Here is a 57,160-nt window from a genome sequence, read left to right as displayed (position 1 = left end):
GCGGCCCGCCGAACGGATCTCGCCCGCGAGCCCCGCACCGTGGCGGTGGCCGGTGGGCGAGGGCTCGACCCAGTGCACGTCCGACACGCTCGAGGCGATGCCCACGCCGTCGACGACGCGCACGCCGAGGGGTTCGAGCGCGGTGCGGTGCGTGGCCCGCCCCGCGGCGTCGACCAGCGCCGCGGACTGCTCGAGCGGCTCGGTCCACGCGAGGTCGTCGAGCAGGGGCGAGGTGGCGGTCGAGTAGCCGATGCGGGCGTACAGGGGCGAGTCCGCGGTGCGCGCGCCGGGGAGCGATTTGTCGGTGCCGTGGTTGAACACGCGCACGATGCCGTCGGAACGCGTGCCCGAGACGATCCACCCGGCCGCGTCGATCGCGCGCAGGTCGTCGCCCTCTTCGACGGGCAGCGGCTCGTCGGCTGCGGCCCAGACGGGGTGGTCGGCGGGCAGGCAGATGCCGAGCAGGCCCTTGACCGCCCAGTACGGCGAACCGGGGCCGGAGTACGACTGCGCCAGCGCGCGCCACGGACCGTGCCACCCGAGGGTGAGGACGCCCTCGGCATCCGGAGCCCCGTTCCCGGTGAAGTGGTCGATGATGCGTGCGGCGGCTCCGCGCAGGCGCCCCGGGCTGGTCGAGGGAACCTCGGCCATCACGCCGGCCCAGAACGGCGCCGCGGCGGCGAACCGGTAGATGAGGCTGCGGCCCTGCAGCAGGGGCGAGCCGTCGGCGCCGACGAGGTGCAGGGCGTCGAGGAGGAAGCGATCGAGACGCGCGACGTCTGCCGTGGTGCGGCCGCCCGCGAGCTCGGCGGCGCCGGTCATGCGCGGCCACAGCACCGGGTAGACGTGCAGCGCCCAGCCGACGTAGTGGTCGAACGCGCGCTCTTCGCCGTCGGCGAGCCAGCCGTCGGTGCGCACGAACGAGTCGTGCCGGTCGAGGTCGGCGGCGATGTCGTCGGCCGACCAGGGGCCTCCGACCGAGCGAAGGAAGGTCTCGACCACGATGCGGAACCAGACCCAGTTGGTCTGCGGGTAGGTGTCGTCGCCCACGACGGGCGCGAGATAGGCGATGACCCGAGTGCGGGTGGTTTCGTCGAACCGGTCCCAGATCCAGGGGCGGGTGAGATCGAGCGCCAGGGCGAGGGAGGCCGCCTCGACCTTGGCCTGCGCGTGTTCGTCGATGCGCACCCAGCGGTCGGGGGCCGAGGGGTCGACGCCGGAGCGCACGCCGCGCGTGAAGAAGGCGATGAGGTCGTCGACGCCCTGGCCCTCGGCACCGGCGATGCGCAGGCCCGCGAGGAGGAAGACGCGGGAGAAGCCTTCGAGGCCGTCGACGTCGCGACCGTAGCCGCCCTCGTCTCCGGGAAACTGGATGCGTCCGTGGCCGGGCGTCGCGTGCTCCTGCGCGGCGCCGAGCAGCGCGTCGGCGACGGCGAGCCAGTCGTCGCGCTGGCCGCCGGCGAGGCGGGGCAGGGCGTTCATCGCCACGGGTTCTCCTTTGAAGACCGTCGTCCACCCGCGGGTGTGAGTGAACGATGGCGAGCGTATCAACCAAAAAAGAACACCACAACATGTTTCTTGAATGATCCTGATCGTTTATGATCGATTTAGCGGCCCACCCCGCTGAAGGAGACCGATGTCGTTCCCGTCCCCCGTGTTCCGCGGGCCCCTCGCCGAGGCGTTCACGGCGCCCGCAGCGACCGTGCTGCGCGACCCCGATGAGGCGCTCCCCCTCCGCCCGGCGACCGACCGCGACACCTGGGCTCGCGGGGGCATCATCGACGCCCCCGGCATCGAGGCCGTTCGCGCGATCGCGGAGGCCGAGCGGACGACCGTCTGGCCCCACCCCCGCGCGAGCGACGCCGCCCGCGTGCACCGCGACGGCGACCGGACCGCGTGGGAAGACGCCGCCTTCGCCCGTCAGCGCCGGCTGAGCCGCGTCACGGCTCTGGCCGCCGTGACCCTCGACGAGACCTGGATCGACGAGGTCGTCGACGGGGTCGTGATGCTGTGCGAGCAGAGCTCGTGGTGCTGGCCCGCGCACGACGACAGCTTCCGCGTGCACGGGTCCGTGCTCGCCACGGTCACCGACCCGTTCGTCGACCTCGGTGCCGGAGAAGCGGTGGCGCAGCTCGCCTGGATCGATCACCTGCTCGCCTCCGCCCTCGACGAGCGTGCCCCGGGCCTGCGCGCCCGCGTGCGGCACGAGGCGCGCACGCGCATCTTCGAGCCGTTCCTGCGACGGCGCGACTGGCACTGGATCGGGCTCGACGGCGACGTGCACAACTGGAATCCGTGGATCCACGGCAACATCGTCGTCGCAGCACTCCGCCTGCTCGACCAGCCCGACGAAGGGGAGGAACGGGCGGCGATCATCGCCCTCGCCGTCGAGGGACTCGACCGCTACGTCGCCTCCCTCCCCGCCGACGGCGCGATCGACGAGGGCTACGCCTACTGGTGGAACGGCGCTTGCCGTGCCCTCGAGGTGCTCGACGTGCTCGCCCACGCGACCGACGGGGCCTGGGACGCCACCGGCATCGGAGCCCTGCGCGAGACCGTGGCCTTTCCGCACCGCAGCCATCTCGGCGGCGACTGGTACGTCAACCACGCCGACGGGCAGGCCCGTCCGCCGGCTGACCAGCCCTGGCACGCCCTGCACCGCGCGGCACGCCGGTTCGGCGACGCGGATGCCGCCGCCCTGGCCGCCTCGCATCGCCTCCCCGCTGCACCGGCGGCGACCGAGCGGGAGGGCCTCGGACGGCTGCTGCGCGGGCTCACCGACCCGGACTGGCTCGCGGCGGCTCCGACCGAGGCGCCCCTCCCCCGCGACGTATGGCTTCCCTCGACCCAGGTCTTCCTCGCCCGCGAGAGCGCGGGAACCCCGCGCGGACTCACGCTCGTCGCCAAGGGCGCCCACAACGGCGAGCACCACAACCACAACGACGTCGGCTCGTTCGTCGTCGCGGTCGACGGCGTGCCGGTGATCGTCGATGCCGGGCGCCCCACCTACACCGCGGCCACCTTCGGCCCCGACCGCTACGACATCTGGACGATGCAGAGCGCGTGGCACAACGTGCCCGTCGTGCGCGGAACGGACCAGCCTCCGGGGGCGGATGCCGCGGCCCGCGACGCCGCAGCCGTGATCGGCGACGACCGCTCGGTCTTCTCCGTCGACCTGGCCGGGGCGTATCCCGAAGCCGGGCTCGCCGAGTGGCGACGACGCGCCGAGCTCGACCGCGATGCCGCACGCGTCGAGATCGCCGACGACTGGCGGTTCGACGACGGCGCCTCGACCAGCGATGACACGGTGCTGCACCTCGTCGTCGCCGGCGACGTCGACCTCGATACCGGCGCGGCGCTCGTCCGCCCGATCGCCGACGGCCGCGCCGTCCGCGTGCGGTGGCCCGACGACATCGACGCGCGCGCCGAGGTGCGCGATCTCGACGACCCCCTGCTCACCGAGGTGTGGGGACCGCGACTCACGCGGCTCGCCCTGCCCCTGGCATCCCGCACCACGTTCCGGCTCACGGTAGAACTGGACACACCGACCGAGGACACCCCATGACCGACACCACCCCGCACGCGCCCCTGGCCGCAGAGCGTCGCGCCCACATCGTGAGCGCCCTGCGCACCGAGGGAGCCGTGCGCATCTCGCAGCTGACCGAAGACCTCGGTGTGGCCACCGTGACGCTGCGGCGCGACCTCGCCCAGCTCGAGAAGGAGGGGGTGCTGCGCCGCGTGCACGGCGGCGCCGTGCCCGGCGAGACCGCGCCCGCGCGGTCCGCGCACGACGCCGACGGCGCCGACACCGCTGTCGGCTCGATCGCCGTGCTGGTGCCCTCACTGGCCTACTACTGGCCCGGGGTGGTGCGGGGGATGGAAGACGCGGCCGGCCGGCTCGGGTACAAGATGCTGCTGCGCGGCGCCTCGTACGAGCTGCAGGACGAACGCCCCGTGCTCGAGCGCCTCGTGACCGGCGGCGACGTGCGCGGGTTGATCGTCGCGCCCAACACCGACACCGCCCACGCCCGCGACGTCATGGCCTGGCTCGCCGACTGCCCGGTGCCCAGCGTGCTCGTCGAACGCGACGCCGTGCTCGAGCCCGGCGGGACGCCGATGGAGTCGGTCACCACCGATCACGCCCTCGGCGCGCTGTTGGCCGCACGCCACCTCGCCACCCTCGGCCACCGCAAGGTGGGGCTCATCCTGTCGCGCCACTCCCCCACCTCGCGCAAGATCGCGCGCGGCTGGCAGACGGCGTGCGAGGAGCTCGAGCTCACGCCGGCCGATCACTTCGAGCAGACCCTGCCCGACCGCACGAGCCCCGACTTCTCCGCCGTCGTCAACGCCACGCTCGACTCGGCGCTCGCGACCGGGGTGACGGCTCTGCTCGTGCACTCCGACCCCGAGGCGATGGCCTTCGTCGACCTGGCCCTGACCCGCGGCATCTCGGTGCCCGACGACCTGTCGATCATCGCGTACGACGACGAGGTGGCGCAGTTGTTCACCCCCGCTCTCACCGCCGTCAGCCCGCCGCGCGCGAGCGTCGGCGAGGCGGCCGTCGAGCTGCTGGCCCGGCGCATCGCCGAGCCCGACCGTCCCGTGCACCGCGTGCAGCTCAGCCCGCGCCTGAACATCCGCGCCTCGACGGCGGCCCCGCGGTCATGACAGGCCCTGCGGCCCACGACTTCTCGCCGTGGACGTTCCCCGGCGCGGCGTCACCCGCCGAACGGCGGCGCCAGGGCGCGCACCTCGACGAGCTGCGCACCGCGCACCCGGGGTGGTCGCTCGGCGACGGGGTGTTCGTGTCGGAGCACGCGGGAGTGGATGCCGACGACCTCACCCTCGGCGACCGCTCGTACATCGCGACGGGGGCGTACCTCACCGGGTCGCTGCGGATCGGTGCCGATTGCTCGATCAACCCGTACACGGTCGTGCGCGGCGACGTGCACCTCGGCGATGCGGTGCGCGTGGGGGCGCACACCTCGATCATCGGGTTCAACCACTCGTTCGAGCCGGGGGTGGAGGTCTTCCGCCAACCGTTGACCTCGCGCGGCGTGCGCATCGGCTCCGACGTCTGGATCGGCTCGCACGTCGTGGTGCTCGACGGCGTCTCGGTCGGCGACCACGCGGTGCTCGCGGCGGGGGCGGTCGTGACGAAGGACGTGCCGGCGGGCGCGATCGTGGGCGGCAATCCGGCCCGGCTGCTGCGGTGGCGCGTGCAGCCGGCATCCGCTGCGCCCTCCCTGCACGACGACCTGCGCCGGTTCGCCGACACCGCGCGCGCCGACCTTCCCGCGATCCTCGCGGCGAGCGCGACCGACGACGGTTTCCGCGATCGCGCGGGCGCCGCCTCGTCACTGCGGGCGCTGTGCGACGCGGTCGAACTGAGCGACCTGCTGACGGCTGAGCCTCCGCCGGGCGGCTCGCGCGACGAATGGGTCGAACGCATCGCGGGGCAGCAGCGACCGCACACGGGATTGATGACGGATGCCGCCTCGCTCTGGGACGACCCCGAGGCGGCCTACGGCGTACTCAGCGCGGGGTACGCCCTCGATCTGCTGGGCGCCGGGTTCCGGCATCCGTTCGTCGACGTCGCCGACGACGCCGCTGCCGTCGTCGCGCGACTCGACGACCTGCCGTGGACCGACGATCCCTGGCGGGCCGGCCATCACGTCGATGCGTTCGGCACCGCCCTGCGGTGGAGCCGCCGGCGCGGCGACCGTGTCGCCCCCGGGACGGCGGAGGCCCTCTTCGGGTGGCTCGCGCTGCGCGCGGATCCCGGCACCGGCATGTGGGGCTCCGCCCGGCCCGACGAGGGACTGCGGCTGGTGGTCAACGGCTTCTACCGCGCCTCGCGCGGGACCCTCGCCCAATTCGGCGTCGCGCCCGCCCACCCCGAAGCCGTCATCGACACCGTGCTGCGCCACGCGCGCGATGACCGGTGGATGCGCCCCGACCGCCGCGACGCGTGCACGGTGCTCGACATCGCCCACCCCCTCTGGCTCACCCGGCAGACGGGGTACCGCCGCGCGGAGGTGCGCGAACTGGCGGGCGAGCTGCTGCGTCACGCGCTCACCGGCTGGCGCGAGGGCGCCGGCGCGGCGTTCCGCCTCGACGCCGACGATCCGGGGCTGCAGGGCACCGAGATGTGGCTCACCATCGTCTGGCACCTCGCCGACCTGCTCGAGGCCTCCGACGCCCTGGGCTTTCGCCCGCGCGGGGTGCACCGGCCCGAGCCGGCACCGCTCTGAGGCCCGCGGGAGGTCCCACGGAACCCGCGTCGCCCGGGGCGTCAGCGCGGGCCGGAGCTCGCGCGCACGACCAGCGAGGTGGGGACGAGGGTGCGGGCGTGCTCGCCGCCGGATCCCTCGATGTCGGCGATCAAGGCGCTCATGGCCTCTTCGCCCACCCGCTCGAAACGCTGACGCACGGTGGTCAGCGGGGGCCAGAAGTTCGCGGCCTCGGGCATGTCGTCGAAACCGACCACGCTGACCTCGCCCGGCACGGCTCGACCCGCCTCGTGCAGGGCGCGGATCACCCCGAGCGCCATCTGGTCGTTCGCGGCGAACACCGCCGTCACCTCGGGTCGCTGCGCGAGATCAGCGCCGATGCGATGGCCCGACTCCGCGGTCCAGTCGCCGATGAGCACGTCGGGCACGCGGCATCCGCGTGACTCGAGGGCCGCTCGCCAGGCGACGCGACGACGCTCGGCGGCGAACGATTCGAGCGGGCCCGACACGTGCCAGACGCTCTCGTGGCCCAAGTCGAGCAGGTGCTCGGTGGCCAGCCGGGCGCCTTGCGCCTGGTCGTTGTCGACGACCGCGTAGGGATAGTCGGCGCTGGAGTCGACGACCACGACCGGCAACCCCGAGGGGATCGACAGCTCGTTCTCGCCGAGGCGGTGCGTCTCGATGAGGATCACGATGCCGTCGACGGCGTGTTCGCGCAGGCGCAGGAAGGCCCCCGACACATCGGACTGCGACGCGGAGTGCAGCGTGATGAGCGTGATGGAGTATCCGGATGCCGCGGCCACCGACGCGAGGGCGTCGAGGGTGCGCGTGTTGCCGTAGGAGCTGAGCGAGAACATGATCACGCCGATGCTGCGGAACCGCCCGGAGCGCAGCGCCCGCGCCGCGCTGTTGGGGCGGTAGCCGAGGGTCGCCATCGCATCGAGCACGCGCTGCCGGGTGTCGGGGTCGACATTGGTGCGACCGTTCGCCACGCGCGAGACCGTCTGGCCCGACACGCCCGCGGCCGCAGCCACATCGGCCATCGACACTTCGCGGCGGCGCCCTCGCGCCGGGATCGCGGGCGACGTCGTCGTCGTCTCGCTCATGCGGGCCCCCTCTGGGATGTTGACGTTGACACCCTAGCGCGAACCTGGTTATGTTTACGTCAACATCCGAGCCACCCCGACTCGGATGCGCATAAACGAAGAGGCACCGGACGATGACGACCACCGCGGCACCCCCGCCCGCCCTGCGCACCCCGAAACGCAAGCGGCGCTCCCGTATCGACGACCGCGGCTGGCTGTTCGTGGCACCGTTCGCGCTCGTGTTCGCGCTGGTGTTCCTCGCCCCGCTCGCGTTCTCGATCTACCTCAGCCTGTTCCGCGACCAGCTGATCGGCGGCAACGCCTTCGTCGGCCTCGACAACTACGTCACCGCCCTCGGCGACGAGAAGTTCTGGGACGGCCTGGGGCGCGTGGCGATCTTCCTCGTCGTGCAGGTGCCGGTCATGCTGCTGCTCGCGTTGGCCGCGGCGCTCGCCATCGACAGCGCGCGCCTGCACGCCGCCGGCTTCTACCGCATCGTGATCTTCCTGCCCTACGCCGTGCCCGCCGTCGTGGCGGTGCTGATGTGGGGGTACATCTACGGCGACCAGTTCGGTCTCACCCGCAACCTCAACGACCTGCTCGGCGGCAACGTCGTGCAGCCGTTCGTGCCCGAGTGGATGCTGGTGTCGATCGGCAACATCGTCACCTGGCAGTTCGTCGGCTACAACATGCTGATCTTCTACTCGTCGCTCAAGACGATTCCGAACGAGCTGTACGAAGCGGCATCCATCGACGGTGCCGGAGCGTGGCGCACCATCTTCTCGATCAAGATCCCCGCGGTCCGCGGCGCGATCGTGATCGCGACGATCTTCTCGATCATCGGCAGCTTCCAGCTCTTCAACGAGCCGAACATCCTCAAGCCCCTGGCCCCGAACACGATCTCGACGTTCTTCACGCCGAACATGTACGCGTACAACCTCTCGTTCGCCGGTCAGCAGTACAACTACGCGGCCACGATCGCCATCATCATGGGCATCGTCACGGCCGTCATCGCCTACGTCGTGCAGCTGCGCGGCTCACGTCAGGAGGCGCGATGACCACCGCGACCGCACCCCGCACCGATACCGTCAGCGCGACCGCCCCCGCGGCCCGCCGTCCCCGTGGCTTCGCCCGCAGCTCCACGCCGCGCAGCAAGAAGTCGGTCGTGCTGAGCATCGTGATGGGCCTGTACCTGCTGTACACGCTCGTGCCGCTGGCCTGGCTGCTCATCAACGCCACCAAGACCCAGCCCGACCTGTTCACCACGTTCGGCCTGGGCCCGGGCAACAGCTTCGCCCTGTTCGACAACATCGCCGCGACCCTCACCTACCGCGACGGCATCTTCGTGCGCTGGCTCGTCAACACGCTGCTGTACGTCGTCGTCGGCGCGGGCGGGGCGACCCTGCTGGCCACCCTCGCCGGCTACGGCCTGGCCAAGTACAACTTCCGCGGTCGCAAGGCGGTCTTCGCGGTCGTGCTGGGCGCGATCGCCGTGCCCGGAACCGCGCTGGCGGTGCCGACCTTCCTGCTGTTCAGCCAGCTGGGACTCACCAACACCCCGTGGGCGATCATCATCCCCTCGCTCATCAGCCCGTTCGGGCTCTACCTCATCTGGGTCTACGCCTCGGATGCCATCCCCACCGAGCTGCTCGAGGCGGCGCGCATGGACGGCGCGGGTGAGTTCCGCACCTTCTTCACCATCTCGATCCGGCTGCTGACCCCCGGCATCGTCACCGTGCTGCTGTTCGCCGTCGTCGCGACGTGGAACAACTACTTCCTCCCGCTGATCATGCTGAGCGACCCGGCCTGGTACCCGCTGACCGTCGGACTCAACCAGTGGAACGCCCAGGCGACCGGCGTCGGCGCCCAGCCGATCTACAACCTCGTCATCACCGGCGCCCTGCTGTCGATCATCCCGATCGTCGCCGCGTTCCTGGTGCTGCAGCGCTTCTGGCAGTCGGGCCTGAGCGCCGGCAGCGTCAAGCAGTGACCCCCTGACTCCCCTCCCCGCGGCATCCGTTCCGGGTCGCCGCACCTGCACCCGCACCACATCCACAACAACGAAGTAGAGGAATCCGATGACATTCATGCGCAAGGGATCCGCCGCGCGGCGGGCCGTCTTCGCCGTCGCCGCCACCGCTCTGTCGGTGGGCGCGCTCACCGCGTGCTCGGGAGGTGGCGCCGGGGGTGGTGCCGCCGGCTCGGCCGACGACATCGAGAAGGCCCTCGAGGCCGGTGGCGAGATCACGTACTGGTCGTGGACCCCCTCGGCCGAGGCGCAGGTCAAGGCCTTCCAGGAGAAGTACCCCAAGGTCAAGGTCAACCTCGTCAACGCGGGCACCAACACCGACGAGTACACCAAGCTGCAGAACGCCATCAAGGCCGGCTCGGGCGCCCCCGACGTCGTGCAGATCGAGTACTACGCCTTCCCGCAGTTCGCCCTCTCCGACTCGCTGCTCGACCTGTCGTCGTACGGCTTCGGCGACCTCTCGGGCGACTACAGCTCGGGGCCGTGGAACTCGGTGCAGTTCGACGGCAAGATCTACGGCCTCCCGCAGGACTCGGGCCCCATGGCCCTGTTCTACAACAAGGAGGTCTTCGACCAGTTCGGCATCTCCGTGCCCACCACGTGGGACGAGTACTACGCCGCAGCGCAGAAGCTGCACGCCGCCGACCCGTCGAAGTACATCACCTCCGACACCGGCGACTCCGGCTTCGCCACGAGCATGATCTGGCAGGCCGGCGGCACCCCCTTCAAGACCTCCGGCACCGACGTGACCGTCGACCTGCAGGACGAGGGTTCGAAGACCTTCGCCGACAACTGGAACCGTTTCATCGAGGGCGGCCTGCTCGCCGACACCCCCGCGTGGAGCGACGAGTGGTTCAAGGGCCTCGGTGACGGTTCGATCGCGACGCTCATCACGGGCGCGTGGATGCCCGGCTCGCTCGAGGCCTCGGTTCCCGAGGGCTCCGGCAAGTGGGCCGTCGCGCCCATCCCGACCTACGACGGCACGCCCGTCACGGCCGAGAACGGTGGCGGCGGTCAGGCCGTGGTCAAGCAAAGCAAGAACCCCGCTCTCGCGGCCGGCTTCCTGAAGTGGCTGAACAACGACGAAGACAGCATCAAGATCTTCGCGGAGTCGGGCGGCTTCCCCTCCACCACTGCTCAGCTGAGCGACCCGGAGTTCGTCGACCAGGCCTCGGACTACTTCGGCGGACAGAAGATCAACGAGGTGCTCACCCAGGCCTCGAGCGAGGTCCGCGAGGGCTGGAGCTACCTGCCCTTCCAGGTCTACGCGAACAGCATCTTCAGCGACACCGTCGGCCAGGCCTACGCCAACAAGAGCGACTTGAACGCGGGGCTTTCGACCTGGCAGGACCAGCTCGTGCAGTACGGCAACGACCAGGGCTTCTCGGTCAACAAGTAAGTCAGCAGAACACCGGGGCGGGTCGCGTGCACGCATGCGACCCGCCCTTCCCTTCCCCGCAGGAGAGACCCGAATGACCTCCCCCACCCGCATCTCGGTCGACCGCACGGCGCTCGGAGCCGAGGTCCCCCGCCGCCTGTTCGGCTCGTTCGTCGAGCACATGGGTCGCTGCGTCTACGACGGCATCCACTCCCCCGAGCACGCCGCCGCCGACGCGAACGGCTTCCGCGCCGACGTGCTCGAGCTCGTGCGCGAGCTCGGCGCGACCGTCGTGCGTTACCCCGGCGGCAACTTCGTCTCGGGCTACCGGTGGGAAGACGGCGTCGGCCCCCGCGACCAGCGCCCCGTGCGCCTCGAGGCGGCGTGGCACAGCACCGAGACGAACCAGGTCGGCCTGCACGAGTTCGCCGGTTGGGCGGATGCCGCGGGGCTCGAGGTCATGGAGGCCGTCAACCTCGGCACCCGCGGTGTGGCCGAGGCCGCCGACCTGCTCGAGTACGCCAACCACCCCTCCGGCACCGCGCTCAGCGACCGTCGCCGTGAGAACGGCCGCGGAGAGCCCTTCGGCATCCGCCTGTGGTGCCTCGGCAACGAGATGGACGGCCCGTGGCAGATCGGCCACAAGACCGCCGACGAGTACGGCCGCCTCGCCGCCGAGACCGCGCGCATGATGCGCTTCCTCGACCCCTCGATCGAGCTGGTCGCCGCGGGCAGCTCGAACCACGAGATGCCGACGTTCGGCGCGTGGGAGCGCAGCGTGCTGCGCCACACGGCGGGTCTCGTCGACCACATCTCGGTGCACGCGTACTACGAGGAAGACCCCTCCGACCCGGCGAGCTTCCTCGCCAGCGGCGCAGCCCTCGACCGCTACATCGGCGAGGTCGCCGACATCATCGACGAGGTCGGCGCGACCACCCCCGATGGCGGCACGATCGGCATCAGCGTCGACGAGTGGAACGTCTGGAACCAGACCCGCTGGAACGAGGTCGACAAGCCGCGCGTGTTCACCGGCGACTGGCCGATCGCCCCGCGCCTCATCGAAGACGACTACACCGTCACCGACGCGGTCGTCGTCGGCTCCCTGCTCATCACGCTCATCCGCCGCTCCGACCGCGTCTCGATGGCGAACCTCGCGCAGCTGGTCAACGTCATCGCGCCGATCCGCACCGAGCCCGGTGGCGGCGCCGCCTGGCGGCAGAGCACGTTCCACCCCTTCGCCCTGACGGCCCCGGCCGCCACCGGTCGGGTCGTGCACCCCCGCGTCGAGGGAGACACGATCGACACCGCCCGCCACGGCACCGTCGACGCGGTCGACGCCGTGGCGACCGTCGACGGCGATGCCGTGTCGGTGTTCCTCGCGCACCGCGCCCTCGACGCGGCGACCCCCGTCGAGCTCGACCTCGGCCGTGTCGCCGACGTCGAGGCGGTCGTGGTCACGATCCCCGAAGGCGGCGACCGCCACACCACCAACTCCGCCGACGGCGAGCCCGTCGCGCCGGCGACCCTCGCGGTCGAGGCCGGCTCCGACGGCATCCTGCGCTTCACCCTCCCCGCCCTCGCCTGGGTGCGCCTGACCGCGCGCCTCATCGACTGACCCGAAAGACACCGTGACGACTTTCTCCATCGGCGAGACCGACTTCCTGCTCGACGGGAAGCCCCACCAGGTCATCTCCGGAACCCTGCACTATTTCCGCATCCACCCCGAGCACTGGGCCGACCGCATCCGCACGGCCAAGGCGATGGGGCTGAACACCATCGAGACCTACGTCGCGTGGAACGCGCATGAGCCGGTCCGCGGCGAGTGGGATGCCACCGGGTGGAACGACCTGGGCCGCTTCCTCGACCTCATCGCCGAAGAGGGCCTGCACGCGATCGTGCGACCCGGCCCCTACATCTGCGCGGAGTGGCACAACGGCGGGCTGCCCGTGTGGCTGACGTCGACGCCGGGCATCGGCATCCGTCGCTCCGAACCGCAGTTCATAAAGGCGGTGTCGGAGTACCTCCGTCGCGTGTACGAGATCGTCGCCCCGCGCCAGATCGACCGCGGCGGCAACGTCGTGCTCGTGCAGATCGAGAACGAATACGGCGCCTACGGCTCCGACAAGGACTACCTGCGCGAGCTCGTGCGGGTGACGAAGGACGCCGGCATCACGGTGCCGCTGACCACCGTCGACCAGCCGATGCCGTGGATGCTCGAGGCCGGGAGCCTGCCCGAACTGCACCTCACCGGCTCGTTCGGCTCACGCAGCGAGGACCGCCTCGCGACCCTCCGAGAGCACCAGAGCACCGGCCCGCTGATGTGCAGCGAGTTCTGGGACGGGTGGTTCGACTGGTGGGGCAGCATCCACCACACGACCGACCCCGCGGCATCCGCCCACGACCTCGACGTGCTGCTCGCCGCGGGCGCCTCGGTGAACATCTACATGGTGCACGGCGGAACGAACTTCGGCACCACGAACGGTGCGAACGACAAGGGCCGCTACGACCCCATCGTCACGTCCTACGACTACGACGCCCCGATCGACGAGTCGGGCCACCCGACGGCGAAGTTCCACGCGTTCCGCGAGGTCATCGCCAAGTACGCGCCCGTGCCCGACCTCGTCCCCGAGCCCCGGCCCGATGCGCCCGTCTTCGAGGTCGCCCTGTCGGGCGAGGGCGAGTGGATGCCGGCAGCCACCGGTCCCGTCTCGCCCGCTCCCGCGACCTTCGAGCAGCTCGCGCACCTCGGGCCCCTCGTGCGCTACGACGTCGACCTGCCCGCGTTCTCGGGCCCCGCGGCGGTGGTGTTCGACGAGGTGCGCGACCTCGCGTGGGTGCACGTCGACGGCACTCCCGTCGGTCGCCTGTCGCGCGCGCTGCACGAGCGTGCGCTGACGATCCCCGCCGGCTCGCGGTTGACGGTGCTCGTGGAGGACCAAGGCCGGGTGAACTACGCCGACCGCCTCGGCGAGGCGAAGGGACTGATCGGCGCAGTCACCCTGAACGGCGAACCGCTCACGGGCTGGACCGCGTCGCCCATCGACCTCGACACCGTCGAAGGCGCCGGCACCGGCTCGATCGGCCGGGCGTTCCTGCGCGGATCGTTCGACCTCGATGCCCCCGCCGACCTGTTCCTCGACACCACGGGGTGGGGCAAGGGCTTCGCCTTCGTCAACGGCTTCTTCCTCGGCCGCTACTGGAACACCGTGCCGCAGAACACGCTCTACGTGCCCGGCCCCGCGACCCGCGCCGGGGCGAACGAGATCGTCGTGCTCGAGCTCGAGCACGCGGTCGAGCCCGTCGCGCGCTTCGTCGCCGCCCCGTCACTCGGGCAGCTCGAGGAGTAACACGTCACGAGAACAGGCGCGTGCGTCGAGAACAGGCCGGTCCCCCGCGGATCGGCCTGTTCTCGTTGCGGCGTCCTGTCCTCGTGACACGGCCCACGCGGAGCACGCCCGAGGAGGAGCAGGATGGAGGCATGACGATGGCCCCCTGGCTCCGCTCGCTCCCCTCCCTCACCGGCACCGCTCCGACTCCGGATGCCGAGCCCCTCCCCGACCAGCCGGAGGAGCTGTTCGAGCGGTGGATCCGGCAGGCCGTCGACGCCGGCGTGGCCGAGGCGCACGGTGCCACTCTCGCGACGGTCGATGCCGACGACATCCCGGACGCCCGCACGCTGATCCTCAAAGACCTCGGACCCGGCGGATGGGCCTTCGCCGGGCCGCGCGCCTCGGCGAAGGCGGCGCAGCTCGCCGCTCATCCCGCGGCGGCGCTGACCTTCTGGTGGCCGGCGGTGCTGCGCTCCGTGCGCGTGCGCGGGCGCGTGGTGGAGGCCTCGGCCGAGGAGTCGGCGGCGGATCTCGCCGCGCGCTCGGCCGCCGCGCGCGACGGCATCGGCCCGGGCGAGTGGGTGCTGTGGCGCCTGGTCGCCGACCGCGTGGAGTTCTGGCAGGGCTCCTCCGACCGCAAGCACCTCCGCACGATCTACCGTCGCACCGACGACGGCTGGCAGCTGACCTCCCCCGAGAGCGAGAACCGATGAGCGACTACGAGATCACCGAGATCGGCGGGCTCGACGCCTGGCGCGACCACTTCGGCGGGTTCGTCCCCGCCCGCTCGCGCGACGGGCGCCGCGTGGTCGACCACGAGTTGACGATGCAGTTCATCGGCATGACGGCGAACGCCCTCGCCCCCGGCGAGGAGGCCGGGTACTGGCACACGCACTCCCGCGTCGAGGAGCTGTACGTGTTCCTCGAGGGGCGCGGCCAGATGGGCCTCGACGATGACGTGGTCGACGTCGGCCCGGGCAGCGTCGTGCGGGTCGGGCAGGACGTGTGGCGCACATGGCGCGCGCTGCCCGAGAGCGACGGCGAGCTGCGCTGGCTCTGCATCCGTGCGGGCGGCGAGGCCCTCCCCCACATCCCCGACGACAGCACGCGCGACCCCGAGCGGCCGATGCCCTGGGGCCCTTCGGCGTAGAAGATTCCGGATGCCGCGGCGCGCGGCATCCGGAATCACCCTTCGATCGGGAGCGTCACTCCGTCACGGGCACGGGCTCCGCGGCATCCGGAACCTTCGCCGTGAGCGAGGGGCTCGTGAAGCGCGCCCGCCCGATGACCACGGCGGCGGCGACCATGAGCGCAGCGCCCAGCACGTAGGGCGCGGCGTGGGCCACGTGGGCGTAGAGCAGGCCCGCGACGAGTGGGGCGACGGTTCCGACCGCGGCGTTGAGCGACTGCGCGGCTCCGGCGATCCAGCCCTGCTCGTCGTCGCCGACGGCGTTGGAGAGCAGGCCGTCCATCGTGGCCTGGGCTGCACCCTGGCCCGCCGCGAGCGTCAGGGCACCGACGACGAACAGCCACGGCTGGGCGAGCAGCGACGCGACCCCGGCGAGGGCGACGAGTCCGACCGCCTGGGTGACGATGCCGCTGACCACGACGCCCCGCTCGCCGATGCGCGGCAGCAGGAATCCGAGCAGCACGCCCTGGATCGCGATGTCGATGATGCCGACGCACGCGGTGAGCAGGCCGATCGCGGTGGGGTTCCACGAGATGGCGTCGAGGGCGAGCACGCTGAAGTTGTTGACGAAGAACCCGAACGGCAGCCCCACGAGGATCAGGCCGATCATGATCCCGCGCAGCTCGGGCCGGCGGAACACCCCACGGAACACCGCGAACGGGTGCACCGCCCGCAGGTCGAGCGAGGTGATGCGCTTGGCCGGCGCGAGGCTCTCGGGCAGCAGGAGGATGCTGAGGATCGCGACCGTCAGCGCGAGTCCCGCGGTGACGAAGACGGGCAGGTCGACGTCGATCGCGGCGAGGGTGCCGCCGAGGGCGGGGCCGACCATCGTGCCGATGCCGGCCGTGGCGCCGAGCACGCCGAAGCGGCGGGCGCGCTTGTCGGGCGGGGTGATGTCGGCGAGGTAGGCGAAGAGGGCGGGAAGGTCGCCGGCGGTGACGCCCTGCACGATGCGGCCGAGCAGCAGCACCCAGAGCGCCCCGCCGATGCCGAAGAGCAGGAAGCCGAGGGCGGCGCCGAATCCGGCGACGATGATCACCGGTCGGCGACCGAAGCGGTCGGAGATGCGCCCGAGGAAGGGGGCGACGAGGAAGGCGCAGAGCGCGTTGACGGTCTCGAGGATGCCGACCCAGACGGCGAGGTCGGCGGGGTTCGACACGTAGCGGAGCACGACGAAGGGCAGCACGGGCAACACGACGGTCATCCCGGCGGTGGTCAGCGTCGTGATGACGACGAGCATGATCCAGGAACGGCGACCCTGCTGAGGGGAAGGAGAAAGTGAAGTCACGCCGTAACTGTACTCGTACCAGTTTCGTTGTCAATACAGTTTCCGATCGGTACCGGTAGACTGCCCCACATGAGCACAGACGTGGGTCGCCGAGAGCGCAAGAAGGCCGCCACCCGCAAGGCCATCTCCGACGCCGCGACGATGCTCTTCGTCGAGCGGGGCTTCGACGAGGTCAGCATCCGCGAGGTCGCCGACGCCGCCGACGTGTCGCCGACCACCGTGTTCGCGCACTTCCCGCAGAAGGAGGCGCTCGTCTTCGACGAAGACGATGCCCAGCGCGACCTGCTCGTGGGCGCCGTGCGCGACCGCGCCCCGGGCACCTCGGTGTCGGACGCCCTGCGCGAGCTCTACCGGCGCGAGCTCATCGGCTTGGCCTTCGACCCCACGGGCGATCACCGCCGGCAGTTCATGAAGCTGATCACCGAGACCCCCGCCCTGCACGAGTACGCCTCGCGCATGTGGCTCCGCCACGAAGACGCCCTCGCCCTGGCGATCGCCGAGACGACGGGGCAGAGCGCACCGGATGCCGAGACCCGGGTCTACGCGCGCATGGTGCTGCAGCTGCAGATCCTCGCGTTCGAGCACGACGACGCCGCGGAGACGATCGAGGCGGGCTTCCGCATCCTCGAGCGGGGATGGCGCGAGCCGCGCTGACGCTGGGGCCGGGCGGCGGTTTGGGGCGGATTCCGTCACTCGGGGCGGACCATTCACGCCCCAACCTGCAGATCTCGCCCCAAACCCATCACATCGACCGACGCGCGACAGTACGGCGGTTTGGGGCGGATTCCGTCGCTTGGGGCGGAGAATTCACGCCCCAACCTGCAGATCTCGCCCCAAACCCACCACATCGACCGACGCGCGAGAGCACGGTGGTTTGGGGCGGATTCCGTCGCTCGGGGCGGAGAATTCACGCCCCAAGCTGCAATCCTCGCCCCGAACCGGGCCATCGCGACCGACGGCGAGAGCGCGCCGGCGCCGCTAGACCGAGGCCCGCCAGACGATCGGGGCGTCGAGCAGAATGCCGCCGGCATCGGCCACACCGCCCGACAGCTGCAGCAGCACGGTCTCGGCGGCCGCGGCGCCCAGTCCCTCGGCGGGCTGGTCGACCGTGGTGAGCGGCGGGTCGGTGCGCACCGCCCACGCGCTGTCGTCGAAGCCGACCACGCCGACGTCGTCGGGCACGCGTCGCCCGGCCGCGCGAAGGGCCTGCACGGCGCCGGCGGCCACGGCATCCGAGGCGCCGAACACCGCGTCGATGTCGGGCGCGCGCTCGAGCAGGCGCCGCATGCCGACCTCGCCGTCGGTGAAGGCATAGAGCGGCACGGGCTCGACCAGTGACTCGTCGAAGTCTTCGCCGAGTGCGTCGCGGAAGCCCGCCAGTCGGTCGCTGCCGGAGTCGCGGTCGAGGGCGGCGGCGATCATGCCGATGCGGCGACGCCCCGACGCACGCACGCGTGCGGTGATCGCGCGCGCGGCGCCGAGGTTGTCGATGCCGACCCAGGGGCGACGGATGCCGGGAGGGTGGCCCACGTAGGCGACGGGGAGTCCGAGGCGCTCGACCACGTCGGTGATGGGGTCGTGGTGACGCGCGGACACGATGACCGCGCCGTCGACGAAGCCGCCGCTGAGGTAGCGCGCGACCCGCTCGGTGTCGCGATCGGTGTCGATCACGAGGCACACCATCTGGTAATCGGCCTTCGACAGCGCGGTGTTGGCACCGAGAAGGATGCCGCCGATGTTGGGGTCTTCGAGGAAGAGCGAGTGCGGCTCGTGCACGATGAAGCCGACGGCCTGCGTGCGCTGGCGCACGAGCGTGCGGGCGGCGTTGTTGGGCACGTAGCCGACCTCGCGGATGGCCGTCTGGATGGCCTCGCGGGCATGCTCCGAGACGTAGCCGCCGTTGAGGACGCGGCTGACCGTGCCCCTCGACACCCCGGCGGCACGGGCCACGTCGTGCACGGTGCTGCGCCGGCGCCCGGGCGGAGGAGGCGTCATGTCGTCAGCCTATCGGGCGTGCGAGTTGACGATCTGCTGCGGTCCGTGTCACTATGTGCACGTTCACACATTAGCGCCCCTGTCCTTCGGTGCGTGACTGTGTGCACGTTCACAGAACCACGCAAAGGAGCGCCTCCCGGATGCTTGCCGTCGACCATCTGGCCCCGCTCGATCGCGAGAGCGATCGTGCGACCGACCCGACCCGCGCGGGCGACCGTCTGGCCGAGCTGACCCGCGAGGGTCTCGTCTTCGGCTGCGACTACAACCCCGAGCAGTGGGACCGCGCCGTCTGGGACGACGACATGCGCCTCATGGTCGAAGCGGGCGTCGGGCTCATCGCGATCAACATCTTCGGCTGGTCGTGGATCAACCCCGCGCACGGCGAGTGGGACTTCGCCGAGCTCGACGAGGTCATGGACCTCGCCCACGCCCACGGCATCCGGGTCAACCTCGGCACCGCGACCGCCTCCCCCGCCCCGTGGGTGACCACGCGGCATCCGGAGATCCTCCCCGTAAGCGTCGACGGCACGCGCCGCTACCCCGGCGGACGTCAGGCCTACTGCCCGAGCTCGCCGATCTTCCGCGGGTACGCCGCCGAGCTCAGCCGTCGCGTGGTCGAGCGCTACGCCGGTCACCCCGCCCTCGCGATGTGGCACGTGTCGAACGAGCTCGGCTGCCACAACGCCCTCTGCTACTGCGACGCCAGCGCCACGGCCTTCCGCGAGTGGCTCGAGGCCCGCTACGGCACGATCGCCGCTCTCAACACCGCGTGGGGCACCTCGTTCTGGAGCCAGCGCTACAGCGCGTGGGACCAGATCCTCCCGCCGATGGCCGCGCTCTCGTTGCGCAACCCGGCGCAGCTGCTCGACTTCCAGCGCTTCTCGTCCGACCAGCAGCTCGAGCTGTACCGCGCCGAGGCGCGCGTGATCCGCGAGCTCAGCACCGCGCCGGTCACGACCAACTTCATGGTGACCGCGCACATCCGTGCGCTCGACTACTTCTCGTGGGCCGGCGAGATGGACGTCATCGCCAACGACCACTACCTCGACCGACGTCTTCCCGAACCCCTCGCCGAGCTGTCGTTCGCGGCCGACCTCACGCGCGGTCTCGCCGACGGCGCCCCCTGGCTGCTGATGGAGACCTCCACCGGCGCCGTCAACTGGCAGCCGCACAACCTCGCCAAGGGCGAGGGCGAGCTGCTGCGCAACGTCGTCTCGCACGTGTCGCGCGGCGCCGACGGCATCTGCTTCTTCCAGTGGCGCGCCTCGGCCCAGGGCGCCGAGAAGTTCCACTCGGCCCTGCTCCCCCACGCCGGCACCGACACCGCCCAGTGGCGGAGCGTGCTCGAGGTGGGACGCACCCTGCGCCGGCTGCAGCCGATCGCCGGAACACGAGTGGCCTCGGATGCCGCCGTGCTCTTCGACTGGGAGAGCTGGTGGTCGATCGAGAACGAGGGTCGTCCGAGTGAAGACCTGCGCTACCTCGACCAGGTGCACGCGGCGCACGCGGCCCTCGCCGCGGCCGGCATCTCGACCGACGTCGTCTCGGCCTCCGCCGACCTGTCGGCCTACCGCCTGGTCGTCGTGCCGGCGCTGCACCTCGTGCGCGACGCCGACGCCGACGCGATCGCGCGCTTCGTCGAAGACGGCGGCACCGCCGTTATCACCTTCGCGAGCGGCATCGTCGACCAGGATGACCGCGTGCGCCTCGGCGGCTACCCCGGCGCGTTCCGCGACCTGCTCGGCATCGTGTCGGAGGAGTTCTCACCCCTCGGCCCCGGCCAGGTCGTCGCCCTCGACGACGGCACGACCGGCGCCGTCTGGTCGGAGCGCCTGCGCCCCGTCGACGCCGAGGTCGACGCCCGCTTCGTCGACGGTCCCGCCGCGGGCCTGCCCGCCCGCACCCGCCGCCGGGTGGGCGCCGGGTCCGCCTGGTACCTCGCCACCCTCCCCGCCGCCGCGGCCTACCGCGAGCTGCTGTCGCGGGTCGCCCAGGACGCCGGCATCCGCACCGTCGACGCTCTCCCCGGGGTCGAGATCATCCGCCGTGCGAGCGACGACCGCTCGTTCGTCTTCGTCATCAACCACACCACCGAGTCGGTCGAGATCGCAGCGCACGGGCGCGATGCGATGACCGACGAGGCCGTCGACGGCACCGTCGTCGTCGCCGGCGGTGCCGTCCGCATCATCGAGGAGGCCTCGTGACCACCACCGTTTCCGCCCCGCCGCGCGCCGCGCGCGAGAACGTACCGCGGCCACGACGCCCGCGGGTGCCGTTCAAGAGCGCGATCCTCATCCTGCTCGCCCCGTTCGCGGTGCTGTTCGTGCTGTTCTACGTGCTGCCGATCATCTTCGCGATCGTGCAGTCGCTGCTCGTGGTGCGCCGCGAGGGCACCTTCGGCAAGGCTGAGCTCGTCTTCGGCGGCCTGTCTCAGTACGTGCAGGTGTTCCAGAACGAGGCGTTCTGGTCGTCGATGCTGCGCATGCTCGCCTTCGGCGTCGTGCAGGTGCCGGTCATGCTCGGCCTCGCGCTGATCTTCGCCCTGCTGCTGGACTCGCCGCTGCTCAAGGGCAAGCGCTTCTTCCGCCTGGCGTTCTTCGTGCCCTACGCCGTCCCCGGCGTCATCGCCGCGATCATGTGGGGCTCGCTGTTCTCGCCGAACCTCTCGCCCTTCACCGCGCTGACCAAGAACGTCGACTTCCTCGGAGCCGACCTCGTGCTGTGGTCGATCGCGAACGTCGTGACGTGGGTCTACGTCGGCTACAACATGCTGATCATCTACTCGTCGCTGCTGTCGATCCCCAGCGAGATCTACGAGGCCGCCCGCCTCGACGGTGCCGGTCAGTTCCGCATCGCCTGGTCGATCAAGATCCCCCTCGTGCGACCGGCGATCGTGATGACCGCGATCTTCTCGATCATCGGCACGCTGCAGCTTCTCGCCGAGCCCCAGGTGTTCCGGTCCTTCAGCTCGGCCGTCACCAGCACCTTCACCCCCAACATGACCGTCTACGCCACGGCATCCATCCCCAACGCCAATCTCGCCGCCGCGTTCTCGGTGGTGCTGGCCGTGACCACCTTCGTGCTGTCGTTCGGCTTCATGAAGTGGATGCAGAAGAAGGGCAACGCATGAGCGCCGTCACCACCCCCCGCCCCGCGCGCAGCCCCCGTTCGGGCTCCTCCCGCCCGGCCGGCATCCGCTCGGGCGCCGTGCGCGAACCCCTCGTCTCGCGCACCTCGGCGATGCTCGTCATGGCCGTGTTCACGGTCTACTTCCTGCTGCCGCTGTGGTGGCTGCTGGTGGCCTCGAGCAAGAGCACGGGCGACATCCTCACCACGAACCCGCTGTGGTTCGCCGACATGCGCCTGTTCTCGAACATCGGCGACCTGTTCGCCTACCGCGACGGCATCTTCCTGCGCTGGCTCGGCAACTCCCTGCTATACGCAGGCCTCGGCGGAGCGGTGGCGACGCTGCTGGCCGCGATGGCGGGCTACGCCCTGGCGAAGTACCGCTTCCCGGGCCGCGAGCTGGTGTTCGACGTCGTGCTCGGCGGCGTGCTGGTGCCGGCGACCGCCCTGGCTCTGCCGCTGTTCCTCATCTTCAGCCAGGTGCAGCTGACCAACACCTTCTGGGCCGTGTTCCTGCCCTCGCTGGTCAGCCCGTTCGGGGTCTACCTCGCGCGCATCTTCGCCGCCTCGTCGGTGCCCGACGAACTGCTCGAGGCCAGCCGCCTCGACGGCGCGGGCGAGATCCGCACGTTCTTCACCGTGAGCCTGCGTCTGATGAGCCCCGCGCTGGTCACGATGTTCCTCTTCCAGTTCGTCGCGATCTGGAACAACTTCTTCCTGCCGCTGATCATGCTGCGCAGCGAAGAGCTGTTCCCCGTGGTCTTCGGCCTCTACGGCTGGAACAACCAGCTCAACCAGATCCCCGAGCTCCGCGGACTCGTACTGATCGGCGCCCTGCTGTCGGTCATCCCCCTCATCGTCATCTTCCTGCTCCTCCAGCGCTTCTGGCGCAACGGTCTCGGGACCGGCGCCCTGAAGTAAACCCTCCGGCGGCTCCGGCCGCCCCTCATCCCGGGCGGAATGGCCCGCCCGGGCACCCAGAGAAAGGCATTCCCATGAAGCACAGAATCCTCGCCGCGACCTCGGGCGTCGCGCTGTCGGCTCTGCTCCTGGCCGGTTGCGCCGGCGGCGGAAGCGGCGACGGCGCCGCGGCCGCAGCCGACTGCGCTCCGGCCGACGGACAGGTCACGCTCGAGTTCACCTCGTGGATCCCCGGTATCGAGAAGGTCGTCGATATGTGGAACGCGGAGAACCCCGACATCCAGGTCAAGGTGCAGACCGGCCCCAACGGCAACAGCGGCACCTACCAGAACTTCTTCAACCAGATCGCGGCCGGCAACGCCCCCGACCTCGGCCAGATCGAGTACGACGCCCTCCCGAACTTCCTCGTGCAGGACGGCATCGAGAACATCGCCGGCTGCGCCGACGTGGTCGCCGCGAAGGACCAGTTCGTGCCGTGGGCCTGGAACCAGGTCGCGCTCGGTCAGGACGACGCCGTCTACGGCATCCCCCAGGACATCGGCCCAATGGCGCTGTTCTACCGCAAGGACCTGTTCGCGGCGAACGGCATCGCGGTCCCCACCACGTGGGACGAGTACACCGAGGCCGCGAAGAAGATCCGCGCGCTCGGCGGCTACATCACGAACTTCTCGCAGTCCGACATCAACCAGTTCGCCGGCTTCGTCTGGCAGGCCGGCGGACAGTGGTTCGGCAACGACTCCGAGGGCTGGACCGTCTCGCTGACCGACCCCGCCTCGACCAAGGTCGCCGACTACTGGCAGTCGCTGATCGACCAGGACCTCGTCTCGACCTACCCCGCGTGGACCGACGAGTGGAACAACGCCTACAACTCGAGCCAGGTCTGGACCTGGAACTCCGCCGTGTGGGGTGCCAACTCCATCTCGAGCGGCGCTCCCGACACCGCGGGCGGCTGGGCCGTCTCCGACCTGCCGCAGTGGTCGGCCGGTGAGAACGTCGCGGGCAACTGGGGCGGATCGTCGATCGCCGTGCTCAAGGGCAGCGAGCACCCCTACGAGGCGACGAAGTTCGCCCTGTGGCTGAACACCTCGGAAGAGGCGCTCACCGCGCTGAACGAAGAGGCCAACCTCTACCCGGCCACCACCGAGGGCCTCAAGCTCCCCTCGCTGGCCAACGGTGTGGACTTCTACGGCGGCCAGAAGATCTACGACGTCTTCGCGAAGGCGGCCACCGAGGTGAACCCCGACTTCGTGTGGGGCCCGACCATGACCAAGACCTACGCCGATGTCTCCGACGGCTTCAAGGCGGCGGTCAGCGGCAGCGGCACCCTCGCCGACGCGCTGCAGAAGGGTCAGGACTCGACCATCAGCACGCTCGAGTCGCAGTCGATCCCGGTCAAGAAGTAACAGACTCTCCCCACGAGAGACGCCCGCGGATGCTCCGGCATCCGCGGGCGTTCTTCGTTTCCGGATGCCGCGGGCTGCCGGCGGACGCGGTGGTCAGTCGACCGCCGGCACGGCGAGTCCGAGCGACATCTCTTCGGCGACGGCGGCGAGACGCGCATCGAATGTCGCGAGCGGAACGCGATGGTGCACCGCCGCCGCGAGGACGCACGTGTCGGGCATCTTGAGCGCGTGCCGCGCGCGCAGCCGAGCGAGAACGAGCGGTTCGTGGGGACCCATCGGCGCGACGTCCACCCCGAGATCGCGGAGGGCACCCCACAGCTCTTCGTCGCGCCCGACGCGGGCGGCGGCGACCAAAGCCTCCGCCGCGGTCAGGGAGTGCATGAGGAAGGGGCCGGGTTGCTCCGCGAACAGGGTCTTCGCCCGGTCGTGGTGCGCGTCGCCGGGGCTGAACAGGGCGATGACGACCCCGGCGTCGAGCACGATCACTCGGGCCAGTCCGCGCGGAGCTCACGAAGATACCCCTCGGGGTAGATCCCCGCGAACCGCTCGACCACTGCATCCACCGCCCCGCGACGGGCGCGTGCGTTCTGCGCCTGCTCGTCGCGGATCGCCTGGCCGCCCCTCACGACGAGGTGCAGGAGCAGTGCGCTCGGCGACTCGTCGGGCCAGAGCGAACGCGCGATGCGGAGGGCCTCTTCGACGTCGCGCGTGTGCGTCACCTGCGTGCGCAGTCGGGTCGTCGGCATGCGCCGAGTGTACCACCGAGGTGTCCGGTGTACCACTTGGGCGGGTCAGACCGCCGTGCTGCTCTCGCGCACCACCAGCGCCGCGGGCACCGACTCGGCGATCGGCTGCCCGCCCTCGATCGCGGCGATCAGGGCCGCGACCGCGCGACGACCGAGGGCGTCGAAGTCCTGTCGCACAGTGGTCAGCGGTGGGCGGAACTGCGCGGCATCCGCGATGTCGTCGAAGCCGACCACGGCGACGTCGTCGGGCACCCGCCGGCCCGCGTCGGCGAGGGCGCGCAGGGCCCCCAGCGCCATCTGGTCGTTGGCCACGAAGATCGCGGTGGCGCCCGCGAGGGCGGCCGCAGCCGAGTGACCGGATGCCGAGGTCCAGTCGCCCCGGACGGGTGCGGGCACCGTCGCGGCGGCCTCGAGCAGCGCCCCCCGCCATCCGCGCTCGCGCTCCGCCGCGGCGAACGACCCCGCGGGCCCGGCGAGGTGGTGCACCGTGCGATGTCCGAGGCCGAGCAGGTGCGCGGTCGCGGCCCGCGCTCCCCCGGCATGATCGGTCTGCACGATCGAGAAGCGAGCGTCGGGCGGGGAGTCGACGACGACGAGGTGCAGGTCGGCGGGCGGCTCGACGTCGCGCGCGAGCTCGGTCGCCTCGTTGAGCACGACCGCTCCGTCGACACCCTGCGACCGCAGGCGTGCGAAGGCGTCGCGGATGCCGCGTTCGCCGACGGTCACCACGGCGAGGGCGTACTCGCGCTCGGCCGCGGCCTCGGAGATCGCCTGCAGCATGCGCGAGTTGCCGACCGACGCGAGGGTCGACACGACGAGGCCGATCGTGGAGGTCTGCCCGGTGCGCAGGGCGCGCGCGGCCCGGTGCATGCGGTAGCCGAGGTCGGCCATGGCCTTCTCGACGCGCACGCGGGTGGCGGGGTCGACGCGGGGGCTGCCGTTGGCCACGCGTGACACCGTCTGCGCCGAAACCCCGGCCTTTTCGGCCACGTCGGCCATGGATACACGCATCGCGCCCCCTTCATGTTGACGATATCACGCGCCAGATGTAGCGTGTTATCGTGAACACGGAGACCCCCACCGCGATCGAGCTGGGCGCCGGCGTCGTCAAGCGACCGACGCGCCTCGCCGACGGCCGCGACCTGATCTACTTCGACGATCCCGGCACGACGCTCGGCGCCGAGCGCGCGGTCGACGCCCGCACCCTCGACCCGCGGCCCGCCACCGCCACCATGCGTCAAGACGTGCTGACCGGTGACTGGATCACCGTGGCATCCAATCGTCAGAACCGGGCGTTCCTCCCCCCGGCGCACCTCGACCCGCTCTCGCCGCAGACACCGACCAACCCGTCGGAGATCCCCTCGCTCTACGACGTCGCGGTCTTCGAGAACAAGTCGCCCTCGTTCGGCCCCGCTCTCGACGCCGCGGTCGGCGACGCCCCGGCAGCCGTCGATCCCCCGCGCGGCGCCGACGACCTCGAGCACCTCGGCCTCGGCCGCACCCGCACCTCGGTCGGTCGCTGCGAGGTCGTCTGCTTCAGCCCCGAGCACGAGGGGTCGTTCGGTTCGCTGTCGCGCACGCGCGCTCGCACCGTCATCGAGGCGTGGGCCGACCGCACCGCCGCGCTGTCGCAGCTCCCCGGCATCCGTCAGGTGTTCCCCTTCGAGAACCGCGGCAAGGACATCGGCGTCACCCTCCCCCACCCGCATGGCCAGATCTACGCCTACCCCTACGTCACGCCGCGCACGCAGCGCCTGCTCGACACGATCTCGCGCACCTCCGACGATCTGTTCGCCCGCATCCTCGAGTTCGAGCAGGCCGGCGAGCGCGTCGTGCTGCGAGGCGAGCACTGGACGGCGTTCGTGCCGTTCGCCGCCCGCTGGCCCGTCGAGGTGCACGTGCTGCCGCACCGCCACGTCGCCGATCTGTCCGAGACGACCGACGCCGAGCGCGACGAACTCGCGCCGTTCTACCTGCGACTGCTGCGCGGCATCGACGCGCTGTACGACACCCCCACGCCCTACATCGCCGCGTGGCACCAGGCCCCGGTCGACCGCGCGCGTGACGCGATCCGCCTCAACCTGCAGATCACCTCGCCGCGCCGCGCCGCGGACAAGCTGAAGTACCTCGCCGGATCCGAGTCCGCCATGGGCGCCTGGATCGGCGACGTGACCCCCGAGTCGCAGGCCGAGCGCCTGCGCGCCGCCCTCGACACCGTTCCGGAGGTGACGGCATGACCGCCGTCGACGACGCCCGCGCCCTTCTCGCCACCCTGACCGACGCGCCCGTCGCGGGAGTGTGGTCGGCCCCCGGCCGCGCCAACCTCATCGGCGAGCACACCGACTACAACGAGGGCTTCGTCTTCCCCTTCGCGATCGCCCAGCGCACCGCCGCCGCCGTGGCCCTGCGCGACGACGACGTGATCCGCGTGAGCTCGACGTTCGCCGACGCGCCCGTCGAGGTCTCGCTCGCCGAGCTCGACGACCGCATCGCCGCCGGCGGCCTCGACTGGGCCGGGTATCCGCTCGGTGTGGCGTGGGCGTTGCGTCGTGAGGTTCCGGATGCCGTGACCCGCGGCGTCGACATCGCCCTGGCCTCGGAGGTTCCGGTGGGAGCCGGACTGTCGTCGTCGGCGGCGATCGAGGGAGCCGTGGCATCCGCCCTGAACGACGTCTGGGCAACGGGTCTCGACAAGGTCGCCCTCGCCCGCGTCGGCCGCGTCGCCGAGAACGACGCCGTGGGCGCGCCCACCGGGATCATGGACCAGATGGCCTCGATGCTCGGCGTCGCCGACGCCGCGACCTTCCTCGACTGCCGCACGCTCGACACGCGCCCCGTGCCGCTCGGCTTCGCCGACGCCGGTCTGTCGATCCTCGTCGTCGACACCCTCGTCGAGCACGCGCACTCGACCGGCGGGTACCGCGAGCGTCGCGAGGCCTGCGAGCGGGGAGCGGCCGCGTTCGGCGTGGCCTCGCTGCGCGATCTCACCGTCGACGACCTGCCGCGCGCTCAGGAGCTGCTCGACGACGTCACCTTCCGCCGCGTCCGCCACGTGATCACTGAGAACCAGCGCGTGCTCGACACCGTGGCCGCCCTCGACGCCGACGGTCCCTCCGCGATCGGCGACCTGCTGGTCGCCTCGCACGTCTCGATGCGCGACGACTTCGAGATCTCGGTGCCCGAGCTCGACCTCGCCGTCGACACGGCGCTGGTGAACGGTGCGCTCGGTGCCCGCATGACCGGCGGCGGCTTCGGCGGGGCGGCCATCGCCCTCATACCGGTCGGGCTCATCGAGGCGGCGACCGACGCGGTGCACGCCGCGTTCTCGGCATCCGGATACCGCGCCCCGAACGTCTTCACCGTGACCCCCTCGGAGGGCGCCCGCCGCGACGCGTGACCGGCCGGCGGGGCTGCCCGGTCACCGCGTGCACAACTCCGGAGATTCGGCCGAAAACCGGGCCATCGGCCTCTCCCGGGCCCGCAACCGACGCGAATCTCCTGAGTTGTGTACCGTCGGCGCCAGCGTCTGCCGCCGACGCGACCTGACGGCGGGCCCACGCGAGACCCGGACCGGCCGCCCGGTCGCCGCGTACACAACTCCGGAGATTCGGCCGCACACCGTCCCATCCGCCTCCCCCGGGCCCGGAACCGACGCGAATCTCCTGAGTTGTGTACCGCCTGCGGGGGCCCGGGCGTACCCTGCCCGCATGGGCGACGACGAGGTACTGGCCTGGCTGCGCGACAGCGACCCGAGCCTGCGGTGGAAGGTCGAGCGCGACCTTCTCGATGAACCCGAGGCGACTTGGCAGGCCGCCCGCGCCCGTGTCGCCCACGAGGGCTTCGGGGCGCAGCTGCTCGCCGCGCAGGGCGAAGACGGACTCTGGGCGGGCGGCGCGCACTTCCCCGCCGACTTCTCGGAAGATGAGCCGCAGCCCTGGACCGCGACGTCGTGGTCGCTCATGAGTCTTCGGGAATGGGGGGTGGATGCCGATGCCCTCCGCCCCGACACGGCCGGGCTCCTGAAGCGCAACGCCCGCTGGGAGTACGACGACCTCCCCTTCTGGGACGGTGAGGTCGACGCGTGCATCAACGCCTTCACCCTCGCGAGCGGAGCATGGCTCGGGGCGGACGTCAGCGGCATCCGGGACTGGTTCGTCACGCACCGCCTGCCGAACGGCGGCTGGAACTGCGAGTGGGTGGAGGGCTCGACGAAATCGTCGTTCCACTCGACGCTCAACGCGGTGATCGGGATCCTCGACGACGAGTGGCGCAGCGGCGGCACTCCCGAGCTGCACGCCGCCCGCAAGGCCGGTGAGGAGTACCTGCTCGAGCGACGCCTGCTCTACCGGCTCTCCACCGGCGAGCGCCACGTGTGGGCGCACCACCTCGGCTACCCGTTCCGCCACCGGTACAGCGCGCTGCGCGCCCTCGACCACTTCCGCGCCGCCGCTCTGCACGACGGGGAGGCACCCGATCCGCGGCTGTCCGAGGCCGTCGACCGTGTCCGCGCCTCGCGCGACCCCGACGGCACGTGGCACCAGGCGTATCCGATGGACGGCGCCGTGTGGTTCCCGGTCGACGTGCCCGCGGGTGAGCCCTCGCGATGGTTGACGTTCTTCGCGCTGCGCGTGCTGCGCTGGTGGGACGGCGCACGCGCTTCGGCGTGAGGGGTCGTCTTCTGTCGCTTCGGGGCGTGCGGAAGCGACGCTTTTCGACCCCTCACGCGGGATACGCGGCAGGATGAGGGGCATGGATGCCGCTCCGCTCGCGCACACGTCGAAGGGTGAGGTCCGGGGGTTCCGTCGGGGTGGGTTGGCCGTGTTCCTCGGCATCCCGTTCGCCCAGGCCCCCGTGGGTGCGCTGCGCTTCGCCGCCCCCGAGCCCGTCGAGGCCTGGGACGGGGTGCGCGAGGCCACGACCTACGGCGCCACGACGCAACGCGGCGACGCCGGAATCACGCTGATCCCCGAGCCGAGCGTGCCGGGCGAGTCCACGCTGAACGTCAACGTCTTCGCTCCCGCCGATGCGGTTCCGGATGCCGCGCTGCCGGTGCTCGTGTGGATCCACGGCGGCGGCTTCGTGTCGGGGTCGCCTGCCAGCCGCTGGTACGACGGCGACGCGTTCGCGCGCGACGGCGTCGTGACGGTCGTAATCTCGTACCGCCTGGGCTTCGACGGGTTCGGCGCCATCGAGGGCGCACCCGCGAACCGGGGTCTGCGCGATCAGATCGCCGCGCTCGAGTGGGTGCGCGACGAGATCCGCGCGTTCGGCGGCGACCCTGCCCGCGTGACGATCGCGGGCCAGTCCGCGGGCGGCGGGTCGGTGCTCGCGCTGATGGCCAGCCCCGCGGCATCCGGACTCTTCCACGCCGCGATGGCGATCTCGCCCGCCGTGGGCGCCGTCGCGGGATCGACAGCGCGCCGCTTCGCCGACCGGGTGGCGCGGCTGGCCGGGGTCTCGGCCGACCGCGACGGGTTCGCCGGGGTGCCCGAGGAGCGCCTCCTCGCCCTGCAGCGCGCGGCGCAGAAGCCCGAGCGCGGGGCGCGTCTGACCGGGCTCACCGCGCTGCTCGACGACGGGCTGCCCCTAGGGCCGGTCGTCGACGGCGAACTGCTGCCGGCGGCCCCTCTCGACGCTCTGGCCGAGGGCGCCTCGGCTGAGATCCCGCTGGTGATCGGGTCGACGGACGACGAGTTCACCGGGCTGACCGCCCGGTTCCGGGCGGTGCTGCGCCTGGTGCCGGTTCCGTTCGTATTGGCGGTGCTGGGGCTCGGGCGCTCGCGCCGCCGCGCCTACCTCGAGCGCACGAAACGCCGGGGCGCCGCGGCCGTGCTCGGCGGGTACGCGAGCGATCGCGTGATCCGGGCGACGGTGCTGCGTGCGGCGCGGGCCCGCGCGGGAGCCGCCACCTGGCTCTACCGCTTCGCGTGGCGGTCGCCGTCGCTGGGGATCGCCGGGCATTGCCTCGACGTGCCGTTCTGGTTCGACCACCTCGACGCCGAGGGCGTGGACCGCATCGCGGGCGAGACTCCCCCGGCCGCTCTGGCCGCCGAAATGCACGCCGCGGCGGTCGCGTTCGCGCGCGACGGCGATCCGGGGTGGCCGGCGTGGGATGCCACGACCCGGCGCGCGCGGGTGTTCGGCGCCGCGGCATCCGCCCCCGCCGTCGAGACCGACGCGTACGCCGACGTCGCACCGCTGGTCTGACCCGCGATCTCCGGCGTGAGGGGTCACTTCTTGTCGCTCAGGCGTCTGCGCGGCGACAGGAAGCGACCCCTCACGCGCGAGGGGACGACGATCAGAGCTGCGGGATGACCTCGCGCTCGAACAGCGAGATGCCCGAGGTGTCGTACGCGGCCTCGGGGAAGTAGTGGATCGCGTAGCCGAGGCCGTGGTCGGCCCGCTCGCGCAGGCGTTCGACGATCTGCTCGGGCGTGCCGAACGCGTCGGAGGAGCGGTAGTCGGCCTCGATGGCATCCGCCCGCTCGTCGCCCACGTGCGGACGCAGGCGCGCGACGACGGCGGCCAGGCGATCGGAGGCCTCGGCCTCGGTCGCGGCGACGATCGTGTTGAAGTTCGTCGAGCGGGTGATCTCGGACGCGTCGCGGCCGAGGGTCTCGCAGTGCCCGCGCAGCACCTCGGACTTGTGGTCGAACTCCTCGAGCGAGCCGCCGAAGTTGGTGTACGAGGCGTACTTGGCCGCGATCTTGAGCGTGACCTTCTCACCGCCGCCGGCGATCCACAGCGGGATGCCGCCGGGCTGCAGGGGCTTCGGCTGCACGATCGCGCCGTCGACCTCGTAGAACTTCCCCGACAGGGTGGCCTCGCCGGTGGTCCACGCCTGGTGCATGATCTCGACGCCCTCGCGGAGGCGCCCGAGGCGCTCGGCGATGGGCGGGAAGCCGTAGCCGTAGGCCTTCCACTCGTGCTCGTACCAGCCGCCGCCGATGCCCATCTCGGCGCGACCGCCCGAGATCGCATCGACCGTCGCCGCGACCTTCGCGAGGTAGGCGGGGTTGCGGTAGCCCATGCACGTGCACATCTGGCCGAGGCGCACGCGGTCGGTCGCGGCGGCGAAGGCGGCCATGAGCGTCCACGCCTCGTGCGTGGCCTCGCTGCTGGGCACGGGGGTGGTGTGGAAGTGGTCGTAGACCCACAGGGAGGTCCAGGGGCCGTCGTCAGCGCTCTGGGCGAGGGAATTCATCACCCGCCAGTGCTCTGCGGGGTCGATCCCCACGAGGTCGAAGCGCCAGCCCTGCGGAACGAAGATGCCGAAGTCCATGGCCTCACCCTAGGCCCGAGCGACGATCGCGGGGCCGGTCGGAGGCCGAATCCGGGCGGGGCGGGCGAGGTGAACGACCCTGCCGGGTGAACCGAGGGGCGCCACGACCGGTGGGCCTCCCGCGCGGCGACATCCTGGGGATCATGACGCCGTCCACGTCCGCCCTCGCCCCCGTCATCCTCGCCCTCGTCTGCATCGCCGCTCCCGCACTCGCGACCAGCGGCATCGCCAAGCTCGTCGCCCTCGACGACGCCCCGCGGACGCTCTCGGCACTGCGCCTGCCCCAGAGGGCCGCGCTCGCGAGCGTCGCCGCGGTCTCCGTGGTCGAGATCGTGCTCGGCGTCGCGCTGGCGATCGGCGACGGGTTCGTGCGGGTCGCCGCGGCCGGCGCCGTGGTGGTGCTGCTCGCGGCGTTCACGGTCGTGGTCACGCGTGCGGTCGAGCGCGGGTCGGCGGAGGACTGCGGATGCTTCGGCAGGTGGGCCGATACGCCCGTGTCGGCGGCCCTCGTGCGCCGCAACGGCGTCTTCACGCTGGGCGCGCTGGTGATGGCGGGTGCCGCCTCCGCGGCCTCCGCGGCGGGCGTGCCCTCCGCTGTCACGCTTCTCGTCGTCGCCCCGGTGGCGAGCGCGCTGACCCTCGGCGCGAGCGTGGCACTCGTGGTCGCGGGGTTTGTGGCAGCCCGCGCCGGCCGACGCGGGGGCCTGCCCTCACCCGACATCCTGAACCACCGTCCGCCGTTGCTGCGCGCGGACGGGCTCGTGATCGACGTCGTGACCGAGGCCGTGCGCGGGCGCGCGCAACTGCTGCTGTTCACGCAGCCGCTCTGCGGCAAGTGCGAGCGCGCGGCCGCCGTGCTCGACCGGCACCACGACGCGCTGGCCGGCTTCATGGACGCCCGCATCGTCTACGCGGTGGGGCCGGGGCTCGACTGGAACGCCCCCGCCCGCCAGGCCGACGGCCCCCGCACGGGCGCCGCGCTCGACCTCGGCGGCGCACTCGCGCAAGCGCTCGACATCGGCTCGCAGCGCCCCGTCGCCGTACTCATCGCCACGAGCGGCCACCCCGTGCTGCCCTACGCCGTGGGCGAGGAAGAGATCGAAGGACTCGTCGACGCGCTCGTGGGCTCGCGGGCCTGAGGGGTCAGTCGCCGAAGGCCGCGAGACGCTTGCGCATCACGGCGACCGCGTCGGCGTTGTCGTCGATCAGCACGCTGTCGCGCCCGAGGGGCGCGGCCACCGCACCCAGCGTGCCGCTGCCGGCGAACATGTCGAGCACCCTGTCGCCGGGCCGCGACGAGGCCTGCACCATGCGGCGCAGCACTCCCTCGGGCTTCTGCGTCGGGTAGCCGGTCTTCTCGCGACCCGTGGTCGGCACGATCGTGTGCCACCAGACGTCGGTGGGCATCTTGCCGCGCGCGGCCTTCTCGGCCGTCACCAGCCCCGGGGCCATATACGGCTCGCGGTCGACGGCGTCGGAGTCGAAGAAGTACGCCGACGGGTTCTTGACGTAGACGAGGATCGTCTCGTGCTTGGTGGGCCAGCGGCGCTTGGTCTTGGCGCCGTAGTCGTAGGCCCAGATCAGCTCGTTCAAGAAGTGGTCGCGACCGAACAGCGCATCGCACATGACCTTGGCGTAGTGCACCTCGCGGTAGTCGAGGTGCAGGTAGAGCGTGCCGTCGTCGGCGAGCAGGCGCCAGGCCTCGACGAGCCGCGGCTCGAGGAAGCCCCAGTAGTCGTCGAACCGGTCGTCGTAGGTGCGCAGGTCGCCGCGCAGGCGCGCGTACTCCCGGCCGTGGAAGCCGCGCTGCACCACCGGCGGCGGGGGCGGCTCCTCTTCGGGGAAGTCGAGCATGTTGGGATCGTCGACGGATGCCGCGGTCTCGGGCGCGGCGTCGGGCTCCTCGGCATCCGGAGCCTCTTCCGCCGAGAGCTTGCGCGTCGCCGACTCGACCGCCTTGGAGCGCGTGCGGCCGGTGTTGAACGGCGGGTCGAGGTAGACGAGGGCGAAGCTGCCGTCGGCCAGGCCCGGGGTCACCGCAAGGTTGTCGGCGTGGTGGATCGCGACGCTGCCGGGGGCGGGGGCGTCGGGCAGGGCGTCGACGCTCACGGGACGCGCTGCAGCCACTGCTCGGTCGAGAACTTGGAGGCGACCAGGGCCTCGGCCTCGGCGTACTCCTCGTCGGAGATGTGCCCCTCGGTCGCACCGTAGAGCGTGGTGAAGGTCTGGATGAAGCGGTCGATGACCTCGTCGCGCGGCAGACCGGTCTGGCTGCGCAGGGGGTCGACGCGCTTGGCGGCCGACACGGTGCCCTTGTCGCTGAGCTTCTCGCGGCCGATGCGCAGCACCTCGGTGAGCACCTGGCCGTCCATGTCGTAGCTCAAGGTCGCGTGATGCAGCACCCCGCCGTTGGCGAGGCGCTTTTGCGCTGCGCCGCCGATCTTGCCGTGAGGACCGGCGATGTCGTTCAGCGGCTGGTAGATCGCGTCGATGCCGAGCGAGCGCAGAGCCTGCAGCACCCAGTCGTCGAGGAAGGCGTACGAATCGGCGAAGGTCATGCCCGCCACCAGCGACGCGGGAACGTACAGCGAGTACGTCACGATCGAGTTGGCGGCCATGAGCATGGCGCCCCCGCCCGAGATGCGGCGCACCACGTCGAAGCCGTGCTTCGCGGCGCCTTCGGGGTCGACCTCGTTGCGCAGCGACTGGAACGATCCGATGACGACGGCGTTCTCGTTCCACTCCCACAGGCGCAGCGTCGGCTTGCGCAGCCCCGCACCCACGCGCGCGGTGAGCACCTCATCGAGCGCGAGGTTCATGCGGGGCGAGACGGGGCCGTCGTGCACGACCTCCCACTCGAAGTCGCCCCAGCCGGGGGCCGTGACGAGGGCGCGGCGGATCGCGGTCGCGACCGACTCGGGGGTGAATCCGAGCAGCTGCGCCCCCTCGGGCAGCGCCGCGCGGATCGCCGCGGCGAGCGTGGGGACGTCGGACTCGACCGGCATGCCGTTGACGGCCGCATCGATGTCGTCGAGGGCGTCGTCGGGCTCGAGGAAGAAGTCACCCGCCAGGTGGAAGCCGTGGATGCGGCCCTCGCGCTCTTCGAGGTCGACGACGACCAGTTTTCCGCCGGGGACCTTGTACTCGCCGTGCATGCCTCCAGCCTACGGCGGCGGGGGCCCGACCACGGCGGCGTTCGCCGCGCGGGGGCCGGAGCGGGCCGGGCCGGGGCGCCGCCGAGGCACCGCCGGCGAGCGCGAGACTGCATCTCGCTGACGAGTCCGTGTCAGGTTGACGCGGGGATGTCAGCGAGATGCAGTCTCGGGGGTCGAGGCCGCCCGCGGGGCGGCGAGCGCGGCGGAACCGGCGGGCGGGGTGGGGCGGGACGCGGCCGCGGCGACGGAGCGGCGATGGCGGCGCTCGATCCCCTGGCCGGCGTACGACGCGGCGATGATGAGCGCGGCCCCGAGGTAGCCGGGCAGGCCCACGGCCTCGCCGCCGATCGCGACGCCCACGGCGAGCGCCCACACCGGCTCGGTGCCCATGAGGATGCTCGCGCGGGTCGCCGAGGTGCGCCGCACCGCCCACAGCTGCACCGCGAAGGCGAAGACCGAGCACATCACGCCGAGGAAGACGACGTCGAGCCATCCGGATGCCGTGAGGCCGGCGACCGCGCGCGGCAGCTGCGCGCCGGCCACGGCCGACGAGGTCGCGGCGCACACGAGCATCTGCACGAAGACGACCGCGAGGGTGCTGTCGTGGCGTCCGCGGGTGAGACGCGCGCTCGCGGTGACGTGCACGGCGCGGACGACCGCGGCGGCGATCACGAGCGCGTCGCCGATCGAAGGGGTGCGCAGCCCTCCGCCCGACACCAGCAGGGCGACGCCGACGATCGCGGCGACGGCGGCGACGAAGTACGACCGCGGCAGCCAGGCCCGTGCCGCGACGCTCTCGAGCACGGGGGTGAACACGAGCGCGAGGCTGATGAGAAGGCCCGCGTTCGTCGCCGAGGTGAGGTGCACGCCGGCGGTCTCGAGCCCGATGACCGCCGCCTGCGAGCAGCCCAGGAGGGCGGCGATCGCGAGGCCGCGACCGCGCGGCATCCGTTCTCTCCTCACGAGGCAGATGACGCCGAGGGCGAGCGCGGCGACGAGGAAGCGCAGCGACACCGCCGCGGCGACCCCGGTCTCGGCGGCGAGGTCTTTGGCGGCGAGGAAGCTCGCGCCCCACACCGCGGCGACCGCGATCAGCAGGATGTCGACGAGGAGTTCGGGTGTTCGGCGGGTCACGCCTCCAGCGTGCGGGAGGCCACCCGGAAGAACAACGCCAAGCTTCTTCATCGTGTCGTAAGTTCGGACTTATGGATGTCGTCCACCTGCGCCTGCTGCGCGAGCTCCGCGACCGTGGGAGCGTGGCCGCCGTCGCCGCCGCCCTGCACGTGTCGCCCTCGGCCGTGTCGCAGCAGCTCGCCGCGCTGCAGGCGCGCGTGAACGTGCCGCTGACCACTCGCAGCGGTCGCGTGCTCGCTCTGACCTCGGCCGGCGAGGCGCTCGCGGCCGCGGGCACCCGCGTCGACGAAGCGCTGACCGAGGCCCGCGAGGCGGTGGGCGCCTTCGTCGAGAGCGCCGACCGCCCCGTGCGCGTGTCGGCGTTCCACAGCGCGGGGCTCGCGCTGTTCGGCCCGCTGCTCCGAGAGCTCGCCGGGACACCGCCCCTGCACCTCGCCGACGCCGACGTGGCGCACCGCGACTTTCCCGGGCTGACCGCCGACCACGACATCGTGCTCGCGCACCGCCTCGCGCACGACGAGCCCTGGCCGGCCGATCGCGTGGTGACGACCCCGCTGCTGACCGAACCGCTCGACATCGCGCTCCCGGCCACGCATCCCCTCGCCGCGCGCCGCGTGCTGCACGCGGCCGATGTGGCCGACGAGGCCTGGGTGTCGGTGCACGAGGGCTTCCCCCTGGCCGGAGTGCTCGACCACCTCGCCGCCCACGTGGGGCGGCCGCTGCGCATCGCCCACCGCATCAACGAGTTCTCGGTGACGGCCGAGGTCGTGCGCGCGGGCGCCGCGATCGCCATCATGCCGCGCACCACCTCGACCCCCCTCGCCGTCGACGGCCTCGTGCTGCGGCCGCTGGTCGACCTCGACCTCGTGCGCCACGTCGACGCCCTGACCCGCCCCGACGCGCTCGCCTACGCGGCAGTGCGCCGGGTGCTGGCGGCGCTGGTCGCGGTCGCGCGCGCGGCGGAGCGCTCGGGGACGACCGGCGGGATCCCGACCTCCGTCGAGACCGCCGCCCGCTGACGAGTCCACGGGCGCCAGGACACCGCGCCGTCGGCGGGACGCCGGCCGAACGGCATCCGGAAACGTCCTCGCGAGGAGCGAGGCGTCGGCTCAGGCCGAGAGGAAGGCGGCGGTCAGCGACTCGGGAGACAGGGCGTGCTCGATCGCGAGCATGCTCGCCCCGATCACGGCGGCCTGCTGGGCGGCGACCGACTGCACGATCGAGAGGTACTCGGTGGCCAACGGCGTCGAGCGCGTGTAGACGACCTCGCGCACGCCCGCGATGAGGTGCTCGCCCACCCGGGCCATCGAGCCGCCCACCGCGATCACCGAGGGGTTCATCACGCTGACGCAGGTCGTGAGCACCTCGCCGATGTCGCGGCCCGCCTGGCGCACGGCCTGGATCGCGTCGACGTTACCGCGCTTGACGAGGTCGACGACGTCGGAGCCGGTGTGCGCCTCGATGCCCTGAGCGCGCAGCGCGCGGGCGATGGCGGGGCCGGATGCCAAGGCCTCGAGGCATCCGCGATTGCCGCACTGGCAGGGGATGTCGGCGCCGCGGGCGACCTGCACGTGACCGATGTCGCCGGCGATGCCCTGCGCCCCGCGCAGGAGACGGGAGTCGGAGATGATGCCGGTGCCGATGCCGGTGGCGACCTTGACGAACATGAGGTGCTCGACCGCGGGCCATGCCGTCGCGCGTTCGCCCAGCGCCGAGATGTTGACGTCGTTGTCGACGAGCACGGGAACCGGCAGGTGCTGGTAGACCCACGCGGGGATGTCGAAGCGGTCCCACCCCGGCATGATCGGCGGGTTCACCGGCTGCCCGGTGGAGTGCTCGACGGGGCCGGGGACGCCGATGCCCATCGCGGCGACGTCGGCGGAGGTGCGCCCGGAGTCGGCGAGCAGCTGCAGCGCCCCCTCGACCAACCAGGTCAGCACCGGAACCGGACCGAGAGCGACGTCGAGGTCGGTCGTCTTCTCGGCCAGCACCGTTCCCGCGAGGTCGGAGATGGCGACGGTGGCGTGCGAGGCGCCGACGTCGGCGGCCACGACCACCTTCGCGGCGGGATTGATCGCGAACTGCGACGGCGGGCGCCCCCCGGTGGAGGCCGCTTCGGCCACGGGGGTGATGAGGCCCATGCGCATGAGCTCGTCGACGCGCACCGCGACGGTCGAGCGGGCGAGACCTGTCGACTTCGCCAGCTCCGCGCGCGTGCGCGGAACCCCGTCTCGCAGCAGCTGGAACAGCTGGCTCACGCCGTTGCCCGTCTGCACCGCATCTGTGGTCATCCTTCTCACGCCCTCAGTACACCATCACCAGACATGCGTTCCATCCATATGCCGACGGCGGCTGCGCACATTACGCAGCCGCCGCCGGTCGACGTTCGTCAGCCGCGCCCGGGCGGCCTCGAGAAGCGCTGCTGCAGCAGCACCGCGACGACGATGATGACGCCCTTGGCCACGGCCTGCACCGACGACGACAGGTTGTTCTGGATGAAGACGTTGGTGAGGGTGGCGAAGATCAGCACGCCGAACACGGTGCCGGTGATGGTGCCGCGTCCGCCGACGAGCAGGGTGCCGCCCACGACCACCGCGGCGATGACGTCGAGCTCGAGCAGCTGGCCGTTCGTGGAGCTTCCGGCGGTCGTACGGCCCAGGAACATCACCCCGGCGATGCCGGAGGCCAGCCCCGCGAGCACGTAGAGCCACATCACGTGGCGCTTGACGTTGATACCGGCCAGGCGCGCGGCCTCGCGATTGCCGCCGATCGCGACCGTGCGACGGCCGAAGGTGGTGCGGTTCAGCAGCACCCACCCGAGCACCGCGACGATCGCGAAGATCCAGATCAGCATGTTGACACCGAGGATGTCGGCGTTCATGAAGGTGATGAAGCTGCGGTCCTCGACCACGAGGGTGCGGCGCTCGGCGAGGATCTCGGCGAGACCGCGGGCCCCGACGAGCATGGCGAGGGTCGCCATGAAGGCGACCACGTTGCCGTAGGCGATAACGATGCCGTTGATGAGGCCGGCGGCCGCCCCCACCGCGAGCGCGAAGATCACGAACACGATCCAGTGCATCGAGTCGGCCAGGTCCTGCACGACGGCGAGGGTGCCGACGACGGATGCCAGGCCCACGACCGACCCGACCGAGAGGTCGATCCCGCCGGCGATGATCACCAGCGTCATGGCGATCGCGACGACCCCGGTGATGGAGGCCTGGCGGAGGATCACGAAGACGTTGTCGACCGTGAGGAAGGTTCCGGGAGCCGTGATGGCGCCGACGATGAGCATCACCACCAGGGCGACGACGAGACCGATGTTGCGGCCGGCGGAGCCGGAGAAGAACGCCCGCACGGGAGAGCCCGCGGACGAGGAGGACGGCGCCTGGCCGGCCTCGGCGGGAACCGTGCGCGCACGGGTCGGGGTGGTCGGCTCGCTCACGCGGCGGATCCTTTCATGACGAGGTCGAGCACACCGTGCTCATCGATCTGGTGGGAGGGGAGCGTGCGGAGGATCCGGCCGTCGGCCACGACGAGCACGACGTCGGCCAGTCCGAGCACCTCTTCGATCTCGCTCGAGACCACGACGACGGCGTTTCCGGCGGCGGCGAGGTCGCGGATGAGGGCGTAGATCTCGGCACGGGCGCCGACGTCGACGCCGCGGGTGGGCTCGTCGAGCAGCAGCACATTCGTGCCGTGGATGAGCCAGCGGGCGAGCAGGATCTTCTGCTGGTTGCCGCCCGAGAGAGTGCGCGCGGCGCGGTCGGGATCGGCGGGGCGCAGCTCGAGGGTCTCGAGCTGCTCGCGCGCGGCGCGCCGAGCCGAACGGTCGTCGAGGAACCCGCCCTTCGCGAAGCGCGACATGGTCGCGAGGGTCGCATTGACGAAGATGGGCTCGTCGAGCACCAGACCCTGGCTCTTGCGCTCCTCGGGCGAGAGACCGACGCCCGCCTTCACGGCGTCGAACACCGACCCGCGCGAGAGGGTCCGGCCGCGCACGCTCACGCTGCCGCCGCTCGAGCGACGCGCACCGTAGACCGTCTCGAGGATCTCGGACCGCCCCGAACCGACCAGGCCCGCCAGCCCCACGACCTCTCCCGCGCGCACCGAGAACGACACGCCGGAGAAGACCCCGGCGAGGGCGAGGTCGCTCACCTCGAGCACGACGGGGGCGTCGGCGGCGACCGGGACGCGCTCGGGGAAGACGTTCGTGATCTCGCGGCCGGTCATCAGGCGGATGAGCTCGGAGGTCGGGGTCTCGGCGGCCGGCAGCCCCACCGCGGTGGTGCGCCCGTCCTTCAGCACGGTGATGCGGTCGCCGATCTCGCGGATCTCTTCGAGACGGTGGGTGATGTAGACCACGGCGATACCCTCGGCGGTGAGCTCGCGCACCACCGCGAAGAGGTTCTTGACCTCTTCGCTGTCGAGGACGGCCGAGGGTTCGTCCATGATGATCAGCTTGATGTCGTGCGACAGCGCGCGCGCCATGCTGACGATCTGCTTGTTGGCGGCGCTGAGCGAACCGACCTCGGTGTGCGGGGAGAGGCTCGCGTGCCCGAGCCGGCGCAGCAGCTCGGTCGTCTGCCGGGCCGCCGCGGAGCGCTTGGTGAAGCCCCCGCGCGCGATCTCGTGGCCGAGGAAGATGTTCTCGGCGATGGTCAGGCCGTCGACGACGTCGAGCTCCTGGTACATCGTGGCGATGCCGAGGTCGATCGCCGCCTGCGGGTCGGCGATCTCGACGCCCTCGCCCAGCCAGGTGATCTCACCCCCGTCGGGGCGGTGCACGCCGGCGAGCGTCTTGATGAGCGTCGACTTGCCCGCGCCGTTCTGACCGAGCACGCAGTGCACCTCGCCCGCGCGCACCTCGAGGTCGACGCCGCGCAGCGCCTGGACGCCCGAGAAGGACTTCGTCACGCCTCGCACGACGAGTAATGGCGTTTCATAATCAACTTTGATCACGCGGTGACCATAACACGCCGCCACCCGGGCCGCGAGGATCGTTATGAGGGCGCAACGACTGGAGAGCGCAACGTGAAAACTCCGGGTCTAGGGCCTCTTTGCGCTTTTGCCGCGCAAGCAACAAAAGTTGACTGCTTTCGAAACCTTTCTGCTAGCGTGAGCCGCGTCACCGTGGACGCCTCCTCGATTCGGGGCCCGCGATGGCGCCTGCCGCATCACATTTCAAGGAGGAAGTACATGCGCTCACAGCTGAAGTCGCGCTCGCGTCTGGTTCTCACCGGCGTCGCCGTACTCGCATCGGTCACCCTGCTCGCCGGCTGCACCGGCTCGAACGACGACGCCGAGAACATCGTCGACCAGGGCACCACCACCGAAGAGAACGCCGCCACCGGCGACACCGTCACGATCGGTTTCTCGGGCCCCGCCGCCGACCACGGCTGGCTCGGCGCCATCAACTCCGGCGCCCTCGCCGCCGCCGCCAGCTTCCCCGACGTCGACCTGCAGGTCGCGGAGGGTACCAACGACGTCAACGCGCAGATCGCCGCGGTCGAGACCTTCATCAACAACAAGGTGGATGCCATCGTGCTGCTGCCCAGCGACGGCGCGGCCCTCACCGAGGTCGCCACCAAGGCGATGGAGGCGGGCATCCCCGTCATCAACGTCGACCGCGAGTTCTCGAGCCCCTTCGCCGCCCGCTCCACCGTGCTCGGCGACAACTACGGCATGGGCGTCAGCGCCGGAACCTACATCTGCGGTCAGCTCAGCGGCCAGAGCGACGCCGTCGTGGCCGAGATCGCCGGTATCGACTCCCTCCCGCTCACGCAGGACCGCTCGGCCGGATTCGCCGACGCCCTCGACGACTGCGGCCTGAAGGTCGGCCCCCGCGTCGCCGCCGACTTCACGGTGCAGGGCGGCGAGTCCGTGACCTCGCAGCTGCTGTCGGCCAACCCCAAGATCGACGCGATCTGGAACCACGACGACGACCAGGGCATCGGCGTGCTGGCGGCCATCACCGCCGCCGGTCGCGACGAGTTCTTCATGGTCGGCGGCGCGGGCAGCCGCAACGCCATGGAGGCGATCCAGGCCGGAGACACTCCCCTGCAGGCCACCGTCATCTACCCGTCGACGCAGGCCGCCGACGGCATCGCGCTGGCCCGCCTCATCGCGCAGGGCAAGACCGCGGGCGACCTCATCACCCCGAGCGTGCCGAACCGCATCGTGCTCGATGCGCCCGTCGTCACCAAGGACAACGTGGCGGACTTCATCGACCTCTCGTTCGAGTCCTGACCACCGTGGGGCGCCCGCGGCAACCGCAGGCGCCCCACACCCTTTCGCAGAGAGAGACCCCACCGTGACCCAGGACCTTCGCATCGCCATGATCGGCGCGGGATTCATGGGCGCCGCGCACTCCCAGGGATGGCGCGTCGCACCCCGCTTCTTCGACCTCCCCCTCACTCCCCGCATGAGCGTGCTCGTCGGCCGCGACGCCGAGCGCACCCGATCCGCCGCCGACACCTGGGGCTGGGCCGAGAGCTCGATCGACTGGCGCGAGGTGATCGCGCGCGACGACATCGACGTCGTCGACATCGTCACCCCCGGCGACTCGCACGCCGAGATCGCCATCGCCGCCCTCGAAGCCGGAAAACACGTGCTGTGCGAGAAGCCCCTCGCCAACACCGTCGCCGAGGCGCGGCGCATGGCCGAGGCCGCGGCATCCGCTCGCTCGACAGGCGTGCGCTCGATGGTCGGCTTCACCTACCGCCGCGTTCCCGCGGCCACCTTCGCCCGCGACCTCATCGCCGACGGCCGCCTGGGCGAGATCCGCCAGGTGCGGGCCGAGTACCTGCAGGACTGGCTCAGCGACGCCGAGGCCCCGCTCACGTGGCGCCTGCAGAAGGAACGCGCCGGCTCGGGCGCCCTGGGCGACATCGGCGCCCACGCGATCGACATCGCCGAGTTCATGACCGGACGCCGCCTGACCCGCGTGGCCGGCGTCGTCGAGACGATCGTCTCGGAACGCCCCGTGCTGGCGGAGCGCTCCGGCCTCTCCGGGTCGGCCGGTGCCGAGCGCGCCGCCGTCACGGTCGACGACGTCGCTCTGTTCCTCGGCCGCTTCGACGGCGGAGCCCTGGCCTCGTTCGAGGCCTCGCGTTTCCGCACCGGGCGCAAGAACGCCCTGCGCGTGGAGATCTCGGGCGCGCTCGGCTCGCTCGCGTTCGATCTCGAGAGCCCCAACGAGCTGCAGTTCTACGACGCGACCGCCCCCGCGACCGAGCAGGGGTTCCGACGCATCCTCGTCACCGAGCCCGAGCACCCCTACATGAGCGCGTGGTGGCCGGCCGGTCACATGATCGGCTACGAGCACGGGTTCTCGCACCAGGCGAAGGACTTCGTCGAGGCCGTCGCGGCCTCCCACGACCCGCGGCCGTCGTTCGCCGACGGCCTGCACGTGCAGCAGGTGCTCGACGCCGTCACACGCAGCTCCGACGCCGACGGCGTCTGGACCGGTGTCGAGGCCGACCCCGCCCCCGCAGACGTTTCCGCCGACGACCGCGCCTACGCGGCATCCTGACCGAGACCGAGAGGACGAACGCAATGACGCGACCGATCACGCTGTTCACCGGCCAGTGGGCCGACCTGCCGTTCGAGGAGGTGGCGCGCCTCGCCGGAGAGTGGGGCTACGACGGCCTCGAGATCGCCTGCTGGGGCGACCACCTCGACCCGTGGCGCTGGGACGACGAGGCGTACGTGCAGGGCAGGCTCGAGGTGCTCGAGCGCCACGGGCTGAAGGTGTTCGCCATCGCCAACCACCTCAAGGGCCAGGCCGTCTGCGACGATCCGATCGACCAGCGCCACCGCGACATCGTGTCGGACCGCGTGTGGGGCGACGGCGACCCCGAGGGAGTGCGGCAGCGCGCGGCCGAAGAGATGAAGAACACCGCGCGGCTCGCGGCAAAGCTCGGCGTGAAGATCGTGACCGGGTTCACCGGCTCGAGCATCTGGAAGTACGTCGCGATGTTCCCGCCCGCCACCGAAGAGATGGTCGAGGCCGGCTACCGCGACTTCGCGGACCGGTGGAACCCGATCCTCGACGTCTTCGACGAGGTCGGCGTGCGCTTCGCCCACGAGGTGCACCCCTCGGAGATCGCCTACGACTACTGGACCGCGACGCGCGCCCTCGAGGCGATCGGCAATCGCGAGGCGTTCGGGCTCAACTGGGACCCCTCGCACATGGTGTGGCAGGACATCGACCCGGTCGCCTTCCTCTGGGACTTCCGCGACCGCATCATCCACGTGCACTGTAAGGACACGAAGAAGCGCCTCACCAACGGCCGCAACGGCCGGCTGGCCTCGCACCTGCCGTGGGCCGATCCGCGCCGCGGGTGGGACTTCATCTCCACCGGCCACGGCGACGTGCCGTGGGAGGACGCCTTCCGCATGCTCAACGCGATCGGCTACGACGGGCCGCTGTCGGTCGAGTGGGAGGACGCGGGCATGGACCGCCTGGTCGGGGCGCCCGAGGCACTCGGCTTCGTGCGCAAGCTGTCGTCGTACGAGCCCTCGGGGGCGGCGTTCGACGCGGCGTTCAGCACACGCTGAGCGCGGGTCATCGGGGGCGACGAGCCGGAGCGATGACGAGGGGCCGGATGCCGGGGGGCGTCCGGCCCCGTTCCGTTCGGGCGGGAGTCAGCCGCGGGCGGCGAGGGCGCGCAGCACCTCGCGCTGGTGCACGGGACCGCCGCCCTCGTGGCCGTTGTACGGGTAGACGCGGATGCCCTTCTCGCCCGCGTAGTGGTTGTAGGCCGCAAACACCGTGGAGGGCGGGCACACGGCATCCATCAGCCCCACCGAGAACAGCGCCGGGACCCGGGCGCGCGCGGCGAAGTTGACGCCGTCGAGGTACGACAGGGTGCGGAACACCTGCTCCTCGTCACCTCGCCGGATCTGCAGGTAGGTGACGAGCTCGCGGTAGGGCGCGGCGTCGGTGATCGAGACGGCACGGCGGATGCCGCTGAGGAAGGGGAAGTCGATCGCCGCGAACCGCAGTCCGTCGCCCAGCGCCGCCGCGGCGAGCGCGATACCGCCGCCCTGGCTTCCGCCCCAGACGCTCACGCGCGCACCGTCGATCGCCGGGTGGGCGCGCGCGGCGTCGATCGCGAGCACCGCGTCGCAGAAGACCCGCCGGTAGTACGCGTGGGCGGGATCGTCGATGCCGTCGGTCAGGCGTCCCGCCGTGTGCGGAGCCGATCCGACCGGATCGGGAGTGGCCCCCGGCAGCGCACCGCTGCCCTGCCCGCGGGTGTCCATGACGAGAACGGCGAAGCCCGCCGTCGGCAGCAGGGTGTGCTGGTGCGCCAGGCCGCGCCCGGAGTTGTAGCCGATGTACTGCACGACGCACGGCAGCGGTCCGTCGACCCCGCGCGGTCGTACGAGCCACGCGCGGATCGGATGCCCGCCGAAGCCGGCGAACTCCACGTCGTCGACGTCGACGCCGGTCACCCCGCTGTCGACAGGATCGACGGGGCTGAATCGGGGCTCCCACGCCAACCCGCGCGCCTCGGCGAGCGTGTCGGCCCAGAAGGCGTCGAAGTCGGCGGGCTCGTCCCGGTCGGGGCGGAAGGTCTCCAGCGCGCTCAGCGGAAGGTCGAAGTGGGCCACGGGGTCTCCAGAGCGGTCGAGGGGTGCGCGAGCACCCGGGCGATGTGGGCGCGCGTCGCAGAGAACGTGCGCTCGAGGACGAGGGGGAGCTCGGGGTACTCGCGGTGGCCGTAGGCGAGCACCTCGAGCTCGAGCGCGGCATCGGGTGCCTGATCGATCGCGTTCGCAACGGCGAACTGCCCGGCGGGCGGCACGTGCCGGTCGCGCAGGGCGGCTTCGACGCGCACCGGGACGCGCGCGAAGGTGGCCGCGGTCGAGGCGTCGAAGAAGCGCAGAACCTCGCGGGCGCGGGGGCGCCGGGCGACGTGGCCGCGGACGCGCTCGCCGCTGCCCTCGCACGGCATGCGCAGGCGCAGGTCGTACTGCCCGAAGCTCGGCACGACGAGCGTGGCGCCGACGATCCGGTCGTCCCACGGCAGGGCGAGGGCGCCCACTCCCCCGCCGAAGCTCTCGCCGACGAGGTACAGCGGCACCTCACCCGCGAGGGCCCGCAGCGCCGACCCGGCGTGCCACAGATCGACCGCGCACCGCCCCAGCACGTAGTCCTCGATCGAGTGGATGCCGTGCAGCACGTGTCCGTCGGCGGGGGTGGGTGCGCCGACACCGGCGTTGAGCACTCCCTGGCCCCGCGCCACGGGGAAGAACACCGCGGCGTCGTCGGGCACGCGATCGAAGTCGGGCCCCTCGCGCCCGCCGTACCCGTGACTGTGGACGACGCCGACCCGGGGCGCGATGCCGCCGACGGCCGTGGCGAACCAGCCGCGCACCCGCAGACCGCCCGACACCGTGTGCTCGACCAGCGCGATCACGCGATCGTCGCGCTGCTCGGTCGAGACCACCCGGGGCGCGGGATCGACGGTCATCGCCTCGGCGAACCACCCGGCCCACCGCTCGGCGAAGCCGGGCGGCGGCGGCACCGGCGGCACCGCGCGCAGGGCCGGGAGCTCGAAGCCGTAGTCGCCGTCGCCCGAGCGGTCGGCGATGACGCCGTTCACCGCGCACCCGCCGTGGAAGACTGGAGGCCCGACCGAGAGGAACGATCGTGCTCGCCGCCGAACGCCGATCCCGCCTGCTGACCGAGGTGCGCCGACTGGGCGCCGCCGCGGTTCCGGATCTGGCCGCGACCCTGGGCGTGAGCGAGATGACGATCCGCCGCGACCTCGACGTGCTCGCCTCCGACGGCTACGTCGACAAGGTGCGCGGCGGGGCACGGGTGGCTCGCGCCGACGACTCGCCGCGCACCCTCGCCGCGCAGTCGCGTCGCAACGGTGACGGCAAGCGCGCGATCGCGCGTCGCGCCGCCACGCTCGTCGAGCCGGGCATGTCGGTCGGCCTCGGCGGAGGGTCGAGCACGTGGGCGCTGGCCCGCGAACTGCACGGCGTCGACGACCTGACGATCGTGACCAACTCGCTGCCGGTCGCCGAGGTCTTCGCCCGGCCCGACCGCGCCGACGAGCCGTACACCCAGACGGTGGTGCTCACCGGCGGGGTGCGCACCCCGGCGGACGCCCTCGTGGGTCCGGTGGCCGTGGCGTCGCTCGAGCACCTGCACTGCGACGTCGTGTTCCTCGGCGTGCGCGGCATCGACCTGACCGCGGGGCTGACGACCTCGAACCTGCTCGAGGCCGAGACCAATCGCGCCCTCGTGGCCGCGGGTGCCCGCGCCGTCGTGCTCGCCGATCACACCAAGTGGGGGGCGGTCGGTCTCACCACGATCGTCGACCTCAACGAGGTCGACCTCGTCGTGATGGACGAGGGCCTCGATCCCGAAACCGAAGAGACCTTGCGCGCACACGTCGCCGAGCTCTGGATCGCCGCCGGCGACGACGACTGAGCACCGCCCGCCGCCGTGCGGGCTGCGGGCGGCGGAGCGGATGCTCACCGCGCCGTGCTCGCGCGGGCGACCACCGCGGCATCGACGACGATGTGCCGCACCGGCACGTCGGCGCCGGGCCGCGCCGACATCTGTCGTTCGAGCTCGGTGAAGGCCGCCTCGACGATGCCCTCGTCGTCGGGGGCGACCGACGACAGCGCAGGCACCGAGAACCGCGCCGCGTGCACGTTGTCGATGCCGATCACCGCGACGTCGGCGGGAACGGCGAGTCCGCTCTCGTGCAGCGCGGCCAGCACGCCGAACGCGACCGAGTCGTTCGAGCAGACCACTCCGTCGAAGCGCGTCCCCGTCGCGTGCAGACGGCGCAACGCCGCCGCCCCCTCCTCGGAGGTGAAGGCGTCGACTGAGACGATGAGCTCCGGTTCGTCGGCGAGACCGAGCCGCGCGACGGCGTCGCGATAGCCGGTGAAACGCTGGTCGGCGGCATCCGAGGGTCGCGAGAGTCGGGGGCCGAGGAACGCGACGCGGCGACACCCGGCCTCGGCGAGATGGGTGGTGGCCAAATCGGCGGTGCGGCGGTTGTCGATCGACACGTGCGTGAACGGACTCGCCGCGATGTGCTCGCCCAGCAGCACCAGGGGCCCGGGGTCGGTGCGGCGGGTGAGGTCGCCGACCGTGAGCGAACGGGGGATGTGGATGAGGCCGTCGGTGGCCGGGAGCCCGACGCCGTTGGCGACGTCGATCTCGCGCTGATGGTCGCCCTCGGTCTGCTGGATGAGGATCGACAGCCCCCGCGCCTCGGCCCCCCGCGCCAGCAGGGTCGTCAGCTCGGCGAAGTAGGGCTCTTCGAGGTTCGGCACGGCGAGCGCGACGATGCCGGTGCGCTCGCGCCGCGTGAGCGGCGACGACCGACGCGCGACGGAGGAGGTGTCGGGCATGGCGGTGCTCCTCGTCGAGGACCGGGCGGCGCGCGCCGCGAGGCGTTCTGTTCTGGGGGCTACGGTATCGCGCGCCATGTCACTCCTGAACACGGAAGGCGACGACCCGCGCCTCGGCGGCGCCGTTGGTCGCCTTCACGACGAGACGGGCGGAACGGATGCCGCCGAGCCCGGCGGGCACGGGGTGCGCGCGCCGACGACGACGGTTGTCGTCCACCTGCGCGATCACCTGCCAGTCCGCGGCATCCGCCGTCTTCACCTCGACGCGGTACGCCCGCACGAGCGAGGGCATCACCAGGTGGGGGTCGCGATGGTGGTGCAGAGTGTTGAGCTCGACGTCGGGGTCGTCGTCGAAGACCAGCACGATCTCGCGCGAGGTCACCGCATCGGTCCAGTCGAGGCGGAGCCAGGCCGGGCCCTGCGTGAGGGGCTCGGACGCCCAGAGGTTCGGCCCGCCGAACGGCCGGTGGTACCCGCCGACGGCGCGGTCGGCCGCAAGAGCCTGCGACCCGCTCGCCGAGCGGAACACGATCGACCGGCCGCGCAGCGGTTTGGTCGGCCACTGCACGAGCAGTTCGTCGAGGCTGACCTGCACGTTCTGGTCGTCGGCGTCGGAGGTGTGGACGAGGGTGAGGATGCCGGGAGGCAGCTCGTCGGTCGTGAACAGCGTCACGCCCTCCCGCGCGCGCACCACCACGACGGCGTTCGCGGGGGCGTCGGGCTCCCACTGCACCGGGACGTGCACCCAGGAGGCGGGGCCGGCGGCGAGGGGGACCGTGACGCGGTGCTCGAGGTGCTCGGGCACGACGTTCTGCGGCAGACCCGTCGAGAACACCTCGACCTCGAGCTCGGTGTCGGCCTCGGCTGCGACGCGCAGCTCGATGCCGTCGAGACGCGGGTGCACGGGGAGCACGATGCCCACGTCGTGCGCGAGGGGATAGGGCTCGACCGCACCCGCCTCGCCGGGCCCGAGGTTCGCGCGCACGCCGGAGGCCGAGACCGCGGCGCGGAGAGCGAGGTCGGACGGGTCGGTATCGGCGACGCCGATGAGCGGGGCGTCCTGCCGCAGCAGCAGCTGGCGCAGCTCATCGCGATGCCGCTCGTAGAGCCCACGCGGCGTGGTGCCGTGCGAGAGGGCAAGGGATGCCGCCGTGCCGGCCGCCTCGCCCATCGCCGCGCACGTGGCCATGACCCGCGCCGCGCCGAAGGCGATGTGAGTGGCCGACACGTCACGGCCGGCCATCAGCAGGTTCTCGACGTCGGCGGAGTACAGCGAGCGGAACGGGATCTCGAAGACGCCGTTCGAGAAGCGCTGCACGGCGCCGGCGCCGGTCGCGTACATGCCCTCCTTCGGGTGCAGGTCGATCGACCAGCCACCGAAGGCCACGCCGTCGTCGAAGCGCGTCTGTTCGATCACGTCGCGCTGGTGCAGCGTGTAGTCGCCGACGAGGCGCCGGTACTCGCGCTTGCCGGGCACGTTGCCGATCCACTCGAGGTCGAGGGTGTCGGCGTCGAACTCGCCCGAGTTCTTGATGTGGTCCCAGATGCCGAGGATCACCGAGCGCAGCTCGTCGCGGATGCGCTCGTTGTCGTGCACGATGTCGAGCTCGCCGCCCCACTCGACCCACCAGTAGTGGGCGCCGCTGTCACCGCTGCGGATGATGCGCGACGACGGGATCGGGGTGTCGAGGATCGACTTCGCCGAGTCGGGCGCGACGAAGCGCACCGGGTGTCCGACGTCTTTCGTGTAGAACAGCAGGGTCGAGCCGAGGAACGTGCGCTCGGCCTCGACGGGCGCCCAGTCCTCGTCGAACTCCTCGCGCGCCTCTTTCCCCAGGCGGGCGCGGGCCCCCGCGAGGTGGCCCACGAGTCCGTCGCCCGTTCCGTCGAGGAAGACCGGCGCGACGAAGGTCGTCTCGGTCTCGGCGCCCATCGTCCACCCGGTCACGCTCTCGATGCGGCGCTCCCCCTCGGGGCCGGATGCCGCGACATCGCGCACGTCGGTGTTGAGGAACAGCGAGATGTTCGGTTCGGCGCGCACGGCATCCAGCACCACGTCGTCCCAGTGGATGGGATTGCCGTCGGGATTGCGGTACTGGTTCTCGAGGTAGAGCTCGCCGATGATGCCGTTCTCGCGGGCCCAGCGCTGGTTGCCGTGGGCGGTCGCCCCGCACACCCAGACGCGCACCTCCGACGAGGAGTTGCCGCCGAGCACCGGGCGGTTGTTGATGAGGGCGACGCGCCGATCGAGACGGGCCGCGGCGATGGCCGCGGCGACTCCGGCGAGTCCGCCTCCGACGACGACCAGGTCGTATTCGGCCGTATGGGAACGCATGCTGCGTGTGTCCTTCCGTGGACGCGGGGGCGTCCGGCTTGCGTGCAGGGCGAGCGGGGCGGCACCCCCGGGTGGGAGCGCCGCCGCGCGTCAGCCGACCAGCTTCTGAGCGCTCTCGCCGGCCTGCTTCATGGCGTCCTTCGGCGAGGCCGAACCGATCAGCACGGCCTGCACGCGGTCGGCGATGGCCGACTCGATCTGCGAGTACGCGGTGAACTTCCACAGGGGGTTCGCGCTCGCGGTGGCGGTGATGCGCTCGCTGAACTGTGCGCCGAAGGTGTCGGAGGCGACCTCCGACGACGACAGCGCCTCGGTCGTCGCGGGCGGCAGACCGCGCATCGCGTAGTCGGCGAGGATCGCGTCGAGGTCGCTCGTGGCGTACTGGGCGAAGTCGCCCGCGGTGGCGGCGCCGGTGCCGTTGACCACGGCGATCGCGCCACCCCAGACGAGGGCGCGCGGGGTGTCGCCCTTCTTCAGCACCGGCCGCGACACCGGGGCGAGCTTGGCGGCGAGGTTCGCGTCCGGCGACTCCTTGGTCACCGCTCCGCGGCCCACAGGGGCGTCGTCGTACATCGCGGCGCGGCCCTGGGCGAACAGGCTGCGGGCGTCGAAGCGGTCGACGTCGGCGGCGATGAGGCCCTGGTCGTAGAGGCCCTTGTACCAGGTGACGGCCTCGACGCTGGCGTCGTCGCCGATCGTGATGGTGTCGCCGTCGACGAGCGGGCTGCCGAAGGTCTGCATCCAGATGAGGATGTCCTTCAGCTGCGCGGCCTTGGTCGACGCGGCGTAGGGGATGAGTCCCCCGCCGAGCCCCTTCAGCGAGACGAGGGCCTTCTCGAACTCGTCGACCGTCGTCGGGAACGCGTCGGCCGAGAGGCCCGCCTTGCCGAGGGTCTCGGAGTTGGCGATGAGGCCGATCGCGCCGATCGTCCACGGCAGGGCGTACTGCACGCCGTTGAACGTTGCCGCCTCGAGGGCCGACGAGGTGTATCCCCGGCCGGATGCCAGCGACGACACGTCCTGCAGCTTGCCGGTCGCCGCGAGGCTGCCGAGCCAGGCGACGTCGACGTGCGCGGCGCCGGTGAACTGCCCGCCCGTCACCTGCAGCATGAGCTGGTTGATGTACTCGTTGTACGGGAACGCGGTGCGCTTGACGGCGATGCCCTTGGTCTTCTCGTACGACGCCAGGGTGGCCTCGAGCGCGGGCTTGGCCGACTCCTCGGTGAGCGACCACGACGCGAACGAGAAGTCGGTCGGGTCGGCTCCGTTCAAGCCGGCGGCCCCCGCGGCGGGTCCGCCGGTGGCCGTGGGGGCGCAACCGGCGAGAGCTGCCGCCGCGGCGCCGATGCCGAGGAACTGCAGCGCGCGTCGGCGCGTGATGAGCGGGTTGGGAAGGGACGAAGCAGACATGGGTGTCCTCCTTGACGGGCGAGCGGTGAGAGAAAGAGCGGGGATCAGCCTTTGACGGCGCCGGCCGTCATGCCGCTGACCAGGTAGCGCTGCAGCAGCATGAACGCGACGGCCACCGGGAGCGACACCACGAGGGATGCCGCCATGAGTTCGGGCCAGGCGGTGGCCGCCTCGCCGACGTAGGTGTTGACGAGTCCGGGCGGGAGCGTCTGCTTGTCGGGGCCGGCGAGGGTCAGGGCGAAGATGAAGTCGTTCCAGCCGCGGACGAAGGCGAACAGTCCGGCCGCGACGAGCCCGGGGGCGGCCAGCGGCAGCACGATCGAGTGGATGGTGCGCAGCCGCGAGGCACCGTCGACGCGGGCGGCCTCGATGAGCTCGTCGGGGATGGTGTCGAAGAAGCCCTTCAGCATCCAGACGCACAGCGGCAGCGTGAAGGTCGTGAACGACAGCACGAGCGCGGTGTAGGTGTTGAGCAAGCCGTAGGCGCTGAACACGCTGTACAGGGTGACCAGCAGCAGGGCCTGCGGGAACATCTGCGAGGCCAGTACGAAGTACATCAGCTGCCGACGACCGCGGTAGCGGAACTTCGAGAACGAGTAGCCCATGTAGGCCGACACGATCACCGAGAGCAGGGCCGTGACGACCGAGACGATGACGCTGTTCTGCAGGTAGGTGAACAGCTGCGGGTTGGACGTCAGCGAGATGTAGGCGTCGAAGGTGATCTCGGTGGGGAACAGCTTCGGCGGGTACGAGAACACCTGGTCCCGAGGCGTGAGCGAGGTCGCGAGCAGCCAGTAGACCGGCAGCAGGGCGAACCCGCCGCACACGATCAGCGCGGCCCACGATGCGGCGCGGACGCCGGGGCGGTCGGAGCGCAGGCCCGAGCTCGGGCGCCGGCGGCGGCGTGCGGGAGCGTCGACGACGACCGGCGGAGCCTCGGGGCTGGGGGCGACGGTGGGGAGGGCGGTGCTGGTCATCGCTTCTCACTCCTCTCGGAGAATCGGACGTAGACGACGACGAGCGCCATCAGCAGGACGAGCCACAACAGGCCGAGCGCTCCGGCGCGGCCGAGGTCGAAGCCGTGGAAGGCGGTCTCGTACACCGAGGTCGCGAAGGTCTCGGTGGAGCCGGCGGGGCCGCCGCCGGTGAGCACGTAGATGATGTCGAAGTGCTGGAAGTTCCAGATGAACTCCAGCAGCAGCACCAGGCCGATGATCCCGCCGATCTGCGGGACGGTGATCGAGAAGAAGCGGCGGACCGTTCCGGCGCCGTCCATCTCGGCGGCCTCGTGCAGCTCGCGCGGCACGGTCTGCAGACCGGCGAGGAGCATGACCATCATCCAGGGGAAGGACTGCCAGGTCTTCGCGACGATCACCGCGAACATCGCGGTTCCGGGCTGCGCGAGCCAGGCCTGGGGCGAGACGCCGAGCGGCTCGAGGATCGCGTTCATCACGCCGTAGTTGGCGTTGAAGATCCACATCCACAGGAACGACACCACGACGCCGGGCACGAGCCACGGGATGAGCATCAGGCCGCGGAACACCTTCGATCCGCGGATCTGCGTGTTGAGGGCGAGTGCGAGGGCGAAGCCGATCACGAAGGGGGCGATGGTCGTGCCCAGGGTGAAGACGAGCGTCTGCCCGAGCAGGCGGAGGAAGTCGTCCTGCAGCACGTCGGCGATGTTCTGGAAGCCGACGAACTCGCGCCCGGGGAGCACGAGGCTCTGTTTGAAGAACGCGGTGACCAGCGCCGAGACGAGGGGGTACGCGACGACAACCGCCATGAGCGCCATGCCCGGCACCACCAGCAGCACGGCGAACATCCCGTTGCCGAGTCGCTCGGGTCGGCTGGTCCGACGTGAGCTTTTGTTTGTTTGTGTGAGTTTTGGTGTGTCTAGAGTCGTCACGTCTATGTGCGCTTTCCTCGGCGATGAGGGACCATGCGGCCCGATCGAGGCGGTTTATCCCGCTTTCGGCGCATTCAGCTTCGCGGGTCAACGCGATGAGGTCAATTCGCGACGGTAACGCTTAGATCACGACGTGTGAACTTGTGATTGTTCTTGTTATTTAGCATGTTCAAACAGGGGCCGCGACCGACACGACGAACTAGACGCGCGACGCGATCCGCTCGTCGAGCCAGGCCAGCAGGTCGGCGCGCACCGCGGCCTGTTCGCGCTCGGCGAAGATCTCGTGCCGCGCCCCCGGGTACACCAGGGTCGTCACGTCGGTCAGGCCCGACCGTTGCCGGTAGGCGTCGGCGAGGCGATGCACGCTGCGCGGGCCACCCACGGTGTCGTCGCGCCCCACCATCAGCAGCATCGGCACGTCGCGGCCGAGGTCGCGCCGCGGGCGCCCCAGCAGCTTCAGCGTCTCGAGGGGGCCGAACAGCCGCGCCAACGGCGTCGATGTGGTCAGCGGATCGGCGACGAAGTCCTTCCCCACCTGTTCGTCGCTGGAGAGCCACTGCATTCCGGAGCCGCCGAGGTGCTTCCACGGGGCGTTGAGGTCGCCCGCGTTCAACGACCCCGGCCAGCGCAGGGCCGAACCGCTCAACACGACCGCGTCATAGGCATCCGGATGCCGATCCAGCAGCATCTGCGCGAGGAACGAGCCCCACGAATGCCCGAGCAGCACGAGAGGCAGGTCGGGGTACTGCTCGCGGATGCGCTGCGAGAGGGTCCACACCGCGTCGCGGGCGGCGCCGAGACCGCCGGGTCCGAGCCGACCGAGCTTGGCGTGATCGCCTCGCCACTGCCCCAGCCCCGTGCGGCCATGGCCGCGGTGGTCGTCGGCGTAGACGGTGTAGCCCGCTTCGACGAGGGCCTCGATGAGGGCGGTGTAGCGGCCGGCGTGCTCGCCCACCCCGTGCAGCAGCTGCACGACCGCGCGGGGCTCGACCGCCTCGTACACGTCGTAGACGATGCGGATGCCGTAGGCGTCGTCGAACTCTGGCATGGGGGGAGTCTAGGGCTGGGACCGGATTGCACGGACGAGGACTATTCCGTTAGCAAGGCTAATGAGCTAACCTAACCATCACGGATATGAATGATCGCGTCGACGAATCCCCCCTTCCCGACCTGAGTCATGACTTCAGCGCCGCGGCTTCCGAGCTGCGTATGGCGACCTTCCGCCTCGCTCGACGCCTGCGAGCGCAGCGGGCGGTCGACTCCATGAGCGATGGACAGTTCGCCGTCCTCGCCGCACTGACCGTGCACGGCGCGCACACGCTCGGCCAACTGGCCGAGCGTGAGCGCGTCACGGCGCCGTCGATGAACCGCACGGTGTCGCGCCTCGAGGAGGCGGGATACATCACGCGCATCCCCGACGAGGCCGATCGCCGCCGCGTGACGATCGACCTCACCGACTTCGGCCGTCGCATCGTCGACGAGACGGTGCGCCGGCGCGACGCCTTCCTCGAGGAGGCCCTCGCCGAGCTGAGCCCGGAAGAACGCGACGCGCTGGCCCGCGCCACGGTGATCATGAGGAAGGTGGCCGACAGATGAGCACGTCGATGTTCCGGTCGCTGTCGATCTTCAACTACCGCGTCTGGTTCATCGGAGCCCTCGTCTCCAACGTCGGCGCCTGGATGCAGGCCACCGCCCAGAACTGGGTCGTGCTGACGCAGCTGACCGACAACGACGCCGCCGCGATGGGCGTCACGATGGCGCTGCAGTTCGCCCCTCCCCTGCTGCTGGTGAGCGTGACCGGGTGGGTCGCCGACCGGTTCGACCGGCGCAAGCTCATCATGTGCACCCAGAGCGCCCTGCTGCTGCTGGCCGTCACGCTCGGCGTGCTGCTGCTGACCGGCGTGATGACTCTGCCGCTGATGTTCGGCTTCGCTCTCGCCCTCGGCGTGGTCACCGCCTTCGACAACCCCGCCCGACAGGCGTTCGTCTCCGACCTGGTGTCACAGGAGAACGCCTCGAACGCCGTCGCCCTCAACGCCGCGTCGTTCAACATGGCCCGCCTGATCGGGCCGGCCGTCGCGGGCGTCATGATCGTGATCGTCGGCACCGGGTGGGTGTTCCTCGTCAACGCGGTCACCTTCCTCGCCATGCTCGGCGCCCTGCTGATCATGCGGCCGCACGAGCTCGTCGCCCGCCACCGCCGCGGCGGACCGGCGCGCCTGGCCGACGGCTTCCGATACGTCGGGAGACGGCCAGATCTCGTCGTGATCTTCGTGATGGTGTTCCTGCTCGGTGCGTTCGGCATGAACTTCCCGATCTTCGCCTCGACGATGGCCCTCGAATTCGGCCGCGGCGCCGACGGGTTCGGCCTGCTCAGCTCGTTCGTCGCGATCGGCTCGCTCGCCGGAGCCCTGCTCGCCGCGCGTCGCGAGCGCGCCCGCATGCGCGTGGTGATCGTCGGCGCCGGCGGCTTCGCCGTGGCATCCGCCCTCTCGGTCTTCGCCCCGAGCTACGAGGCCTATGCCGCCACCCTGGTGCTCACCGGGTTCTGCGTGGTGACGACGCTGACCACCGCGAACGGCTACGTGCAGACCACGACCGACCCCGTGCTGCGCGGCCGCGTGCTCGCGCTGTACATGGCGATCCTGCTGGGCGGCACGCCCGTGGGCGCCCCCATCGTGGGCGCTGTGGCTGCGCAGTTCGGACCGCGCGTGGCCATCGGGCTCGCCGCGGTCGTCGCTGTGATCGCCTGCGCGATCGGAGTGAGCTGGACGCTCGCGTCGGGGCGCGTGCACCGCCACGAGACGAAGCGGTTCCTGCTCACGG

At 71.4% G+C, this 57,160-nt stretch carries 49 protein-coding genes (2 of these 49 cut by a window edge); 27 read left to right on the top strand and 22 right to left on the bottom strand.

Going from position 1 to position 57,160, the window contains the following annotated elements:
- Positions 1–1,482, bottom strand: partial view of a DUF2264 domain-containing protein gene (locus FS769_RS14490; RefSeq protein WP_144834722.1) — the 5' portion only. It extends 519 nt beyond the left edge of the window; the window shows 1,482 of its 2,001 coding nt (coding positions 1–1,482); it begins with the start codon at positions 1,480–1,482; the stop codon falls past the left edge of the window.
- Between the two features lie 154 nt (positions 1,483–1,636).
- Between FS769_RS14490 and FS769_RS14485 the strand changes: the two genes are divergently transcribed.
- The 3 genes from FS769_RS14485 to FS769_RS17205 are packed head-to-tail and all read left to right on the top strand — an operon-like array spanning position 1,637 to position 6,254.
- Positions 1,637–3,565 carry a heparinase II/III family protein gene (locus tag FS769_RS14485; protein ID WP_144834607.1) on the top strand — a complete coding sequence of 643 codons (1,929 nt, stop codon included), beginning with the start codon at positions 1,637–1,639 and terminating at the stop codon, positions 3,563–3,565.
- Positions 3,562–4,668, top strand: coding sequence for a substrate-binding domain-containing protein (locus tag FS769_RS14480; protein WP_144834605.1), 1,107 nt, complete (start codon positions 3,562–3,564; stop codon positions 4,666–4,668). Before FS769_RS14485 ends, FS769_RS14480 begins: the two co-directional genes overlap by 4 nt.
- Positions 4,665–6,254 carry a DapH/DapD/GlmU-related protein gene (locus FS769_RS17205; protein WP_144834603.1) on the top strand — a complete coding sequence of 530 codons (1,590 nt, stop codon included), beginning with the start codon at positions 4,665–4,667 and terminating at the stop codon, positions 6,252–6,254. The genes FS769_RS14480 and FS769_RS17205 overlap by 4 nt, the downstream gene beginning before the upstream one ends.
- Positions 6,255–6,295: 41 nt before the next feature.
- Here FS769_RS17205 and FS769_RS14470 read toward each other — a convergent pair whose 3' ends face one another.
- A complete protein-coding gene (locus tag FS769_RS14470) occupies positions 6,296–7,339 on the bottom strand; it encodes a LacI family DNA-binding transcriptional regulator (RefSeq protein WP_186325562.1) in 1,044 nt (347 codons plus the stop codon).
- Between the two features lie 113 nt (positions 7,340–7,452).
- On the opposite strand from FS769_RS14470, the gene FS769_RS14465 reads away from it, so the two are divergent.
- The 7 genes from FS769_RS14465 (at position 7,453) to FS769_RS14435 (ending at position 15,204) form a co-directional block, all read left to right on the top strand.
- Positions 7,453–8,376, top strand: a complete 924-nt coding sequence (locus FS769_RS14465; protein WP_144834602.1) for a carbohydrate ABC transporter permease — start codon at positions 7,453–7,455, stop codon at positions 8,374–8,376.
- Positions 8,373–9,308, top strand: coding sequence for a carbohydrate ABC transporter permease (locus FS769_RS14460; protein WP_186325561.1), 936 nt, complete (start codon positions 8,373–8,375; stop codon positions 9,306–9,308). Before FS769_RS14465 ends, FS769_RS14460 begins: the two co-directional genes overlap by 4 nt.
- An 88-nt stretch (positions 9,309–9,396) precedes the next feature.
- Positions 9,397–10,746, top strand: coding sequence for a sugar ABC transporter substrate-binding protein (locus tag FS769_RS14455; protein ID WP_144834600.1), 1,350 nt, complete (start codon positions 9,397–9,399; stop codon positions 10,744–10,746).
- A gap of 73 nt (positions 10,747–10,819) precedes the next feature.
- A complete protein-coding gene (locus FS769_RS14450; protein WP_144834598.1) occupies positions 10,820–12,340 on the top strand; it encodes an alpha-N-arabinofuranosidase in 1,521 nt (506 codons plus the stop codon).
- A gap of 13 nt (positions 12,341–12,353) precedes the next feature.
- Positions 12,354–14,072: a beta-galactosidase gene (locus tag FS769_RS14445; protein WP_144834597.1), complete on the top strand. Its 1,719-nt coding sequence runs from the start codon at positions 12,354–12,356 to the stop codon at positions 14,070–14,072.
- A 131-nt stretch (positions 14,073–14,203) separates the two neighbouring features.
- The gene (locus tag FS769_RS14440) at positions 14,204–14,767 is read left to right on the top strand and encodes a pyridoxamine 5'-phosphate oxidase family protein (protein WP_144834595.1); all 564 of its coding nucleotides are present in this window, start codon (positions 14,204–14,206) and stop codon (positions 14,765–14,767) included.
- A complete protein-coding gene (locus tag FS769_RS14435; RefSeq protein WP_144834593.1) occupies positions 14,764–15,204 on the top strand; it encodes a cupin domain-containing protein in 441 nt (146 codons plus the stop codon). The genes FS769_RS14440 and FS769_RS14435 overlap by 4 nt, the downstream gene beginning before the upstream one ends.
- A gap of 55 nt (positions 15,205–15,259) precedes the next feature.
- Here the strand turns inward: FS769_RS14435 and FS769_RS14430 are convergent, their stop codons facing one another.
- Positions 15,260–16,531, bottom strand: coding sequence for an MFS transporter (locus tag FS769_RS14430; protein WP_260979772.1), 1,272 nt, complete (start codon positions 16,529–16,531; stop codon positions 15,260–15,262).
- Between the two features lie 69 nt (positions 16,532–16,600).
- Between FS769_RS14430 and FS769_RS14425 the strand changes: the two genes are divergently transcribed.
- Positions 16,601–17,185: a TetR/AcrR family transcriptional regulator gene (locus FS769_RS14425; protein ID WP_144784378.1), complete on the top strand. Its 585-nt coding sequence runs from the start codon at positions 16,601–16,603 to the stop codon at positions 17,183–17,185.
- 324 nt (positions 17,186–17,509) lie between these two features.
- On the opposite strand, the gene FS769_RS14420 is transcribed toward FS769_RS14425, so the two are convergent.
- A complete protein-coding gene (locus FS769_RS14420) occupies positions 17,510–18,526 on the bottom strand; it encodes a LacI family DNA-binding transcriptional regulator (RefSeq protein WP_144834591.1) in 1,017 nt (338 codons plus the stop codon).
- 140 nt (positions 18,527–18,666) lie between these two features.
- Between FS769_RS14420 and FS769_RS14415 the strand changes: the two genes are divergently transcribed.
- From FS769_RS14415 to FS769_RS14400, 4 genes are all read left to right on the top strand, one after another.
- Positions 18,667–20,730, top strand: coding sequence for a beta-galactosidase (locus FS769_RS14415; protein ID WP_144834590.1), 2,064 nt, complete (start codon positions 18,667–18,669; stop codon positions 20,728–20,730).
- Complete coding sequence (locus FS769_RS14410; RefSeq protein ID WP_144834588.1) at positions 20,727–21,656, top strand: carbohydrate ABC transporter permease; 930 nt, start codon at positions 20,727–20,729, stop codon at positions 21,654–21,656. Before FS769_RS14415 ends, FS769_RS14410 begins: the two co-directional genes overlap by 4 nt.
- Positions 21,653–22,573, top strand: a complete 921-nt coding sequence (locus FS769_RS14405) for a carbohydrate ABC transporter permease (RefSeq protein WP_222123939.1) — start codon at positions 21,653–21,655, stop codon at positions 22,571–22,573. Before FS769_RS14410 ends, FS769_RS14405 begins: the two co-directional genes overlap by 4 nt.
- A gap of 74 nt (positions 22,574–22,647) precedes the next feature.
- Positions 22,648–23,976 carry an ABC transporter substrate-binding protein gene (locus FS769_RS14400; protein WP_144834586.1) on the top strand — a complete coding sequence of 443 codons (1,329 nt, stop codon included), beginning with the start codon at positions 22,648–22,650 and terminating at the stop codon, positions 23,974–23,976.
- 93 nt (positions 23,977–24,069) lie between these two features.
- Here the strand turns inward: FS769_RS14400 and FS769_RS14395 are convergent, their stop codons facing one another.
- The 3 genes from FS769_RS14395 to FS769_RS14385 are packed head-to-tail and all read right to left on the bottom strand — an operon-like array spanning position 24,070 to position 25,733.
- Positions 24,070–24,462 carry a PIN domain-containing protein gene (locus tag FS769_RS14395; RefSeq protein WP_186325560.1) on the bottom strand — a complete coding sequence of 131 codons (393 nt, stop codon included), beginning with the start codon at positions 24,460–24,462 and terminating at the stop codon, positions 24,070–24,072.
- Entirely contained in the window at positions 24,459–24,722 is a 264-nt protein-coding gene (locus tag FS769_RS14390) for a hypothetical protein (RefSeq protein WP_144834582.1), read from the bottom strand. Before FS769_RS14390 ends, FS769_RS14395 begins: the two co-directional genes overlap by 4 nt.
- A gap of 45 nt (positions 24,723–24,767) precedes the next feature.
- Positions 24,768–25,733 carry a LacI family DNA-binding transcriptional regulator gene (locus tag FS769_RS14385; RefSeq protein WP_144834580.1) on the bottom strand — a complete coding sequence of 322 codons (966 nt, stop codon included), beginning with the start codon at positions 25,731–25,733 and terminating at the stop codon, positions 24,768–24,770.
- A 50-nt stretch (positions 25,734–25,783) separates the two neighbouring features.
- On the opposite strand from FS769_RS14385, the gene galT reads away from it, so the two are divergent.
- From galT to FS769_RS14365, 4 genes are all read left to right on the top strand, one after another.
- Positions 25,784–26,959: a galactose-1-phosphate uridylyltransferase gene (galT, locus tag FS769_RS14380; protein WP_144834579.1), complete on the top strand. Its 1,176-nt coding sequence runs from the start codon at positions 25,784–25,786 to the stop codon at positions 26,957–26,959.
- Positions 26,956–28,119, top strand: coding sequence for a galactokinase (galK, locus tag FS769_RS14375; protein ID WP_144834577.1), 1,164 nt, complete (start codon positions 26,956–26,958; stop codon positions 28,117–28,119). Before galT ends, galK begins: the two co-directional genes overlap by 4 nt.
- Positions 28,120–28,429: 310 nt before the next feature.
- Complete coding sequence (locus FS769_RS14370; RefSeq protein ID WP_144834575.1) at positions 28,430–29,389, top strand: squalene cyclase; 960 nt, start codon at positions 28,430–28,432, stop codon at positions 29,387–29,389.
- 82 nt (positions 29,390–29,471) lie between these two features.
- The gene (locus tag FS769_RS14365; protein ID WP_144834573.1) at positions 29,472–30,929 is read left to right on the top strand and encodes a carboxylesterase/lipase family protein; all 1,458 of its coding nucleotides are present in this window, start codon (positions 29,472–29,474) and stop codon (positions 30,927–30,929) included.
- A gap of 91 nt (positions 30,930–31,020) precedes the next feature.
- Here the strand turns inward: FS769_RS14365 and FS769_RS14360 are convergent, their stop codons facing one another.
- Positions 31,021–32,004, bottom strand: coding sequence for an LLM class F420-dependent oxidoreductase (locus FS769_RS14360; RefSeq protein ID WP_144834571.1), 984 nt, complete (start codon positions 32,002–32,004; stop codon positions 31,021–31,023).
- A gap of 143 nt (positions 32,005–32,147) precedes the next feature.
- Here FS769_RS14360 and FS769_RS14355 point away from each other — a divergent pair, with 143 nt between their 5' ends.
- Entirely contained in the window at positions 32,148–33,143 is a 996-nt protein-coding gene (locus FS769_RS14355; protein ID WP_144834570.1) for a MauE/DoxX family redox-associated membrane protein, read from the top strand.
- Between the two features lie 4 nt (positions 33,144–33,147).
- Here FS769_RS14355 and FS769_RS14350 read toward each other — a convergent pair whose 3' ends face one another.
- The 3 genes from FS769_RS14350 to FS769_RS14340 form a co-directional block, all read right to left on the bottom strand.
- Positions 33,148–34,113, bottom strand: coding sequence for a site-specific DNA-methyltransferase (locus FS769_RS14350; RefSeq protein WP_144834568.1), 966 nt, complete (start codon positions 34,111–34,113; stop codon positions 33,148–33,150).
- On the bottom strand, positions 34,110–35,159 hold the full coding sequence (locus FS769_RS14345) for a biotin/lipoate A/B protein ligase family protein (protein WP_144834566.1): 1,050 nt from the start codon (positions 35,157–35,159) through the stop codon (positions 34,110–34,112). Before FS769_RS14345 ends, FS769_RS14350 begins: the two co-directional genes overlap by 4 nt.
- Before the next feature lie 150 nt (positions 35,160–35,309).
- Positions 35,310–36,293 carry a DMT family transporter gene (locus FS769_RS14340; RefSeq protein ID WP_144834565.1) on the bottom strand — a complete coding sequence of 328 codons (984 nt, stop codon included), beginning with the start codon at positions 36,291–36,293 and terminating at the stop codon, positions 35,310–35,312.
- A 71-nt stretch (positions 36,294–36,364) separates the two neighbouring features.
- Between FS769_RS14340 and FS769_RS14335 the strand changes: the two genes are divergently transcribed.
- On the top strand, positions 36,365–37,312 hold the full coding sequence (locus FS769_RS14335) for a LysR family transcriptional regulator (protein WP_144834563.1): 948 nt from the start codon (positions 36,365–36,367) through the stop codon (positions 37,310–37,312).
- Positions 37,313–37,402: 90 nt separating this feature from the next.
- Here the strand turns inward: FS769_RS14335 and FS769_RS14330 are convergent, their stop codons facing one another.
- The 3 genes from FS769_RS14330 to FS769_RS14320 all read right to left on the bottom strand — a co-directional run bounded on the left by FS769_RS14330 (position 37,403) and on the right by FS769_RS14320 (position 41,207).
- The gene (locus FS769_RS14330) at positions 37,403–38,584 is read right to left on the bottom strand and encodes an ROK family transcriptional regulator (RefSeq protein ID WP_144834562.1); all 1,182 of its coding nucleotides are present in this window, start codon (positions 38,582–38,584) and stop codon (positions 37,403–37,405) included.
- 98 nt (positions 38,585–38,682) lie between these two features.
- Positions 38,683–39,735 carry an ABC transporter permease gene (locus tag FS769_RS14325; RefSeq protein WP_144834560.1) on the bottom strand — a complete coding sequence of 351 codons (1,053 nt, stop codon included), beginning with the start codon at positions 39,733–39,735 and terminating at the stop codon, positions 38,683–38,685.
- Positions 39,732–41,207 (bottom strand): sugar ABC transporter ATP-binding protein, encoded by a 1,476-nt coding sequence (locus FS769_RS14320; protein ID WP_144834714.1) that lies wholly within the window; start codon positions 41,205–41,207, stop codon positions 39,732–39,734. Before FS769_RS14320 ends, FS769_RS14325 begins: the two co-directional genes overlap by 4 nt.
- 282 nt (positions 41,208–41,489) lie before the next feature.
- Between FS769_RS14320 and FS769_RS14315 the strand changes: the two genes are divergently transcribed.
- From FS769_RS14315 to FS769_RS14305, 3 genes are all read left to right on the top strand, one after another.
- Positions 41,490–42,539 (top strand): substrate-binding domain-containing protein, encoded by a 1,050-nt coding sequence (locus tag FS769_RS14315; protein WP_144834558.1) that lies wholly within the window; start codon positions 41,490–41,492, stop codon positions 42,537–42,539.
- 88 nt (positions 42,540–42,627) lie between these two features.
- Complete coding sequence (locus FS769_RS14310) at positions 42,628–43,824, top strand: Gfo/Idh/MocA family protein (protein ID WP_144834712.1); 1,197 nt, start codon at positions 42,628–42,630, stop codon at positions 43,822–43,824.
- 23 nt (positions 43,825–43,847) lie between these two features.
- Positions 43,848–44,852 (top strand): sugar phosphate isomerase/epimerase, encoded by a 1,005-nt coding sequence (locus tag FS769_RS14305; protein ID WP_144834556.1) that lies wholly within the window; start codon positions 43,848–43,850, stop codon positions 44,850–44,852.
- 87 nt (positions 44,853–44,939) lie between these two features.
- On the opposite strand, the gene FS769_RS14300 is transcribed toward FS769_RS14305, so the two are convergent.
- Both FS769_RS14300 and FS769_RS14295 read right to left on the bottom strand, forming a co-directional pair.
- A complete protein-coding gene (locus tag FS769_RS14300; RefSeq protein ID WP_144834554.1) occupies positions 44,940–45,911 on the bottom strand; it encodes an acetylxylan esterase in 972 nt (323 codons plus the stop codon).
- Entirely contained in the window at positions 45,887–46,906 is a 1,020-nt protein-coding gene (locus tag FS769_RS14295) for an acetylxylan esterase (RefSeq protein ID WP_186325559.1), read from the bottom strand. Before FS769_RS14295 ends, FS769_RS14300 begins: the two co-directional genes overlap by 25 nt.
- A gap of 47 nt (positions 46,907–46,953) precedes the next feature.
- On the opposite strand from FS769_RS14295, the gene FS769_RS14290 reads away from it, so the two are divergent.
- Positions 46,954–47,745 (top strand): DeoR/GlpR family DNA-binding transcription regulator, encoded by a 792-nt coding sequence (locus tag FS769_RS14290; RefSeq protein ID WP_144834553.1) that lies wholly within the window; start codon positions 46,954–46,956, stop codon positions 47,743–47,745.
- Positions 47,746–47,789: 44 nt separating this feature from the next.
- Here FS769_RS14290 and FS769_RS14285 read toward each other — a convergent pair whose 3' ends face one another.
- The 6 genes from FS769_RS14285 to FS769_RS14260 all read right to left on the bottom strand — a co-directional run bounded on the left by FS769_RS14285 (position 47,790) and on the right by FS769_RS14260 (position 55,382).
- Positions 47,790–48,683: a LacI family DNA-binding transcriptional regulator gene (locus FS769_RS14285; protein ID WP_144834551.1), complete on the bottom strand. Its 894-nt coding sequence runs from the start codon at positions 48,681–48,683 to the stop codon at positions 47,790–47,792.
- Positions 48,684–48,762: 79 nt separating this feature from the next.
- The gene (locus FS769_RS14280) at positions 48,763–51,018 is read right to left on the bottom strand and encodes an FAD-dependent oxidoreductase (protein WP_144834550.1); all 2,256 of its coding nucleotides are present in this window, start codon (positions 51,016–51,018) and stop codon (positions 48,763–48,765) included.
- Between the two features lie 90 nt (positions 51,019–51,108).
- Positions 51,109–52,428, bottom strand: coding sequence for an extracellular solute-binding protein (locus FS769_RS14275; RefSeq protein ID WP_144834548.1), 1,320 nt, complete (start codon positions 52,426–52,428; stop codon positions 51,109–51,111).
- Positions 52,429–52,472: 44 nt separating this feature from the next.
- A complete protein-coding gene (locus FS769_RS14270; protein WP_144834546.1) occupies positions 52,473–53,405 on the bottom strand; it encodes a carbohydrate ABC transporter permease in 933 nt (310 codons plus the stop codon).
- Positions 53,402–54,250 carry a carbohydrate ABC transporter permease gene (locus tag FS769_RS14265; RefSeq protein ID WP_144834545.1) on the bottom strand — a complete coding sequence of 283 codons (849 nt, stop codon included), beginning with the start codon at positions 54,248–54,250 and terminating at the stop codon, positions 53,402–53,404. Before FS769_RS14265 ends, FS769_RS14270 begins: the two co-directional genes overlap by 4 nt.
- Before the next feature lie 283 nt (positions 54,251–54,533).
- Positions 54,534–55,382, bottom strand: a complete 849-nt coding sequence (locus FS769_RS14260; protein ID WP_144834543.1) for an alpha/beta fold hydrolase — start codon at positions 55,380–55,382, stop codon at positions 54,534–54,536.
- Between the two features lie 86 nt (positions 55,383–55,468).
- Here FS769_RS14260 and FS769_RS14255 point away from each other — a divergent pair, with 86 nt between their 5' ends.
- Both FS769_RS14255 and FS769_RS14250 read left to right on the top strand, forming a co-directional pair.
- Positions 55,469–55,930: a MarR family winged helix-turn-helix transcriptional regulator gene (locus FS769_RS14255; protein ID WP_260979771.1), complete on the top strand. Its 462-nt coding sequence runs from the start codon at positions 55,469–55,471 to the stop codon at positions 55,928–55,930.
- Positions 55,927–57,160 carry the 5' portion of an MFS transporter gene (locus FS769_RS14250; RefSeq protein ID WP_144834541.1) on the top strand. The gene runs 140 nt beyond the window's last position, so 1,234 of the gene's 1,374 nt are visible here — the first part of the coding sequence; the start codon lies at positions 55,927–55,929; the stop codon falls past the right edge of the window. The genes FS769_RS14255 and FS769_RS14250 overlap by 4 nt, the downstream gene beginning before the upstream one ends.

Origin of the sequence: Microbacterium sp. BH-3-3-3, assembly GCF_007679045.1 — a bacterium.
GTDB lineage: Bacteria > Actinomycetota > Actinomycetes > Actinomycetales > Microbacteriaceae > Microbacterium > Microbacterium algihabitans.
The sequence above is the reverse complement of the archived record's forward strand: the minus strand, read 5'-3'. Positions and strand labels throughout refer to the sequence as shown.

Bases quoted from the DNA above. Each gene is read 5' to 3' on its own strand.
- FS769_RS14485 (WP_144834607.1), top strand. From the start codon at position 1,637: ATGTCGTTCCCGTCCCCCGTGTTCCGCGGGCCCCTCGCCGAGGCGTTC.
- FS769_RS14480 (WP_144834605.1), top strand. From the start codon at position 3,562: ATGACCGACACCACCCCGCACGCGCCCCTGGCCGCAGAGCGTCGCGCC.
- FS769_RS17205 (WP_144834603.1), top strand. From the start codon at position 4,665: ATGACAGGCCCTGCGGCCCACGACTTCTCGCCGTGGACGTTCCCCGGC.
- FS769_RS14470 (WP_186325562.1), bottom strand. From the start codon at position 7,339: ATGAGCGAGACGACGACGACGTCGCCCGCGATCCCGGCGCGAGGGCGC.
- FS769_RS14465 (WP_144834602.1), top strand. From the start codon at position 7,453: ATGACGACCACCGCGGCACCCCCGCCCGCCCTGCGCACCCCGAAACGC.
- FS769_RS14460 (WP_186325561.1), top strand. From the start codon at position 8,373: ATGACCACCGCGACCGCACCCCGCACCGATACCGTCAGCGCGACCGCC.
- FS769_RS14455 (WP_144834600.1), top strand. From the start codon at position 9,397: ATGACATTCATGCGCAAGGGATCCGCCGCGCGGCGGGCCGTCTTCGCC.
- FS769_RS14450 (WP_144834598.1), top strand. From the start codon at position 10,820: ATGACCTCCCCCACCCGCATCTCGGTCGACCGCACGGCGCTCGGAGCC.
- FS769_RS14440 (WP_144834595.1), top strand. From the start codon at position 14,204: ATGACGATGGCCCCCTGGCTCCGCTCGCTCCCCTCCCTCACCGGCACC.
- FS769_RS14435 (WP_144834593.1), top strand. From the start codon at position 14,764: ATGAGCGACTACGAGATCACCGAGATCGGCGGGCTCGACGCCTGGCGC.
- FS769_RS14425 (WP_144784378.1), top strand. From the start codon at position 16,601: ATGAGCACAGACGTGGGTCGCCGAGAGCGCAAGAAGGCCGCCACCCGC.
- FS769_RS14420 (WP_144834591.1), bottom strand. From the start codon at position 18,526: ATGACGCCTCCTCCGCCCGGGCGCCGGCGCAGCACCGTGCACGACGTG.
- FS769_RS14415 (WP_144834590.1), top strand. From the start codon at position 18,667: ATGCTTGCCGTCGACCATCTGGCCCCGCTCGATCGCGAGAGCGATCGT.
- FS769_RS14405 (WP_222123939.1), top strand. From the start codon at position 21,653: ATGAGCGCCGTCACCACCCCCCGCCCCGCGCGCAGCCCCCGTTCGGGC.
- FS769_RS14400 (WP_144834586.1), top strand. From the start codon at position 22,648: ATGAAGCACAGAATCCTCGCCGCGACCTCGGGCGTCGCGCTGTCGGCT.
- FS769_RS14390 (WP_144834582.1), bottom strand. From the start codon at position 24,722: ATGCCGACGACCCGACTGCGCACGCAGGTGACGCACACGCGCGACGTC.
- FS769_RS14385 (WP_144834580.1), bottom strand. From the start codon at position 25,733: ATGCGTGTATCCATGGCCGACGTGGCCGAAAAGGCCGGGGTTTCGGCG.
- galK (WP_144834577.1), top strand. From the start codon at position 26,956: ATGACCGCCGTCGACGACGCCCGCGCCCTTCTCGCCACCCTGACCGAC.
- FS769_RS14370 (WP_144834575.1), top strand. From the start codon at position 28,430: ATGGGCGACGACGAGGTACTGGCCTGGCTGCGCGACAGCGACCCGAGC.
- FS769_RS14365 (WP_144834573.1), top strand. From the start codon at position 29,472: ATGGATGCCGCTCCGCTCGCGCACACGTCGAAGGGTGAGGTCCGGGGG.
- FS769_RS14360 (WP_144834571.1), bottom strand. From the start codon at position 32,004: ATGGACTTCGGCATCTTCGTTCCGCAGGGCTGGCGCTTCGACCTCGTG.
- FS769_RS14355 (WP_144834570.1), top strand. From the start codon at position 32,148: ATGACGCCGTCCACGTCCGCCCTCGCCCCCGTCATCCTCGCCCTCGTC.
- FS769_RS14345 (WP_144834566.1), bottom strand. From the start codon at position 35,159: ATGCACGGCGAGTACAAGGTCCCCGGCGGAAAACTGGTCGTCGTCGAC.
- FS769_RS14335 (WP_144834563.1), top strand. From the start codon at position 36,365: ATGGATGTCGTCCACCTGCGCCTGCTGCGCGAGCTCCGCGACCGTGGG.
- FS769_RS14330 (WP_144834562.1), bottom strand. From the start codon at position 38,584: ATGACCACAGATGCGGTGCAGACGGGCAACGGCGTGAGCCAGCTGTTC.
- FS769_RS14315 (WP_144834558.1), top strand. From the start codon at position 41,490: ATGCGCTCACAGCTGAAGTCGCGCTCGCGTCTGGTTCTCACCGGCGTC.
- FS769_RS14310 (WP_144834712.1), top strand. From the start codon at position 42,628: ATGATCGGCGCGGGATTCATGGGCGCCGCGCACTCCCAGGGATGGCGC.
- FS769_RS14305 (WP_144834556.1), top strand. From the start codon at position 43,848: ATGACGCGACCGATCACGCTGTTCACCGGCCAGTGGGCCGACCTGCCG.
- FS769_RS14285 (WP_144834551.1), bottom strand. From the start codon at position 48,683: ATGCCCGACACCTCCTCCGTCGCGCGTCGGTCGTCGCCGCTCACGCGG.
- FS769_RS14280 (WP_144834550.1), bottom strand. From the start codon at position 51,018: ATGCGTTCCCATACGGCCGAATACGACCTGGTCGTCGTCGGAGGCGGA.
- FS769_RS14275 (WP_144834548.1), bottom strand. From the start codon at position 52,428: ATGTCTGCTTCGTCCCTTCCCAACCCGCTCATCACGCGCCGACGCGCG.
- FS769_RS14270 (WP_144834546.1), bottom strand. From the start codon at position 53,405: ATGACCAGCACCGCCCTCCCCACCGTCGCCCCCAGCCCCGAGGCTCCG.
- FS769_RS14265 (WP_144834545.1), bottom strand. From the start codon at position 54,250: ATGTTCGCCGTGCTGCTGGTGGTGCCGGGCATGGCGCTCATGGCGGTT.
- FS769_RS14260 (WP_144834543.1), bottom strand. From the start codon at position 55,382: ATGCCAGAGTTCGACGACGCCTACGGCATCCGCATCGTCTACGACGTG.
- FS769_RS14255 (WP_260979771.1), top strand. From the start codon at position 55,469: ATGAATGATCGCGTCGACGAATCCCCCCTTCCCGACCTGAGTCATGAC.